The following is a 55,189-nucleotide window of genomic DNA, read 5'->3' as shown; positions in this document are numbered from 1 at the left end:
CGGGGCAGTTGGAGTCCACCGTCAGCGACGAGGCAGTCTTGGCGGCCGCCCGCCGGCTCCGGATTTTGCCCGGAGTGGCCCCGGCCAATCGCCCGGGTGCGTCGACGACCGCCATGACCGACCTGCTGCGAGTGGCGCGGGGCGGCAATGACCAGGCCAGGGGGCTGTTGTCGGAGCGGGCGCGGGTGCTCGGCGGGGCCGTCGCGCTGTTGCGCGACATGCTCAATCCCGACGAGGTGGTCGTCGGCGGGCAGGCGTTCACCGAGTATCCGGAAGGGATGGCCGACGTGGAGGCGGCTTTCGCCGAGCGTTCGGTGCTCGCGCCACGCGACATCCGCGTCACCGCTTTCGGTAATCGCGTGCAGGAGGCCGGAGCGGGAATCGTATCGCTGGACGGCCTTTACGCCGACCCGCTGGGGGCGATGCGGCGATCTGGAGCGCTCAGCGACCGGCTCGTCGACACCGAGCCCGCGGCCATCGCCAAGTAGGGGTCTGACCTGCGTAGCTGTCGATCCCAGCCATGCGCCCGGCCTTACGCTGCGGCGCGTCCTGTAAAGATGACAGTGTGCGTTACGACGACGAACCACGCCGGGTAGCCCTGCTCGCGGTGCACACCTCGCCGCTGGCACAGCCTGGCACCGGGGACGCCGGCGGCATGAATGTCTACGTGCTTCAAAGCGCATTGCACCTGGCCAAGCGGGGTATCGAGGTGGAGATCTTCACCCGGGCCACCGCTTCGGCCGATCCGCCGGTGGTGCGCGCCGCACCCGGTGTGCTGGTCCGTAACGTGGTCGCCGGGCCGTTCGAGGGACTCGACAAGTACGACCTGCCGACTCAGTTGTGCGCCTTCGCCGCCGGTGTGCTGCGCGCCGAAGCCGCGCATGAGCCCGGCTACTACGACATCGTGCACTCCCATTACTGGCTGTCCGGGCAGGTCGGGTGGCTGGCCCGCGACCGTTGGGCGGTGCCGTTGGTGCACACCGCGCACACGCTGGCCGCGGTGAAGAACGCCGCGCTGGCCGCGGGCGATACCGCGGAGCCGCCCTTGCGCACGGTTGGCGAGCAGCAGGTCGTCGACGAGGCCGACCGGCTCATTGTGAACACCGAAGATGAAGCGCGGCAATTGATTTCGCTGCACCACGCCGATCCGGCGCGCATTGATGTGGTGCACCCCGGCGTCGATCTGCAGGTTTTCCGGCCCGGCGACCGGGCGGCGGCCCGGGCCCGGCTGGGGCTGGCACCCGATGAGCCGGTGGTGGCTTTCGTCGGGCGCATCCAACCGCTCAAGGCGCCCGATATCGTGCTGCGTGCGGCGGCGCGCCTGCCGGGTGTGCGCATCGTCGTGGCGGGTGGCCCGTCCGGCAGCGGCCTGGCATCTCCGGACGGCCTGGCCCGGCTTGCCGATGAACTCGGCATCGCCTCGCGGGTGACCTTCCTGCCGCCGCAGTCCCGCGAAGACCTGGCCACCTTGTTCCACGCTGCCGATCTGGTTGCCGTGCCGAGTTATTCGGAGTCTTTCGGTCTGGTCGCGGTAGAAGCACAGGCCTGCGGGACGCCTGTGGTCGCGGCCGCGGTGGGCGGGCTGCCGGTGGCGGTGCGCGACGGCATCACCGGCACGCTGGTGTCCGGACACGAGGTCGGGCAGTGGGCCGACGCCATCGACCACCTGCTGCGGGTCAACGCCGGACCCCAGGGCTGGGCGATGAGCCGGGCAGCGGCCGAGCATGCCGCCACGTTCTCCTGGGAGAACACCACCGACGCGCTGCTGGCCAGCTACCGGCGCGCGATCGCCGACTTCAGCGCCGGACGTCAGCGCCGGGTGCGCGACCTTGTCGCCAAGCGCAAGCCGAGGCGCTGGTCGGCCCGGCGGGGGGTTGGCGCATGAGTGTGGAGCAGGTGATCGAGGATGCGCTGCAGGCCAGCGAGCTGAACTACTCCAAACACGCCGGCGCGCGCGGCGGGCTGGCCGGAATAATCGTGGAGCTCCCCGGTGAGCGGCGGCTCAAGACGAACACGATCCTGAGCATCGGCGAACATTCGGTGCGGGTCGAGGCGTTCGTGTGCCGCAAGCCCGACGAGAACCACGAGGGTGTTTACCGGTTTCTGCTCAAACGCAACCGCCGCCTCTACGGCGTCGCCTACACCCTGGACAAAGTCGGCGACATCTACCTCGTCGGGCGGATGTCGCTGGCCTCGGTTGACGCCGAGGAGATCGACCGCGTGCTGGGTCAGGTGCTCGAGGCGGTGGATTCGGACTTCAACACGTTGCTGGAGTTGGGTTTTCGGTCGTCGATCCAGAAGGAATGGGAGTGGCGGGTATCCCGCGGTGAGTCCCTGAAGAACCTGGAGGCGTTCGCGCACCTGATAGACGAAGACGACGAGACTGCGTGAGAGACTTGCCGCCATGGGAGACACTGCCACGCTGGTACTGCTGCGCCATGGCGAGAGCGAATGGAACGCCCTCAACCTCTTCACCGGCTGGGTCGACGTCGGGCTGACCGAGAAGGGCCGCGCCGAGGCGGTGCGCGGCGGCGAACTGCTGGCCGAGCAGGATCTACTGCCCGACGTGCTCTACACCTCGCTGCTGCGGCGCGCGATCAGCACCGCGCACCTGGCGCTCGATGCCGCGGACCGGTTGTGGATTCCGGTACACCGCAGCTGGCGACTCAACGAGCGCCACTACGGGGCGCTGCAGGGCCTGGACAAGGCCGAGACGAAAGAGCGCTACGGCGAAGAACAATTCATGGCCTGGCGACGCAGCTATGACACACCGCCGCCGGCCATCGAAAAGGGCAGCAAGTTCAGCCAGGACGCGGACCCCCGGTACACCAACATCGACGGCGGTCCGCTCACCGAATGCCTCGCTGATGTGGTGGACCGGTTCCTCCCGTACTACACCGACGTCATCGTTCCGGATCTCCGCACCGGAAAGACGGTGCTGATCGCTGCGCACGGCAACTCGCTGCGTGCGCTGGTGAAGTACCTGGACCAGATGTCCGACGACGACGTCGTCGGGCTGAACATTCCGACCGGCATTCCGCTGCGCTACGACCTGGACGCTGACCTGCGCCCGAAGGTCGCCGGTGGGACTTATCTGGACCCCGAGGCCGCCGCCGCGGGAGCCGCGGCCGTGGCCAGCCAGGGCGCGGCGAAAGGCTGATTGCGGCCCCCACAGGACCGTTTGCTGAACATCGCGTTAACGGCAGCGGAACACCTGTACCGCGGCGTGTGACTTGTCCGATTTTAGCCGTGCTCCGCTAGGGCTGCGTTCACCCGATTTGTAGGATTTTGTATGTGACTGTGTTCTCGGCACTGTTGCTGGCCGGGGTTTTGTCCGGACTGGCACTGGCCGTAGGCATTGTGGTGGGCGCCCGGCTGTCGCGGCAGGCGGGCCAGAACCGCCAACGTGCCGCCACCGACGGGACGGGTATCACCGTCGCGCAGATGCTGCAGCGAATCGTCGCCCTGATGCCCATGGGCGCCGCGGTGGTCGATACCCACCGTGACGTCGTTTACCTCAACGATCGCGCCAGGGAACTCGGCCTGGTGCGTGACCGGCAGCTGGACGACGCCGCGTGGAAGGCCGCGCAGCAGGCGCTGGCCGGCGACGATGTGGAGTTCGACCTGGCACCGTTCAAGCGACCGGGCGGCAGGTCCGGGCTGTCGGTACACGGCCACGCCCGGTTGCTGAGTGAGGAAGACCGCCGATTCGCCGTGGTGTTCGTCCACGACCAGTCCGACTTCGCGCGCATGGAGGCGACCAGGCGCGACTTCGTGGCCAATGTCAGCCACGAGCTCAAGACTCCCGTCGGCGCCATGACACTGCTCGCCGAGGCCCTGCTGGCCTCTGCCGATGACACCGAGACGGTGCGCCGGTTCGCCGAAAAGGTGCTGATCGAAGCCAATCGGCTGGGCGACATGGTCGCCGAGCTGATCGAGCTCTCGCGCCTGCAGGGAGCCGAGCGGTTGTCCAACGTGACCGACGTCGACGTCGACGTGGTGGTGGCTGAAGCGATTTCTCGGCACAAGGTGGCGGCGGAAAACGCCAATATCGAGATCCGTACCGACGCACCCAGCGGTCTGCGGGTGCTGGGCGACCAGACACTGCTGGTGACGGCGCTGGCCAACCTGGTGTCCAATGCGATCGCCTATTCCCCACGCGGGTCGCTGGTGTCGATCAGCCGGCGCCGGCGTGGCGACAATATCGAGATCGCGGTCACCGACCGGGGCATCGGCATCGCCCTGGAAGACCAGGAGCGGGTGTTCGAGCGGTTCTTCCGCGGCGATAAGGCGCGGTCGCGCGCCACCGGGGGCAGCGGGCTGGGGCTGGCAATCGTGAAGCACGTCGCGGCCAATCACGGCGGCAGCATCGGCGTGTGGAGCAAGCCGGGGACCGGGTCGACGTTCACGTTGTCCATCCCGGCGTTCGGTTCGGCAGCGGGGCCGGATGACATCAACCAAGAACCTGAGCAATTGCTGGGCCGCGAAATCAGGCCCAGGCAACAACGAGAGGAAGAACTGAGTCGCTGATGACGAGCGTGCTGATTGTGGAAGACGAGGAATCGCTGGCCGATCCGCTGGCGTTTCTCCTGCGCAAAGAGGGCTTCGAGGCCACGGTGGTGACCGACGGCCCCTCGGCACTGGCCGAGTTCGACCGGTCCGGCGCCGACATCGTCCTGCTGGACCTGATGCTGCCCGGCATGTCGGGAACCGACGTGTGCAAGCAGCTGCGGGCCCGCTCCGGCGTTCCGGTGATCATGGTGACCGCCCGGGACAGCGAGATCGACAAGGTCGTCGGCCTAGAGCTGGGCGCCGACGACTATGTCACCAAGCCGTATTCGGCCCGGGAGCTGATCGCCCGTATCCGGGCAGTGCTGCGCCGCGGCGGCGACGACGACTCCGAGATCAGCGACGGCGTTCTGGAGTCCGGTCCGGTCCGGATGGACGTCGAGCGGCACGTCGTCTCGGTGAATGGCGACGCAATCACGTTGCCGCTCAAGGAGTTCGACCTGCTGGAATACCTGATGCGCAACAGCGGGCGGGTGCTGACCCGGGGACAGCTGATCGATCGGGTGTGGGGCGCGGATTACGTCGGCGACACCAAGACGCTCGACGTCCACGTCAAGCGCCTGCGCTCGAAGATCGAGGCGGACCCGGCCAATCCGGTACACCTGGTGACGGTGCGGGGGCTTGGTTACAAGCTGGAGGGTTAGGCCGCCCCGACCACCTCGTCGGCCACCGCGAGCGCCAGCGCCATGATCGAGACCTGCGGGTTCACCTCAGGGCAGCTGGGCAGGATCGAAGCGTCGGCCACCCAGACGCCGTCGACGCCACGTAGCCGGCCGGTCGAATCGACCGGGCAGACCTGCTCGTCGGAGCCGGCGGCCGCGGTCCCCGTCGGGTGGAAAGCGGCGAGATGCAGGCTTCGCGGGTTGGTGCGAGACAGCACGTCCTGCAGCTCTGCCTCCGACTTGACCGTCGCGCCGCCGGGTAGACCGGTCAGCACCTCAACGGCGCCGGCGGCGAACAACAGCTTGCCGATGGCCATGAGCGCGACCCGCAGCTTGGCGATGTCCGTCGGCGCGATGTCGTAGCGGACCACCGTCTCGCCGCGCACCGAGTGCACCGAACCGACACCCTGGTCGGCCACCATCGCGCCGAACGTCGCCACCTGGGGCGCCCGGTCGAGCCAACTCAGCAACTCCGCGCCGTAGCCGGGGAAAACCATCGACCCCATGCCCGGCGGAGTGGAGGTGGCCTCGATGAGCACGCCGTCGGACTCGTGGAACTCGTGGACGGCTGCGCTCTGCAGCACGCCGCGCCACGCGTACACGTCCTCCTCGAAGCGTCCGGCCAGGACCGACGCCGGATGCAGCGCGAGGTTGCGGCCCAGCCGCGGGTGCTGACCGATACCGCTGCGCCGCAACAGCATTGGCGTCTCGGTCGTGCCCGCTGCGACGATCACCGTGTCGGCGAGGATGTCGATCGCGGTGCCGTCGGGCCGGCGGGCCCGCACACCACGGGCGCGACCGCTCTCCACCAGCACCCGCTGCACGCGCGCTTCGGAGATGATGCGCGCTCCGGCCGCGCAGGCCTGCGGCAGCGCATTGAGGTGCACCCCGAATTTGGCGTTGTGCGGGCAGCCGATCGCACACTGGCAACAGCCTTCGCAGCCGGGTGCGTTGCGCGGGATGGGCGCGGCCTGCCAGCCGAGCGTTCCCGCGGCATCCAGCAGGAGATTTCCGTTGCGGCCCATCACATCCAGTGGCACCGGGGCGACCTGCAGAGTGCGCTCGACGTCGTCGAGGTGGGTTCGCAACCGGTCCGGGTCGGCGAAGCCGAGGCCGAACTCGTCGCGCCAACGGCGCTGCACGGCATCCGGCGGACGGAAACAGGTGCCGGAGTTCACCACTGTGGTGCCGCCGACCGCGCGGCCCATCGGCAGCACCACGGCCGGGCGACCCAGGGCGATGGTCGCGCCGGCCCCGCGGTACAGGCCGGCGTAGCGGTCGATCGGGTGGGTGGTGCGGAACTCCTGCACCGTCCACCGTCGCCCCTCTTCGAGCACGACGGTGTCCAGGCCTGCCCGGGCCAGGGTCCGGGCCGCCATCGCGCCGCCGGCGCCGGACCCGACGATCACCACGTCTGTGGTGACCACCGAGGCGCTGGCGGAGGAGGGGATGACGTCAAGTGCCGCGTCCGGGCGCACCACGGTGTCGTCCTGGGCGCGCGAAAGTAGTTCGGCCGCAAAGGTATCGGCGCCATTGGCCAACAGCCCGATCACCTTCATGCCTTCGACGGCAACGCCGGCATCGGCGTTCAGCGCCGCGATGCGACGCAGTACCTGTTCGCGTTCGGCGGGGCCGAGCCGCGCCAACGACCGGCCCGTGGTGAGGTAGCTCGCCGCCGCCAGGGAGGCCATGCCCGCCCGCACCGCCATCCGCGAGGTGGCCGGCATCCGCTTCAGGTATCGGTCGACACGCTGCGTGAACTCTGTCGCGGTTGGCCCACCGTGCTCCTGCGGCAGCAGTGCGGTGCCGAAGGAGGCTATCGAGGACCGGCCGACGCGGTCGGCCAGCCGGCTCATGACCGTGCCGCCACGCGTCGGCCGAGTGCCCGTCCGAGCTTGAGAAAGAACGGGTAGGTGGCGAAGATGCCGCCGGCCGCGGCGTGTGCCGGCCAGTCCAACTCGGCGGTGTTCAGGTTGAAAGCGCCCGAGTTCCACATGAAGTCGCGGCCGTTGCGGGCGCGGAACGGCCGCCACAGGAAGCCCAGTCCGGGCACATTGTTGTAGAGGCCGAAAGAGCCGGCGAAGAAGACGCCGAGGACCGCGGCTTCGGCGACGTCGCGGCGCTCGGGTGGCAGGCGCCGCTCGATCAGCAGCCCGGAGGCGACAAGCAGCGGGGGATCGAGGGCGAAGCTCATGACAGGGACCTTTCGTTGACGGGAGGTGCCTGCTGTCCACGCACGCCGACTTCGGCGTGGCCGGTGCCTTTCACCGACCACCGGCGGTCGCCGAGCTCGATGTAGATATCGGCCTGTTCGGTGTTGGTGCACACGCATTTGCCGCCGTCGGGGTCGGTGTATTCCAGGCTGACGCACCGTTCGTCCGGCTGGTCGACCCGGATCAACACTTCGCGCCGACCGACGCGGCCTTCGATCTGCCAGTGCTCCAGGCCGAGCGTGGTGCGCATTCGCAGCGACGGCAGAATCGTTGCCGGCCAGTCCTTTCCGTCGATGCGGAAGCGAATGAACGCCAGCGGCGCGAGTCGGTTGAGGCCGGGCTTGTGCGACACCGCGGTGACCGCTTCCAGCACGTCGCCGTCGCCGAGGTCGGCATGGATCCAGCCCCAGCGCCTGGCGTTGCCATGCCCGTAGATGTGAGCGACGTTGCCGCGCCAGCGGTCGACGGGGATGTCGGCACCGTCGATGGTCAGGGTGCCGGTGAAGTCGGCGGTGGGGGCCAGCACCACCTGGGCGCCGGGCAGCACTTCACGTTCCCAGGCCAGGCGGGGGAATGTCCACAGTGGTGCGCCGGTGTCCTTCCAGGACAGGTCCCAGGTCAACGAGCGCGCGCTTCCGGACAGCCGCTCGGGACCCACCAGGGCGCCCGCCGCGTGGAACCACGGGGCCCCGGCGGCGGGCCGGACGGGTTCGGGGCCGAAACGCTCGGTGCGTGGCGATCCCTGCGGCGGAAACCAGGTCACCCAGCCGTGTGCGTACGGTTCGCCGGCCGTGGGCGCCACCGTCTCGCAGTGCACCCAGAGTCCCGCGCGCGTGACCGGGTCGGAGAGGGTTGCGTACCAGACCTCCAGGCGTCCCGGGGCGCCCCGCCATCGCGGGGCGGCGGCCGACCGCATCTCGTCGTCCACTTTGTTACCTCCGATTGGGACTCGCGCACGGGTTGTGCCCGCTCGACAGCCACCATACTATATTGGTTGAGCCAATGAACCAATCGTCTCCGATACCTCCGCCGGATCGTCAACGCGTCGATGAGCAGATCGCCGCGTCGATCGCCGACGCCATCCTCGACGGCGTGTTTCCGCCCGGCTCGACGCTGCCGCCCGAGCGCGAACTTGCTGATCAACTCGGTGTCAACCGCACCTCGCTGCGCCAGGGGCTGGCGCGACTGCAGCAGATGGGTCTCATCGATGTCCGGCAGGGCAGCGGCAGCGTGGTGCGCGATCCGGCGGGCCTCACCCATCCGGCGGTGGTGGAAGCGCTGGTGCGCAAATTAGGGCCGGAGTTTCTGGTCGAGCTGCTCGAGGTGCGCGCCGGCCTTGGGCCGGTGATAGGCCGGCTTGCCGCGCAGCGCGGCGGGCCCGAGGATCACCAAGCCTTGGCCGCCGCTCTGGACGAGGTCCGGAAGGCGGACACGGCCGCCGCCCGGCAAGCGGCCGACCTGTCGTACTTCCACGTTCTTATTCACAGCACCCGCAACCGGGCACTGGGCTTGTTGTACCGGTGGGTGGAAGACGCCTTCGGCGGCCGTGAACACGAACTCACCCGCGCCTACGACGACGCGCAGCCCGTGATCGCAGACCTGCAGAAAATTTACGAGGCGGTGGCAGGCGGTGACGCTGCCGGCGCCGCCGCCGCCGTCGAGGCTTACCTGAATGCCAGTGCGCTGCGCATGGTCATGGCCTATCGGGACTCCTGAGGCGCATGACTACCGCTTAGGGCGTGCCGTTCGTTCCGTACCGGCCGTACAACAGCCCACCGGTACCGCCGGTGCCGCCGGGCGCCAGGCCGAAACCGTTCCCGCCGCTGCCGCCGTCGCCTATCAACCACGCATTGCCGCCGCCACCGCCGACCGCGCCGAAGTTGCCGCCGGTCCCGGCGTTTCCTCCGGCGCCGCCGTTGCCGATGAAGTTCGCGTCGCCGCCCGCACCACCGCTGCCGACGAAGTTGCCGTTGCCGCCGATTCCGCCGCGACCGCCGTTGCCGAAGCCCGCGGCCGACCCGCCGGCTCCGCCGCCGCCACCGGTTCCGTTGGCGGGTGCGTTCCCGCCCAGCCCGCCGGCGCCTCCGGATCCGAACAGGCCGGTGGCGGCGCCGCCCCGGCCGCCGCCGCCTGCGACCCCGCCGACGCCTGAGGCATTGCCGCCGTTTCCGCCGGTACCTCCGTTGCCGTAAAGCAGTCCGCCGTTGCCTCCATTGCCCCCGGCGGCGCCGACGCTACTGTTGGCGCCCCGGCCGCCGACCCCACCGTCGCCGATCAACCCGCCATTGCCGCCGTTGCCGCCGCTAACCCCTCCAGCCAGGGCGTTGGCACCAGCGCCGCCATTGCCGAAGAAGAATCCGGCGCTGGTGCCGGACTGACCCGTGTCGACGCCGCCGTCACCGCCATTGCCGATCAGCACTCCGGCCTTGCCGGCGGCGCCACCGGTGATGCCGAATCCGCCATCGCCGCCGTTGCCGATCAGGAAGCCTGCGGTTCCGCCGTTGCCGCCGGCACCGGGCAAACCGTTGAAACCGATGCCGGCGCCGCCGCCGGCACCGCCGTCGCCGAACAGTAATCCGCCGCCGCCGCCGGCACCCCCGTTGGCGGCGACACCGGCGACGTTGCCGCCGCTACCACCGGTGCCCCCGGCTCCGCCGTTGCCCCACAACCTCCCGCCCAGCCCGCCGGCCCCCCCATTGCCGCCGTCACCCACCGTCAGTCCGTCACCCCCGTTGCCGCCGGCGCCACCGTCGCCGAACAGCAAGCCACCCCGGCCGCCCCCGCCGCCGCTGGCACCGGCCCCACCGGCACTGCCCCCGCCGCCTCCGTTGCCGCCGGTGCCGCCGGTGCCGAAAAGTCCGGCGGCACCGCCCGCCCCGCCGACGCCTCCGATGTCACCGGGGCCACCCCTTCCGCCCGCGCCACCATTACCGCCGCTGCCGAACAGTCCGCCGGCCGCGCCGTTGCCGCCGGCGCCGCCGGGAGCTTGGTTCCCGCTGTTCGCGCCCGCCCCGCCGTTACCGCCTCGGCCCCACAACAGGCCGGCTGCCCCACCGTTGCCGCCGGGGCCGGCGGCACCCTGGCTGAGGGTCCCGGAGCCGCCATTTCCGCCGTTGCCGATCAATATCCCGGCGTCTCCGCCGTTTTGCCCGCTGCCTGCCGGCGCTGCCGCGCCGTTACCGATCAGCGGGCGACCCAGCAGGGTCTGGGTAGGGGCGTTGATGGCGTCCAACAGAAGCTGCAATGGTCCGGCGTTCGCGGTCTCGGCGGCGGCATATGACGCCGCGCTTCTCGTGATGGCCGCGACGAACTGCTCATGGAAAGCGGCAGCTCGCAGGCTCAGCTCCTGATAGCTCTGTGCCTGTTGACCGAATAGCGCCGCCACCGCCGTCGACACCTCGTCGGCAGCCGCCGGCAGCAGCCGCGTTGTCGTTGCCGCCGCGGCGCTGTTGGCCGTCCGGATGCTTGAACCAAGTCGAGCCAGATCGCTCGCTGCCGACGCCACCAAATCGGGGCTGGACACCACAAAAGACACGGTCGACTCCCTGTCCTGTCCAGGCGCAACCCGAATCGGCCCGGAACCAGTCGTGCGATATTAGCGCCGCCAGATCGGCCGGTGATTGGTTTCAGCAAACCTGCTCGCGTTGCAGGCCGCTACTGCGCGGCGCGGGTGGCCGGATGCACCGCGACGAGTCCTAATTGACTGCGGCGCTTGCACATTGCGGCCAGCTCCGCATAGGCCTTCGCGCCGAGCAGTTCGGTGAGTTCGTCGGCGAGGCTCTGCCAGACCTGCTGAGCGCCGACGTGCGCGGCCGGATCGCCGGTGCAGTACCAGTGCAGGTCCGCGCCGCCGGAACCCCAGCCGCGCCGGTCGTACTCGGTGACGGTGGTCTTGAGGATCTCGGTGCCGTCGGGGCGGGTCACCCAGTCCTGACTGCGCCGGATCGGCAACTGCCAGCACACGTCGGGTTTCATCGTCAGCGGCGGCACCCCCAGCTTGAGGGCTTTGCTGTGCAGTGCGCAGCCGACGCCGCCGGGGAAACCCGGGCGGTTCAGGAAGATGCAGGCGTTTTTGTGTTTGCGGGTGCGGTACTGCGGCTCCCCGTCGTTCTCGTCGAGTTCCAGGTACCCCTTCCGGCCCAGGCCTTTGTCGCGAAACTGCCAGTCATCCTTGGTCAGTTTCTGCACCGCGTCGTCCAGCCGGGCGCGGTCGTCGTCGTCGGACAGGAATGCGCCATGGGAGCAGCAGCCGTCGTCCGGGCGGCCCGCCACCGTGCCTTGACACGCCGGGGTGCCGAACACACACGTCCACCGGGACAACAGCCAGGTCATGTCGGCCGCGATGAGGTGTTCGGGATTGTCGGGGTCGCAGAACTCCACCCATTCGCGGGTGAAGTCCAGATCGACCTCTTGTCCGGGCCGCCAGTTCGCCACGGGTGCAACGTTAGTGCACGATTCCTGCGACCACCGGGGACGCCGTCGGTGTCGCCGGCCGGGCCTTGCGCAGCGGGTCGCGATACGGGCACGCCGTCGCCCCGACTAGGTTGAATCCGTGCGATTGGGTGTGTTGGACGTGGGCAGTAACACCGTCCACCTGCTGGTGGTCGATGCGCACCGCGGTGGGCATCCGACGCCGATGAGTTCGACGAAGGCGACCCTGCGCCTGGCCGAGGCCACCGACAGCTCGGGCAAGATCACCAGGCGCGGTGCCGACAAGCTTGTTTCCACCATCGATGAGTTCGCCAAGATCGGCGTCAGCTCCGGTTGTGCCGAGTTGATGGCCTTCGCCACGTCCGCGGTGCGGGATGCCGAGAATTCCGACGACGTGCTGGCCCGGGTCCGCAAGGAGACCGGTGTCGAGCTGCAGGTGCTGCGCGGCGTCGACGAGTCGCGGCTGACCTTTCTGGCGGTGCGCCGCTGGTTCGGGTGGAGCGCCGGACGCATCGTCAACCTCGACATCGGCGGGGGCTCACTCGAGGTGTCCAGCGGGGTGGACGAGGAGCCCGAGGTCGCGATGTCGCTGCCGCTGGGTGCCGGACGGTTGACCCGCGAGTGGCTGCCCGACGATCCACCCGGCCGGCGCCGGGTCGCCATGCTGCGCGACTGGCTGGACGCCGAGCTGTCCGAGGCCGGCGCGACGGTCCTTGACGCGGGTGCCCCGGACCTCGCCGTGGCGACTTCGAAGACGTTCCGGTCCCTGGCGCGCCTCACCGGCGCCGCCCCGTCGGCAGCCGGCCCGCGGGTGAAGCGGACGCTCACAGCAAACGGCCTCAGACAACTCATATCTTTCATCTCTAGGATGACGACCGCTGACCGGGCAGAACTGGAAGGAGTCAGCGCCGAGCGGGCACCGCAGATCGTCGCGGGTGCGCTGGTGGCGGAGGCGAGCATGCGAGCGCTGTCGATCGATCAGGTGGACATCTGCCCGTGGGCGCTACGGGAGGGTCTCATCTTGCGCAAACTTGACTCCGAAGCCGACGGAACGGCACTGGTTGAGACGTCGGTGCGGGATGCTGGACGGCAGTTGGTTGATCGGAACTCGCCTAACCGATCGAGAGGCAAACCATGACCGAACCAGACTCCGAGGACACCAAGCAGATCTCGGTGGCCGAGCTGCTGGCCAGGAATGGAACCATCGGCGCTCCCGCGGTCACGCGCCGCCGCCGACGCCGCCGCGGTGACGACTCGGTTACCGTCGCCGAGCTGACCGGCGAGATCCCCGTGATCCGCGACGACCGGCCCGCGCCGGCTCCGGTGGCGCCGCCGCCGGTCAACCGCGAGGTCCAGGTCGCCGAACCAATCCCGTCGCCCGAACCCGTCGTTGAGCAGGTTCCCGAATCGGTCCCCGACCCGGCCCCCGTTACCGCCGCCGAGCCTGAGTCCAAGACCCCGTACTGGGCCGAGCCCGAGCCGCGCTGGCCCAAGTCCGAACCGATAACGACCCGCAGGACCGGGCCCGAGCGCAGCGAATACCCCCGCCCGGTGCGCCACTTGGACGAGGTCAGCGATTCCGGTGAACCGCAGTCCGGCGCCGACAGCATGAGCCCGGACCCGGTGGGGCACTACACCGACGCCTCGGTCGACGTCTTGGACAGCGAAATCAGCGAGGCGGAAGAGCCGGTCGAGGACTCCGCCTACGTGCGTTCATACCTGCAGGAGTCCGGAAGCGGCACCGAACACACGCTGTTCGGCGGGCAGTCGATCGCCGACGAGGTGGCGCGGCGGCGCAGCGAGCGCCCGTCGCTCGACGAGGATGACCTCGACTCCGATGTGCCAGCGCCGCAACGTCGCTCAGGCAACACCATGGCGACGCTCGGCCGGGCCGTCCTGACCGTGCTGCAGTCCATCCTCGCCGTTGCGTTCGGCGCCGGTCTGTTCATCGCTTTCGATCAGCTCTGGCGTTGGAACTCGATCGTGGCGCTGGTGCTCTCGGTGCTGGTGATCCTGGGTCTGGTGGTCGGTGTCCGGGTGGTCCGCAAGACCGAGGACATCGCCAGTACGCTGATCGCGGTCGCAGTGGGTGCGCTGATCACCCTCGGACCGATGGCCCTGCTGCAAACCGGTTAGGCGCCCCAGACAGCCAGTGCGCCCAGCAATCAAAGTCGGCCTGTCGACGGCCTCGGTATATCCCCTGCGAACCGAGGCCGCGTTCGAGTACGCGGCCAGACTCGGCTACGACGGCGTCGAGTTGATGGTGTGGGGTGAGTCGGTCAGCCAGGACATCGGCGCCATCGGCCGGCTGTCGCGGCGCTACGGCGTGCCGGTGCTGTCCGTGCACGCGCCCTGCCTGCTGATCTCACAGCGGGTGTGGGGCGCGAACCCGATCGTGAAACTGGACCGCAGCGTGCGCGCCGCCGAACAGTTGGGCGCGCAGACCGTCGTGGTGCACCCGCCGTTTCGGTGGCAACGGCGCTATGCGGAGGGATTCGGCGAACAGGTGAAGGCCCTGGAAGAATCCAGCGGCATCATGGTGGCCGTCGAGAACATGTTTCCGTTCCGTGCCGACCGGTTCTTCGGCAGCGACCAGAGCCGCGAGCGGATGCGCCGGCGCGGCGGCGGACCCGGCCCGGCGATCTCAGCCTTCGCGCCGTCCTATGACCCGCTGGACGGCAACCACGCGCATTACACCCTGGATCTCTCGCACACCTCCACCGCCGGCACCGACTCGCTGGAAATGGCGCAACGGATGGGGTCGGGGCTGGTCCATCTGCACCTGTGCGACGGCAGCGGCCTGCCCGCCGACGAGCACCTGGTGCCCGGCCGCGGCACCCAGCCCACCACCGAGGTATGTCAGATGCTGGCCGCCAGCGATTTCACCGGCCACGTGGTACTCGAAGTGTCCACCTCGGGGGCGCGGTCGGCCGCTGAGCGCGAAGCCATGCTCGTGGAGTCGTTGCAGTTCGCCCGCACCAACTTGTTGCGCTGATATGAGTGCACTGTTCACCGCAGCCATGGCGCTGCGCCAAGTCGACTCGGGCCCGGACGGGCCCGTGTTCGACGGCGAGCTCAGTGAGCACTGGACGATAGGCCCCAAAGTGCACGGCGGCGTGATGGTGGCGCTGTGCGCCAAGGCTGCGCAAACAGCGTTCGGCGGGGGCGCCCTGCATCCGGTGGCGGTGTCCGCGAACTTCCTGTCGGCACCCGATCCGGGCCCGATGCGGCTGGTGACCGCCGCACGCAAGCGCGGCCGCCGGATCACCGTGGCTGATGTGGAGCTGGTTCAGGGCGGGCGCACCGCGGTGCACGCCGTGGTGACGCTGGGTGAGCCCGAGCATCACCTGCCGGGCGAGAGTGAGCCGCTGCTGTCGGCGAACCCGGTGCTGGATCTGATGCCTCCCGAACCGCCGGACGATCTGGCGCCGATCGGGCCTGGCCACCGGCTGGCGGGGCTGGTGCATCTGGGCGCGGGTTGCGACATCCGCCCCGTGCTGTCGACGATGGAGCCGACCGGTGACGGGCGGCCGCCGCTGCTGCAGATGTGGGCGCGTCCACGTGATGTCGCCCCGGACGGGCTGTTCGCGCTCATGTGCGGCGACCTGTCCGCGCCGGTGACTTTCGCCGTGGACCGGACCGGCTGGGCTCCCACCGTTCAGCTCACCGCGCTGCTCCGGTCCCTGCCTGCCGACGGCTGGCTGCGCATCGTCGCCACCTGCCTCGAGATCGGGCACGACTGGTTCGACGAGGACCACATCGTCGTCGACCGGCTGGGTCGCCTGGTGGTACAGGCCCGCCAACTTGCGATGGTGCCTGCCCGGTAGCGCGGCCCAAGTGTCTGGAATGCTCTCCGGCATGGCAAGAATCGCGATCATCGGCGGCGGCAGCATCGGGGAGGCACTGTTGTCCGGCCTGTTGCGGGCGGGCCGGCAGGTCAAGGACCTGGTGGTGGCCGAACGGATGCCGGACCGGGCGAAGTACCTGTCGAACACCTATGGCGTGCTGGTGGTGACGTCGGTCAAGGATGCGGCCGAGAACGCGACGTTCGTGGTGGTCGCGGTCAAGCCGGCCGACGTCGAGGCGGTGATCGGCGATCTCGCGGATGCGGCTGCGGCGGCCGAGCACGACAGCGCCGAGCAGGTGTTCGTGACGGTCGCGGCAGGCGTCACCATCACCTATTTCGAGTCCAAGCTGCCGGCCGGGACGCCGGTGATCCGGGCGATGCCCAACGCGGCGGCGCTGGTCGGAGCCGGGGTGACGGCGCTGGCCAAGGGCCGGTTCGTCAGCCCAACGCAGCTGGAAGAGGTGTCCGCGCTGTTCGACGCGGTGGGTGGCGTGCTCACGGTGTCCGAGCAGCACCTCGACGCGGTGACGGCGGTCTCGGGATCGGGTCCGGCGTACTTCTTCCTGCTGGTCGAGGCATTGGTGGACGCCGGTGTCGCGGTGGGCTTGAGCCGTCAGGTGGCTACTGAGCTGGCGGCACAGACCATGGCCGGGTCGGCGGCGATGCTGCTGGAGCGGATGGATGAGGGGCGTGCGCCGGCCGACGGCGAGCCGATCGGACTGCGGGTCGACACCTCGCCGGCGCAGCTGCGAGCGTCGGTCACCTCGCCCGGCGGAACCACCGCGGCCGGGCTACGGGCGCTGGAACGGGGCGGATTCCGGGTCGCCGTAGACGCGGCCGTGCAGGCCGCGAAAAGCCGCTCTGAGCAGCTGAGAATTACATCGGAATAATTAAAGAAATTTGGACTGATTGTCTCTCACCAGTACCAGGAACCCCACTAGTCCCGCTATTCTCCTCTTTGTATGCACGTGTGGGTGCCAGCGGAGGGGAAGCCGCTGGCATTGCGCGGGCCTGACACGATTGGGTTGCGATGACGTCAACGAATGGGCCGTCGGCACGGGATTCTGCAGGTAAGGCGGCCGGATCGGCCGACTCCGCGCAGTCCCGGACACAATTCCTCACCGTCGCCGAGGTGGCGGCTCTGATGCGGGTGTCGAAGATGACGGTGTACCGGTTGGTGCACAACGGCGAGTTGCCGGCGGTTCGGGTCGGCCGGTCCTTCCGGGTTCACGCCAAGGCGGTTCACGACATGCTGGAGACGTCGTACTTCGACGCCGGGTAAGACGCCGGGGTTGGCGCCCGGCGTCCGTGTGAGTAGGTCCCTGCCGTTCCGGGGCCTCGGCGACCTGCCCGGGGCGCGGGCCGCCCAGCCGGTTTGGTGTTGCGGGGCCCGGGTTCGGTAAGGTGGCTGGGTCCTTTTGGGGTCTTAGACGGCCGGTCAGATAGCGGAGTTCATGGGTTCAGTAATCAAGAAGCGGCGCAAGCGTATGTCGAAGAAGAAGCACCGCAAGCTGCTACGTCGCACCCGGGTGCAGCGCAGAAAACTTGGCAAGTAAGTCCTGCCTGCGGGTACCGTCACCCGTCCGTAACGCCTCCGTTTCTCCTCGTCGTTAGGCTGTCAAGGTGGATTCGTCGAACGGCCAGGACGATGGGGGAACCGGCGGCCAGCAGCCGAACGCAGACACGGTGCACTACCCGAAGGTGGTGTTGGTCACCGGCGCGTGCCGGTTCCTGGGCGGTTACCTGACCGCTCGTCTCGTGCAGAACCCGCTGATCAACCGCGTCATAGCGGTGGACGCGATCGCGCCGAGCAAGGACATGCTGCGTCGGATGGGCCGCGCCGAGTTCGTGCGCGCCGACATCCGGAACCCCTTCATCGCCAAGGTCATCCGGAACGGCGACGTCGACACGGTGGTGCATGCGGCGGCCGCGTCGTACGCTCCGCGGTCCGGTGGCACCGCGGCGTTGAAGGAACTCAACGTGATGGGGGCGATGCAGCTGTTCGCCGCCTGCCAGAAGGCGCCGTCGGTGCGCCGCGTCGTGTTGAAGTCGACGTCGGAGGTCTACGGGTCGAGCCCGCATGACCCGGTGATGTTCACCGAGGACAGCAGCAGCCGGCGGCCCTTCCGCGACGGGTTTGCCAAGGACAGCCTCGACATCGAGGGATACGTGCGGGGGCTGGGCCGGCGGCGCCCCGACATCGCGGTGACCATCCTGCGGCTGGCCAACATGATCGGCCCCGCGATGGACACCTCGCTGTCGCGGTACCTGGCGGGGCCGTTGGTGCCGACGATGTTCGGCCGCGATGCCCGACTGCAGCTGCTGCACGAACAGGATGCGCTGGGCGCGCTGGAGCGCGCCGCGATGGCGGGCAGGGCCGGCACCTTCAACATCGGCGCCGACGGAATCATCATGCTGTCACAGGCGATTCGTCTTTCCGGACGAATTCCCTTGCCAGTACCCGGAATCGGGGTGTGGGCCCTGGATTCGCTGCGGCGTGCCAACCGTTATAACGAGATCAGCCGCGATCAGTTCGCGTACCTCAGTTACGGCCGTGTAATGGATACCACCAGAATGCGTTCCGAGCTTGGCTACCAGCCGAAATGGTCGACGGCAGAGGCCTTCGACGACTACGTCCGCGGGCGTAACCTAACTCCCATAATCGACCCTCATCGGGTACGCTCCTGGGAGGGTCGTGCCATAGCGGTGGCGCAGCGCTGGGGTAGCCGAAATCCCATTCCGTGGGCGGGGTCGTAGATAGATTTGGGTAGATAACGTGGCGGGTGAAACCAGAGCGAATGTTATTCCACTGCACAGTAATCGGGGTCGCGTAACGGCGCGCCGCCGTGCCGATCAACGCGCCGACGCCACGCGTCAGCACCCCTCGCTACTTTCCGATCCGAGCGGTCGCGCATCGGCCGAAGAGATCGCTGCGGTCGTCCGTGAGATAGATGAACACCGGCGGGTGGCCGGAGGCTCAGCCACCGGCGAGGCGCCCCTCAACGATCTCGCGCAGCGCGTCGCCGCCGTGGCCGGGTTTTTCCGGCAACGGCTGACCGGTGATTACAGCGTCGATGAATTCGGATTCGACCCGCACTTCAACGACGCGATCGTCCGGCCTTTGCTGAGATTCTTCTTCAACTCCTGGTTCCGGGTCGAAGTCAGCGGCATCGAGAACATCCCCAGCGAGGGCGCCGCGTTGGTGGTCGCCAATCATGCCGGAGTGCTGCCCTTCGACGGCCTGATGCTCTCGGTCGCCGTGCATGACGAGCACCCGGCGGAGCGCGACCTGCGACTGCTGGCCGCCGACATGGTGTTCGACTTGCCGGTGATCTCGTCGACCGCGCGCAAAGCCGGCCACACCATGGCCTGCACCACCGACGCACACCGGTTGCTGGCTTCTGGCGAACTCACAGCGGTGTTCCCGGAGGGCTACAAGGGCCTGGGGAAGCGCTTCGAGGATCGCTACCGGTTACAGCGGTTCGGCCGCGGTGGCTTCGTGTCGGCGGCGCTGCGCACCAAGGCCCCGATCGTGCCCTGCTCGATCATCGGCTCCGAAGAGATCTACCCGATGCTGACCGACGTGAAGTTGCTGGCGCGCCTGTTCGGCCTGCCGTACTTCCCGGTGACCCCGCTGTTCCCGCTGGCCGGGCCCGCGGGCCTGGTACCGCTGCCGTCCAAGTGGCGGATCGCGTTCGGCGAGCCGATTCATACGGCCGACTACGCGCCCAGCGACGCCGAGGACCCGATGGTCACCTTCGAGCTCACCGACCAGGTGCGTGAGACGATCCAGCAGACGCTGTACCGGTTGCTGGCCGGCCGGCGCAACATCTTCTTCGGCTAGGCCCAGCGAAAAGCCCCGATTTCCTTGGGAAATCGGGGCTTTTGCGTTGCTTGCGCAGTGAACAGGGGCTACTTGACCAGGGTGAACTGGCACACGTTGGTGTAGCCGTCGCGGAACAGGTCCGAGCAGCCGCGCAGGTACTTCATGAACGTCTCGTACTCCTGCTCGCCCTTGAGCTCGATCGCCTTCTCTTTGTTCGCTTCCAGGGCGTCGGCCCAGGTGTTCAAGGTGGGGACGTAGTTCTTGCCGATGAAGTGGTGGCGCTCGATCTTGAACCCGGCCTCGGTCGAGTAACGGTCGACCTGCTCGACCTGCGGCAACTTTCCGCCGGGGTAGATCTCCCGCAGGATGAAGCTGATGAAGCGCAGCAGCGTCATCGTCGTCTTGAGCCCCATCGCCCTGCCCTCTTCGGCGGTGGGCACCACGATGGAGTGCAGCAGGAACCGGCCGTCGTCGGGCAGCAAGCTGTAGTACTTCTTGAAGAAGGTGGCGTACCGCTCGTAACCGGCGTCGCCGGCCCCGTCGGCGAAGTGCTCGAACGCGCCCAGCGAGACGATGCGGTCGACGGGCTCGTCGAACAGCTCCCAGCCCTGCAGCCGGACCTCTTTGCGGCGTGGGCTGTCCATCTCGTCGAACTTCTGCTGGCAGTGGGCGAGCTGGTTCTCGCTGAGCGTCAGGCCGATGACGTTGACGTCGTAGTGCTCGACGGCGTGGCGCATGGTCGAACCCCAGCCACTGCCGATGTCGAGCAGCGTCATGCCGGGCTCGAGGTTCAGCTTGTCCAGCGCCAGCTTGCGCTTGGCGAACTGTGCCTCTTCGAGCGTCTTGGTCTGCGGCTCGTCGATGTTCGGGTTCTCATCGAAGTAGGCGCAGCTGTAGGTCATCGACGGGTCGAGCCACAGCTTGAAGAATTCGTTGGAACGGTCGTAGTGCGACTGCACCGCCTCGACCGGCGGCTGCAGCTGGGTGCCTTCTGTCATTAATCCGACGCTACCGGCCGCTATCCGATGGATGCAATTGCAGCCACCGTGGCCTCGGTGTCGGCGTCGTGCTGCGCCGCTTCGCCCAGCATGGTGACAACGCTGGTGATCACGGGCTGTCCTTCGCCGTCAGTCACTTCGCTGCGTATTTCGGCCAGGACGGTGCCGTGCGACTGGATCACCGAGTCCAGATACGTGTCGAAGTGCAACTCGTCACCGACCACGATCGGGCGGTGGAACTTGAATTTCTGGTCGCGGTGCATGACCCGGGCGATGTTGATCGGGATGCTGAACTTCGTGAAGATCTCCAGCTGGACGCGTCGTCCGGCGATGGCCAGGAACGTCAGTGGGGCGGGCAGCGTGTCGTAGCCGGCCTCGGCGGCGACGGCTTCGTCGTGGTGGATCGGGTTTTCGTCTTTGACCGAAAGGGCGAATTCGCGGATCTTTTCGCGTCCGACCACGAAGTGGTCTTCCTGCCGGTAGTGCTTACCGATGATTCCTTCGGCTCCCTGGGGAACTGTCATGACGCTGCTTTCCGATCGAAGAGTTAGCTCAGCGGCGCAGCCTATCAGCGGGATTGGCGCCGGGACGCCAAAGCCGCCAGCGCGCCGCCCGCCGCTCCCAGCGCCAGAGCGGACGGCACGCCGATGCGAGCGGCCTTGCGCGCGGTGCGGAAGTCACGGATCTCCCATCCCCGCTCGCGGGCCAGGCTGCGCAGGCGGGCGTCCGGGTTGATCGCGACCGCGGTGCCCACCAGGGACAGCATGGGCACGTCGTTGAAACTGTCGGAATAGGCGGTGCAGCGCTTGAGGTTGAGCCCCTCCCGGATCGCCAGCGAACGCACGGCGTGGGCCTTGCCGGTGCCGTGCAGGATGTCGCCGACCAGGCGGCCGGTGAAGATGCCGTCGACGGATTCGGCCACCGTGCCCAGCGCGCCGGTCAGGCCCAGCCGCCGGGCGATGGTCGCCGCCAGCTCGTAGGGCGTGGCGGTGATCAACCACACCTGCTGGCCGGCGTCGAGGTGCATCTGAGTGAGTTCGCGGGTGCCGGGCCAGATCTTGTCGGCGATGATCTCGTCGTAGATTTCGTCGCCCAGCCGTACCAGTTCGTCGACGGACCGGCCCTCGATGAAGGCCAGCGCCTTGCGCCGCCCGGCTGCGACGTCGTCGCTGTTCTCCTTGCCGAGAATCTGGAACTTGGCCTGCGCGTAAACGAATCCGAGTACATCCCGGTAGGTGAAGTAGTCCCGGGCGGCCAGCCCCCGGCCGAAGTGCACGGCGGAGGAACCCTGCACCAGCGTGTTGTCTACGTCGAAGAACGCGGCAGCGGTCAGGTCGACGGGCGGCTGCGGGCGCTCGCTTTCGGGGGTCGCGCGCAGATCGTCCAGCGCCCGTTCGGCACTGGCGTCGGCGGCCAGCGCCTCCAGGTCGACGCGACCGCTCACCGGTCCAGAGGAAGCCATGGAAGACATGAGCCGAACCTCCAAGTCGCTGCTAGCTGCCGAGCCGACACCAACCCTATCCGCCCCCATCCGCCCGGACCCGGGCGAATGCCAGACTGGTGGCCATGGTCACGTCCGCCAGCCGACCGCAGGTGCAACTGCTGACGCGCGCCGGTTGCGCGATCTGTGACCGGGTGCACGCGCAGCTGACCGAACTGGCCGTTGAGCTCGACTTCGACTTGGTCAGCACTGATGTCGACACAGCCGCGGCGGGCGGGAATCCGCAGCTGCGGGCCGAATTCGGCGATCGACTGCCGGTGGTGCTGCTCGACGGCCGGGAGCACAGCTACTGGGAGGTCGACGAGCCGCGCTTGCGCGCCGACCTCGCCATCCGGCGGCCGTGAGCGCTGAATATTTGGTAGCCCACCTGACAACCGTCTACCGTAGGTAGTAGTTCACTTTCCGACGCTGCAAGGGAGCGGGCCAGGTGATGCTGCCGTGAGCATCCTGCTCTTCGGGGTTTCGCACCGCAGTGCGCCTGTCTCCGTGCTGGAACAACTCAGTATCGACGAGTCCGATCAGATCAAGATCGTCGACTCCGTGCTCCAGTCGCCGCTGGTCAGCGAAGCCATGGTGCTGTCGACGTGCAACCGTGTCGAGGTCTACGCCGTCGTCGAGGCATTCCACGGCGGCCTGTCGGTGATCGGGCAGGTGCTCGCCGAATATTCGGGTCTGCCGATGGGCGATCTGACCAAGCACGCCTACGTCCGCTACAGCGAGGCCGCCGTCGAGCACCTGTTCGCCGTGGCCAGCGGCCTGGATTCGGCGGTGGTCGGCGAACAGCAGGTGCTCGGGCAGGTCCGCCGCGCCTATGCCTCTGCCGAGGCCAACAGTGCGGTCGGCCGGGTGTTGCACGAGCTCGCGCAGCGCGCGCTCTCGGTGGGCAAGCGGGTGCACTCCGAAACCGCGATCGACGCCGCCGGCGCCTCGGTGGTCTCGGTGGCGCTCGACATCGCCGAGCGCAAGCTGGGCTCGCTGGACGGCAAGACCGCCGTGGTGGTCGGCGCCGGGGCGATGGGCGCCCTTGCGGCCGCCCACCTGACCCGCGCCGGTATCGGCCGTGTGCAGGTGTTGAACCGGTCATTGGCCCGGGCCGCCCGGCTGGCGGACCGGATCGAGGCGTCGGGCATCCCGGCCCAGGCGCTGACGCTGGACCGGCTGGCTGAGGCGCTGGCCGACGCCGACGTGGTGGTCAGCAGCACCGGCGCGGTCAGCCCGGTCGTGTCGCTGGCCGACGTCCATCACGGACTGGTCAGCGCCCCGCGGGACGAGGCCGCGAAACCCCTGATCATCTGCGACCTAGGCATGCCGCGCGACGTCGACCCGGCGGTGGCCGGGCTGCCCGGTGTGCTGGTGGTCGACGTGGACCGGGTGCAGCACGAACCATCGGCGCACGCGGCGGCCGCCGACGTCGATGCGGCCCGTCACATCGTCGCCGCCGAAGTCGCCGCCTACCTGACCGGACAACGGATGGCCGAGGTCACCCCGACCGTCACCGCGCTGCGTCAGCGCGCCGCCGACGTTGTCGAGGCGGAGCTGTTGCGCCTGGACAACCGGCTGCCCGGCCTGGACTCCGCCGAGCGCGAAGAGGTGGCCCGCACGGTGCGACGAGTGGTCGACAAGCTGTTGCACGCCCCCACGGTGCGGATCAAGCAGCTGGCCAGTGCGCCGGGCGGCGACAGCTACGCCGAGGCGCTGCGCGAGCTTTTCGAGCTGGAACAGACCGCGATAAATTCCGTAGCCGCCGTGGCGGCTCCTGGTGAATTACAAGCCCTGGCAACGGAATTCGACAATCCTTCGGCCGAGTGACCGATTGGCACACGTGATCCGGATAGGCACTCGGGGCAGTCTGCTGGCCACCACTCAGGCCGCGACCGTCAGGGACGCTCTGATCGCCAACGGCCATCCCGCCGAGTTGGTGACGATCAGCACAGTGGGCGACCGGTCCTCGGCCCCGATCGAAGAACTCGGGGTGGGCGTCTTCACCACCGCGATCCGGGAGGCGATGGCCCAGGGCCGCGTCGACGCGGCTGTGCACTCGCACAAGGATTTGCCCACCGCGGCCGACCCCCGGTTCACCATTGCGGCCATACCGCGACGCAACGACCCCCGCGACGCGCTGGTCGCCCGCGATGGGTTGGTGCTCGGGGAGTTGCCGGCCGGTTCGCTGGTGGGAACCTCCTCGCCGCGGCGGGCCGCACAGCTTAGAGCATTGGGTCTCGGTTTGGAAATCCGCCCCCTACGAGGCAACCTAGATACCAGGTTGAACAGGGTAAGCAGTGGTGATCTTGACGCCGTGGTGGTGGCCCGGGCCGGGTTGGCCCGACTGGGTCGGCTCGACGACGTCACCGAGACGCTAGAGCCGGTGCAGATGTTGCCAGCACCTGCTCAGGGCGCTCTCGCCGTCGAATGCCGGGCCGACGACAGTCGCCTGGCGGCGGTGTTGGCGGAACTGGACGACGCCGACACACGTGCGGCGGTCACCGCGGAGCGTGCTCTGCTCGCCGAACTGGAGGCCGGTTGCTCGGCACCGGTGGGCGCGATCGCGGAAGTGGTCGAGTCCATCGATGAGGAGGGGCGGGTCTTCGAAGAGCTGTCGTTGCGCGGCTGCGTGGCGGCACTCGACGGATCCGACGTGATCCGCGCGTCCGGGATCGGCACCTCCGATCGGGCACGGGAGTTGGGCCTCTCGGTTGCCGCGGAGTTGTTCGAACTGGGCGCCGCAGAGTTGATATGGGGAGCGCGGGAAGACCCCGTTCGAGGAAGTTGAAAGAGACTTGGGAGCGACAACGATGACGCGAGGGCGTAAGCCGACACCGGGCCGGATCACGTTTGTGGGCTCCGGTCCAGGCGACCCCGGTCTACTGACCACCCGGGCTGCCACGGTGCTGGCGAATGCGGCGTTGGTGTTCACCGACCCCGACGTGCCCGAGGCGGTGCTGGCGCTGATCGGAAAGGATCTGCCGCCGGTCTCCGGTCCGGCGCCCGCTGAGTCCGCGCCGGCCAGCTCCGATACCGCTGCCGGTTCGTCGAGCCCGGAGACCGCTGCCGCGGTGATTTCGGAAGGCCCCGACGTCCGTCCCGCACTCGGCGATCCCGCCGAGGTCGCCAAAACGCTGACGGCAGAGGCCCGCTCGGGCGTCGACGTCGTGCGTCTGGTGGCCGGCGACCCGCTGTCGGTGGACGCGGTGATTACCGAGGTGAACGCCGTCGCCCGCGCGCACCTGCATGTCGAGATCGTGCCCGGCCTGGCCGCCAGCAGCGCGGTCCCGACCTACGCCGGGCTGCCGCTGGGTTCCTCGCACACCGTCGCCGACGTGCGCGGTGACGTCGACTGGGAGGCGCTCGCCGCCGCACCCGGGCCGCTGATCCTGCAGGCCACGGCGTCGCACCTGGCCGACGCCGCACGCACCCTGATCGACCACGAGCTGTCCGACAGCACGCCCTGCGTGGTGACCGCTCAGGGCACCACCTGTCAGCAGCGTTCGGTGGAGACCACGCTGCAGGGCCTGACCGACCCCGCCGTCCTGGGCGGTGGAACCGACCCGGCCGGTCCGTTGACCGGCCCGCTGGTGGTCACCATCGGCAAGACGGTCGCCAGCCGGGCGAAGCTGAACTGGTGGGAGAGCCGGGCGCTGTACGGCTGGACCGTCTTGGTGCCGCGCACCAAAGACCAGGCCGGTGAGATGAGCGAGCGGCTGACGTCCTACGGCGCGCTGCCGATCGAGGTGCCGACCATCGCCGTCGAGCCGCCGCGCAGCCCCGCGCAGATGGAACGCGCGGTCAAGGGTTTGGTGGACGGCCGGTTCCAGTGGGTGGTGTTCACCTCCACGAACGCGGTGCGCGCGGTGTGGGAGAAGTTCGGCGAATTCGGTCTGGACGCCCGTGCGTTCTCCGGGGTGAAGATCGCCTGCGTCGGCGAGGCAACGGCAGACCGCGTCCGGGCCTTCGGGATCAGCCCGGAGCTGGTGCCGTCCGGCGAGCAGTCGTCGATGGGCCTGCTGGACGAATTCCCGCCCTACGACAGCATTTTCGACCCGGTGAACCGGGTGCTGCTGCCGCGCGCGGACATCGCCACCGAGACGCTGGCCGAGGGCCTGCGTGAGCGTGGCTGGGAGATCGAGGACGTCACCGCCTACCGGACCGTGCGGGCCGCCCCGCCGCCGGCGTCCACCCGGGAGATGATCAAGACGGGTGGCTTCGACGCGGTGTGCTTCACCTCCAGCTCCACGGTGCGCAATCTGGTCGGCATCGCCGGCAAGCCGCACGCCCGGACCATCATCGCCTGCATCGGGCCCAAGACCGCGGAGACCGCAGCGGAATTCGGCTTGCGGGTGGATGTCCAGCCGGAGACCGCCGCGGTGGGTCCGCTGGTCGACGCGCTGGCCGAACACGCCGCCCGGTTGCGCGCCGAAGGCGCGTTGCCGCCGCCGCGCAAGAAGAGCCGCCGGCGATGACTCACCGCGCGTTGACTCCGCGTCAGTGGCGCAAACGTGCGAGTAACCTCCGCCCTCGACGCAGAGTCACCGGACAGGAATGAGGCAGCGGCCACGCCGGCTCCGCTCCACCCCGGCCCTGCGCCGACTGGTGGCCCAAACATCCTTGGAACCAAGGCATTTGGTGCTGCCGATGTTCGTTGCTGACGGTATCGACGGACCCAGGGCCATCGGCTCGATGCCGGGCGTCGTGCAACACACCCGCGATTCGCTGCGCAGCGCGGCCGCCGACGCGGTCACCGCCGGCGTCGGTGGACTGATGATCTTCGGTGTACCGCGGGAGCAGGACAAGGATCCGGCCGGCTCGGCCGGCACAGATCCCGACGGCATCCTCAACGTGGCCTTGCGCGATCTCTCAAAGGATCTCGGCGATGCCACTGTCCTGATGGCCGACACCTGCCTGGACGAGTTCACCGACCACGGGCACTGCGGAGTGGTCGACGAGCGGGGCCGGGTCGACAACGACGCCACCCTGGCTCGATACGTGGATCTTGCTGTCGCGCAAGCGGAGTCGGGCGCGCACGTGGTGGGTCCCAGCGGCATGATGGACGGCCAGGTGGGTGCGATCCGCGACGGTCTGGACGCGGCTGGTCATTCCGACGTCGCCATTCTCGCCTATGCCGCCAAGTTCGCTTCGGCGTTCTACGGTCCGTTCCGCGAAGCGGTGGCCTCCAGCCTGTCCGGTGACCGGCGCACCTATCAGCAGGAGCCGGGCAACGCCCGCGAGGCGTTACGCGAGGTTCGGCTGGATCTTGACGAAGGCGCTGACATCGTGATGGTCAAGCCCGCGCTGGGGTATCTGGACATACTGGCGGCCGCGGCCGACATCTCCTCGGTTCCGGTGGCGGCCTATCAAGTTTCGGGCGAGTACGCGATGATTTGTGCGGCGGCGGCCAACAATTGGCTCGACGAACGTGCCGCGGCATTGGAGTCGTTGACCAGTATCCGGCGTGCGGGGGCGGATTTCGTGCTGACTTACTGGGCCGCCGACGCGGCGGGGTGGCTTGCGTGACGGAGGCGCACATGGGATCTGCAGACGAGGACCAGCCGTCGGACAAGCGTCTGTTCTACGAATCCGGCGCCAGTTGGTACTGGGTGTTGGCAGGCCCGTTGTCCGCTGTGTCACTGATCTACATCCAGCACGTCAACCATGTTCCGATTTCGTTCCTGGTGCCCTCGGTATTCCTGGTCCTGGTGTCCGCGTTCGTGGCGTTGCAGGTCAAGGCGGCGCGGATTCACACCTCGGTCGAGCTGACAGAAGACGCGCTGCGCCAGGGCACCGAGACCATCCTGGTGCGCGAGATCGTGAAGGTGTTCCCCGAGGCCGAGAACTCGGTGAAGTCCGACAAGCCGCTCGCCAGGTGGCAGTCGGCGCGCGCGCTCGGGGAACTCATCGGCGTCCCGCGCGGGCGCTACGGGATCGGCCTGAAGCTGACCGGCGGGCGCACCGCGCAGGCCTGGGCGCGCCGTCATCGGCACTTGCGCGACGCCCTGACCCCGTTGGTGGAGCGCCGGATGGGCCCGTATGTCGCCGAGGTCGCCGACGAGATGGACGCGTTCGGCGACGACGACAACGAGTCGATCCTGTGAGCGCCCGCGCCGTCGTGGAGTTGGCGCTGGCCGCCGCCGCATTGGTGGCGACCGGGTTCAGCTGGTTGCAGACTCGCTCGACCATCGCGGTCGCGCCGGTGGTCGACGGACAGCCACCCACCATGTCGGTGGTCTACGACCCGCAGCAGCTAGTGCTGACGCTGTTGTTGGCGACGGCCGCCGGAATCTTCGCCGTGCTCGGCGTGATCAGGCTCAGGCGGGCTAAGCAGACTTCTTGACCAGCGGCAGAACCAACTGGCGGCGCCAGTTGATGTCGTCGGCCAGGTAGCGCAGCGCCTCGTGAACCGAACGTGTCACCGGGAACAGGGCTTCGGCGGGATCACTGCTGTCGCCCAGCAGCGCGTTGACGACCGGGTTGGCGACGATCATCCACTCAACGCCGGCGGCGCGGCATTCCTCGTCGAGCACGCAGAACAGCGCGATTCCGGCAGACGAGAAGTGGTTGACCGCACTCAGGTCGAGCACCACGGGATTGTCGCGCAGGACGAAACGCCGCACGTGCTCGCCAACCTGGTCGACGTTGAAGGCGTCGATCTCGCCACGGATGGTCACCACGGTGGCCAGGTGCCGGCAGTGGGCACGGATCTGGGCGCCGTTACAGTCTGCGGTGCTCGAAACGCTCGTGATCGCGGTAGTCATCAAAGAGCCCCATTTCCCCTGGCGAGCCGACTAGTGGGTCGACCGAACCCTGCACTCTAAAGTGCCCGCTAAACCTAAGGGGACTGGTAGCCGCGACTAACTCTTTGCTAAGAAGCTCCACGTCGACCGTCCCAGCGCCGTCGCTGTTAGGCTGCCGGTTGCTAGTCGGGGGGCAGGTTGACGCGACAAAGAGCAGACAGCAAGAGTCCAGGCGGAAAGAACCTCGTGCGCAGCGTAGAGATGAAGGCCGAGATCCGCGGGGAGATCAAGGCCCTGACCGGGCTGCGCATCATCGCGGCGCTGTGGGTGGTGCTGTTCCACTTCCGGCCGATGCTGACCGATGTGTCGCCGGAATTCCGGGAGAACCTGGCGCCGGTGCTCAATTGCGGCGCCCAGGGAGTCGACCTGTTCTTCATCCTCAGCGGGTTCGTGCTGACCTGGAACTACCTCGACCGCATGGGCGGGGAATGGTCGACGCGCGCCACCGTGCACTTCCTGTGGCTTCGGCTGGCCAGAGTATGGCCGGTGTACCTGCTGACCATGCACCTGGCCGCGTTGATCGTCATCCTCAGCCTGCACGTCGGGCACGTGCCGTTACCTGAGGTCAGGGATCTCACCGCGATCAGCTACGTGCGCCAGGTCCTGCTGGTCCAGTTGTGGTTCGAACCGTTCTTCGACAACACCAGCTGGGACGGGCCGGCCTGGTCGATCAGCGCGGAATGGCTGGCCTATCTGCTGTTCGGCCTCATCGTGCTGGTCATTCTGCGGTTGGAGCGCACCACCCGGGCGCGCAGCCTGATGGTGCTGGCCTTTGCGGCCTGCCTACCGCCGGTGGTGTTGCTGTTGGCCAGCGGCTACTTCTATACGCCGTGGAGCTGGCTGCCGCGCATCGTCACCCAGTTCATCGCCGGCGCGCTGGCTTGCGCCGCGGTGCGCAGGTTGCGGCTGAGCACCCGGGCGCGGCACATCGCCGGATACCTCTCGCTGCTTCTCGTCGTCGCGATGGTCGGCATCCTCTACTGGTTCGACGCGCACCCGATCAGCGGCGTCGTGGACAGCGGCGGAGTGGTGGACGTGCTGTTCGTGCCACTGGTGATCACGCTGGCGATCGGTCTGGGCAGCCTGCCGTGGGTGCTCTCGACGCGGCTGATGGTCTACGGCGGGGAGATCTCGTTCTGCCTGTACATGGTTCATGAGCTGGTGCACACGACCTGGGGATGGGCGGTGCTGCAGTTCGAGCTCACGCCGCAGGACAACCCGTGGAAGTGGAATGTCATCGGGCTCATCCTGATCGCACTGCTGCTCTCGAGCCTCATGTATCACTTCGTCGAAGAGCCGGCCCGCCGGTGGATGCGCAGGATGATCGGCGCCAGAGCCGCGCCGGCGGGCACCCAGCCCGATGACTCACCCATCACCAAACGGCATCCGATCGACGGCGCGCTGTCCGAGGTTTCCTCGCGGGCGGTGTGAGGTGGGCGCCCCGAAACGCCGGGGCCACAAGCGAGTTGACGATGGTTCGGTTGGGTCCCTCGTAGGATTTCAGATAGGTCCGTTCCAGGAGGTTGCAGTGACTCGGCTGGCCACCTTCGCCATCAGCATCGTCGTGCTGGTGGCTGTGGCTTCTTCCGGCCTTGTCGACTCCGCGCAGGCGCGGCCGTACCGGGCCCTAACGCTGGACCTGCGGCTCAAACCCGTCGCCGTGATCGGTGATTCGTACACCACCGGTACCAACGAAGGCGGGCTGGGAGCCAATTCGTGGACCGCCCGGACCTGGCGGTCGCTCACCGTGCCCGGCCTGCGTATCGCCAGTGAGGTGGCCGCCGAGGGGAGAGCCGGATATGGGGCGATCGGCGACCACGGCAGCATCTTCCAGGACCTGACAGCCAAGGTGGTGAAACCCGAAGACGTACTGGTGGTGTTCTTCGGTTCCCGCAACGACCAGGACGTCGACCCGGTACTGCTCGCCCAGCGTGTCCACGCCACGTTCACTCTGGCCCGCCGGCTTGCGCCGTCGGCGCGGTTCCTGGTGGTCGGCCCGCCGTGGCCGACGGCAGATGTGCCGCTGCCGGTGCTGGTGATTCGGGATGTACTGGCCGGAGCCGCATGGGCCGCGCAAGCGGATTTCGTCGACCCGATCGGGGACCGCTGGTTCGTGGACCGACCGGACCTGATCGGATCCGACGGAGTGCACCCGAACGACGCGGGGCACGAGTACATGGCGGAGAAGATGGTGCCGCTGATTCGCTGGCAACTGTCCCGGTAAGTCGAGGTGAGACGAGTGAACCCTCGCTACCGGGACGTATTGAGTTGCGCCGCCGCGGCTTCAGTCTTCTGCGTGCCTCTCGTAATCCCAACGTTCAAGGCGCGCTTGCAATTGCAATAGACCAAGCCCGGCGACCGGCGCGGCTGCTGAGAGCAGGACCACCAGCATCGGACTCATTTCAAAACCTCCAAAACCCTTCTATTGGTATCACGTTCGCGGTCATCGCATGGTTCATTCGCTGATAATCCGCCGTCGTGTCATCCATTTGTTATGGCTTGGTCGGCCAATGCGCCGATGACGGGCGCCAGGAGCTGCGCGTACTCGGTTGTCACGTGGTTGTCGTCGCGGAACACCAGGGTGTTTCCGACGATCAACGGGCAGCGCTGCGGGCTGCAGAACAAGTCGGTCAGGTCGGCATAGGAGCCGCCGGCCGCGGTGGTCACCCGCTGTTCGGCAGCGATGCCGTCGCCGTTGGCCGCCACCGACCGCGCCGGTGCGCAGGCGCCGGCGTCGTCCAGGTGCGCCGACAGGCATGTCGGAGCCGGCGCCTGCGGGTCGGCCACCGGACCGAGCACCAGAACCCGCGAGCCCATGCCGCGCAGCTGCGCCACCACCGTGGCCAGCGCGTCGATCCACGCGGGGTCATACGAGGCGAAGCTGAAGTCGGCGTGATAGCGCCGACTCATGCTCAGCACCACCAGTCGCGGTCGTTCGGCCGCAAGCCGGCTCACGATCTCTGCGCGCCATTGCTCGCATTCGGTGTATTTGCGGCCCAGGTAGGGGCTGACGATCGGGATGTCCAGGAACGGGCAGGTGACCTTGGCCATGGTCTCCAGCCGCCAGTGCCGCTGCTCGGCGATCTGCTGTAGGGCCGGATCCCACATCGCCGCGTGCGAGTCGCCGATCAGCGCGACGGTGGTGGGTGGGTTCGCGTCGCCTTTCACCGAAGCGCATTCGCTCTGACCGACATCGCGCCAGGATCGCATGCAGCCGTTGACGAACACCGCCGCCTTGTCGGCCGGCGCCGCCGCCAGGGACGGATTCAGGTTGGACGGCACGGCCCGCTGTCCGGCCGCCGCTACCAGCATCTCCCGCGCCTGAGTGAACGCCTGCCGGACCGCGGCTTCCTGCGGACTGAGCTGCGGGTCGGGTGCGGGCGGCAGCGCGACGATTCTGGCCTGCGGGGCGGCCGACCCGTGTCCCACCGGGGCAGGCACCGCCGTCAGCAGAACCGCGCACGCGCATGCGGCGACGCCGCTGGCTGCGCCGGCGACCGCCAGACTCGCCTTCGCCGAACGGCGCAGCCCCGCGGCGAAGCGGCCGGGGTTCTCGACGGCGTGCATCGTGATCACGGCCAGGCCGGCGGACACCGTCGTCGCCGCGAGGCGCCCCGGCAACCCACCGGGATCGCCCAGCATTGGTGGCAGGAGCAGCAGGACCGGCCAGTGCCACAGGTACCACGAGTAGGAGACCCGCCCGATCGCCCGCATCGCCGGCGGGCAGAGCACCCGCCCGACGCCCATGCCGCCGGTGACGCAACCCGCGCCGATCACCAGGGCGGTGCCCAGCACCGGGAGCAGCGCCGAGGTGCCGGGGTAGGGGGTGTGGGGGCCCAGCTGGGTGCAGGTCAGCAGGATCAGCGTCAGGCCGCCCCACCCCGCCACTGTCGCGGGAAGCAGGGGCAGTCGCTTCCACTGGTTGATCGTCAGGGCCACCAGACCGCCGGCGGCCAGTTCCCAGGCCCGGGTGGGCAGTGAGAAGAAGGCCCAGGGTGGCGAGGTGTGGGTCCAGACCACCGCCGCCGCCAGTGACGCCGCGCCGACGAGTGTCACGACTACGAGGTGCGGCGCCTTACGCGGTGTGTCGCCGCGGGCGATACGCCGGGCCAGATACGCCGTGCCGATGATCAGGGCCGGCCACACCAGGTAAAACTGCTCCTCCACACCGAGAGACCAGTAGTGCTGAAACGGCGACGGGGGGAGGTCGGAGATCATGTAGTCGGTGTTCTGCACGGCGAACCGGTAGTTCCCGACGTAGAGCATGCTGGCGATGCCGTCCATGAACACCCGCCGCGCCTGCAACGGCGGCAGCACCGCCGCCGCGACAACAGCCGTGACGACCCCGACGGTCGCGGCTGCCGGTAGTAGGCGGCGCGCGCGGGCGGCGTAGAAACGGCCGAGTGCAACGGTTTCGGTGGCTTGCACCTCACGCCACAGCAGCCCGGTGATCAGGAACCCGGAGATGACGAAGAAGACGTCCACACCGATGTAGCCGCCGGCGATGCCGGGAATGCCGGCGTGATACAGAACGACGGCGACGACCGCGACGGCGCGTAGCCCCTCGATGTCCGGACGGAACGGGGCGCGGTCCTGCTGAGTCACGAGTTAGGTCGCCATCCAAGCGAGTTCACCGGGCAACTGTGCACGCCAGTAGTCGACGTCGTGCCCGCCCGGCGAGAACGTGCCGGCCGGCTTCTTCTTCAGTTGGCTGACGAATTGGCTGGATGCGAAGAAGAACCGGTCGCCGATCCCGCAGTCGACCCGGATGGGAATGGAATTCAGCACCGGTAGGCCGAACACGGTGTTGCGGTTCCAGTCGTCGATGCTGTCGAAGGCCCCGGGCGCGCTGCCGATATAGGACATGTACAGGGCCGGACTGATCGCGCAGATGCCCGCGGTGCGGGCCGGTCCCAGCCGGGCGCCCAGCAGCAGCGCGCCGTAGCCGCCCATCGACCAGCCCAGGAATCCCACACGTGAGGTGTCCATGCCCATCGACGCCAGCATCGGCAACAGCTCTTCGAGCACCATGGTGCCGGAGTCCTCGCCGTTGGCCCGCCGGTGCCAGTAGCTGTCCGGACCGCCGTCCACGCCCACCACGGCGAACGGCGGCTTGCCTTCGCTGACCAACTGGGCGAGCGCGTCCTCCACGCCGCAGTCCAGCATCATGTTCGCGTCGCCGTCCTTGCCGTGCAGTGCGATGACCGGTCTCAGCATCTTGGTCTGGCCGGGCGGCATGGCGATGACCCAGTTGGTCTTGATGCCGCCCCGGGCGGCCGAGACGAAAGAGCCGGTGAGTTTGGTGGGCAGCGTCTTGCCCGCGGTCGGCGGGTCGAACGGGGCGGGCGCCGAGGGCGCGGCCAGAGTGGTGAGTGGGTCGAGCAGGGCGCTCAGCGCCCAGACGCCGGCCGCACCGGCACTGGCGCCGGCACCCATGCGCAGCACCGAGCGGCGGGTCAGGTCGGCCACGATCGTCAATAATGCCGCGCTGAAGGCGGTTTGACGCCCCTGCCACGCCGTATCGCAAGGGACTCGTAACGACGGCGTGATACACGCCGAACTGCTAGCGTCCGGTGATGCGGGACGACCGGGATGACCGGGAACACGAAAAAGCCACGCTGAAGCAAGGACTTTCGCAGCGCCAGCTCAGCATGATCGCCATCGGCGGGGTGATCGGCGCCGGACTGTTCGTCGGCTCCGGCGTGGTGATCAGAGAAACCGGTCCCGCCGCATTCCTGACCTACGCGATCTGCGGGCTGCTGATCGTCCTGGTGATGCGGATGCTGGGTGAGATGGCGGCGGCGAATCCGTCGACCGGGTCGTTCGCCGACTATGCCGCAACCGCGCTGGGGGGTTGGGCCGGATTCTCCGTCGGCTGGTTGTACTGGTACTTCTGGGTCATCGTCGTCGGGTTTGAGGCGGTCGCCGGCGGCAAGGTGCTCAACTACTGGTTCCCGGCGCCGTTATGGCTGTCCGCGTTGTGCCTGATGGTGCTGATGACGGCCACCAACCTGTTCTCGGTGTCCTCCTTCGGAGAGTTCGAATTCTGGTTCGCCGGAATCAAAGTCGCGACGATCGTGATCTTCCTGGGGGTGGGTGCGGCATTCGTTTTCGGTCTGCTGCCCGGCCGTCACCTGGATTTCTCCAACCTGACCTCCCATGGCGGCTTCTTTCCCAAGGGAGTGGCGGCGGTCTTCGCCGCCATTGTGGTGGTGATCTTTTCCATGGTAGGGGCCGAAGTCGTCACCATTGCCGCCGCGGAGAGCCGCGATCCCGCACGCGCGATCGCCAAAGCGACCAGGTCGGTGGTCGCCCGCATCGTCATCTTCTTCGTCGGGTCGGTCCTGCTGTTGGTGGTCATCATGCCGTGGAACTCAGTGGAACTCGGTGCCTCCCCGTACGTGGCGGCCCTGCGGCACATGGGTCTGCCCGGCGCAGACCAGATCATGAACGCGGTGGTGCTCACCGCGGTGCTGTCGTGTCTGAACTCGGGTCTTTACACCGCATCTCGGATGCTGTTCGTGCTGGCCGGGCGCCATGAGGCACCTGAGCGACTGGTCAGACTCAGCAGTCGCGGTGTGCCGGCGACCGCGATCGTGTGTTCTTCGCTGGTGGGCTTTCTCTGTGTGCTGATGGCCTGGCTGTCGCCCAATACCGTTTTTCTGTTCCTGCTCAACTCTTCCGGTGCCGTGATCCTGTTCGTCTACCTGCTCATCGCGGTATCGCAGATCATCCTGCGGCGGCGGACATCCGCGGAGCAGCTACGGGTCAAGATGTGGCTGTTCCCAGTGCTTTCGATCCTGACGGCGGCGGGAATCGTTGCGGTTCTTGTGCAGATGGGCTTCGATCGGGCCACCCGAAGCCAGTTGTCGCTGAGTCTGCTGTCCTGGGTCGTGGTGGTCGCGGTCTACTTCCTCACGCTTCACTTTCGTCGTAACGGGCTGCAGCGCAGTCGAATTGGTGGACAGGGCTGAAGTAGACAGTTTGGACCACTGATGCGCGGGTAACCGGCCAGATCGGGCCGAGACACATACGCAACAGCCCTGGGAGAAATATGTTCATTCACAACAAGGATTTACAGTTCGAGGTGCGTGTCAGCCAACCGGACCCCCGGTTCGCCTCGCTGTTGATGGAGCAGTTCGGAGGTGCCAACGGCGAACTGACCGCCGCGCTGCAGTACTTCATTCAAGCCTTCGTGCTGCGGGAGAAGAACCCCAAGATGTACGACCTCTTCATGGATATCGCCACGGAGGAACTGAGTCACCTGGAGATGGTCGGGTCGATGATCACCATGCTGCTGGACGGTTTGAACGACGATCTCAAGCTGGCCAACGACCGCTGCGATTGGATGCCGTTGGTGGCCAGCCGGGATGGCCGTGAGCAGGCCATCCACCAGGTTGCCGTCAATCCGATGTTCCTGGTGCTCAGCGGTGGCGGGCCGGATGCCAAGGATTCCGCGGGCAACAACTGGACCGGGGCGTTCATCGACGCCAACGGCGACCCCACGGTCGACCTCCGGAACAACCTGGCCGCCGAGTCGCGCGCCAAGGTCGTCTACGAGTACCTGAAGCAGTTCACCGACGACCCTGGTGTTCAGGAAACCCTGACATTCCTGATGACTCGGGAGGTCGCGCACTACCAGCAGTTCACCGCCGCCCTCAACGACCTTCCGGTGAACTTTCCGCCCGGCACGCTGGCCGGCGACGAACGGTTCCAGAACGTGGCCTTCAACATGTCCAACGGCAAAGGCTCAGTGCGTGGCCCGTGGAACCAGGGACAGGGTCCGTGGCCGCAGGGCACCGAATGGCAGTACGTGGAAGAGCCGACCACCGAATGGCTGGGCAGCGCCCTTCGGCAGAACACCGGTGCAGCCACCAATCCTGAAGGCTCGCCCGCGGTTCCGAGCGACAAACCCTTCACACACGAACAGCGGACGCCGACCACCTGAGCCAGCCGTGGACGGACGGAAAAGCCTGGCGTCCGCGGGGGCGCCAGGCTTTTCGGTGCTGCGGCTCAGTGCATCTGGGGATCCGGCGGGTTGTCGGCCGCGCGGCCGCTGACCGCGTCACGGACGTGGTCAAGCACGGCCGCGCCCATGCCCATCGTCTTCTGCGTCAACGAATCGGATGGTGTGTTCGGATGCGGACGGGTCGCCGCAACCTTTTTCGCGGTTTCCAGCTTTGAGCCGAGCTGCTCGAGTTCCTGCTGATCGACGGCCGCGGAGAAACGCGGCCACACCACATCCTGCTCGAACATGATGTGCTCGCGGCCGGCCTGGACGAACTCCCTGAGCGCCTCGTGGTAGTCCGGATCGCCCGGCGCGCCGTCTTCCAGGCGTTGCAGGAGCTTTTTACCGGCCTCTTCCTGCGCAATCGCCTGGTCGGCCAGCTCGTCGCCGCCTGGCACGACGCGGCGTACCGCCGGCCAGAAGAACTGCTCCTCGACCGCCTCGTGCTGGGACTCGGAGATGATGAGGTTATTCACCATCGTCTCAAGGCCACTCAGCTGCGCGCCGTCGGATTCGGGTGCCCCGTCCAGCACTTCCAGCATGCCCAGCACGCTCTTGTGGTCTTGGCGGAGAAATGTCAATGCTTCCATATGATCGCCTTTCGTGTAGAGCAATCAGCTGCGGGTACCCGCGTGCGCTCCGGTGAAACGACGCGGCGGTGGAAAGCCAAGCGGTGCAGAGCGATTCGACCGCGGTTGCGGAAAAGTAGAACGCCCCCACCAGCGCAGGGCGCTGCCGGGGGCGGTCAACCACGGCGTTACGCCGGGGGCTGGCGGGTGACGGCCGGCTGGATGGCGGCGTCGGTGTTGTTGCGACGCTTCAGTCCGGCCAGTCCGGCCAGACCCAGGAGGCCGGCGAGACCCCACAGGCCGGTGTTGTCACTCTCGTGCGTGTTGTTGTCGGTGTCGGCCAGCGTGGTGGTCGTCGACGACGGCGCCGGGGCGTGGTCGACGGACGCGTTCGCTACGCCTGCCCCACCGAGGGTGAGTGCGGCGGTTGTGCAGCAGACTGCAACTGTCTTACGCATGGGGTACTCCTTTCGGCCGCTAACGGCCAGAAACGGATTCGAACCAGTTTGATCTAGTTCGTCGGACGACGCCTTGAATGACTCCGGCGTCGCGGTGCACTGGTACCCGGGCATTCGGTGGCAAAACCTCGGCAACGCAAAATCGGCGGACAGCGAAAAATAGTGCCGCGCTGCGAAATAACGTCTCGCTGGCTAACGCGACGATGGCGATCCGCCGACCGTTTCGTTCCAGGGTGTCTGGGTACTTCGTATGCCATGGTGTCACTGTGGTTGGACGACCGGGGCGCAACGCCGTGGTCAGACAGAACATCCGGGACCGCCGGGGGATCTGCCGACGTGGTCGTGGTCGGAGCCGGTATCACCGGCTTGATAACAGCGGTGCTGCTCGCACGCGCGGGTAAGGACGTGCTGGTTCTGGAGGCCCGTACGGTGGGGGCCGGAGCGAGCGGCAACACGACCGCGAAGCTCAGCCTGCTGCAGAGCACCCACCTGAGCAAAATCCTTGCGCGGCATGGCCGAAGCACCGCCCGGGCCTACGTCGAGGGCAACCGGGAGGGGATGGAGTGGGTGTTGCACCATTGCGACACTCACGGAATCGACGTGCAGCGGGAAGCCGCGTACACCTATGCGCAATCGGCGCGGGGAGTGCCCTCGGCGCGCGCGGAGTGGTTGGCGTGCGGTGCCGTCGGGCTTCCGGTTACCTGGGACGACCGTGCCGACGTTCCGTTCTCGTTTCATGGCGGGGTGCGGCTGCCCGATCAGGCGCAGTTCGATCCTGTCCCATTTTTGGACAGCCTGGTCGTCGAGCTGCTGGACCGCGGCGGCAGGCTGGTCGAGGGCGCGCGGGTCCGCAAAGTTGCCGGCAGCGGTGACGGCCTGCGGCTGCACGTCCATACCGGTAGCGGAGAGCAGACCGACGAGGGCACCGAAGCAGACACCGAGGTGTTCGCGCGGCAACTGGTGCTCGCGACGGGCATCCCGATTCTCGATCGCGGTGGGTACTTCGCCAGGCTGAAACCGAGCCGCTCCTACTGCATGGCCTACCGGGTGCCCGGCCCGATCACACGGGCGATGATGATCTCGACCGACTCGCCGACGCGTTCCGTCCGCTACGCCCCGACCGACGACGGCGAACTGCTGATCGTCGGCGGTGCGGGTCATACGGTGGGTCGTAAGAAGAGCCCGTCGATCGCGCTGGCCGAGCTCGACGAGTGGACACGCAAGCACTTTCCCGGCGCCGAGCAGACGCATTACTGGTCGGCGCAGGACTACACCCCCATCGATCAGTTGCCGTATGTGGGACCGATCCTCCCCAACAACGAAAAAATCTTTGTTGCAACGGGTTTCAACAAATGGGGGATGACCAATGGCCCAGCCGCCGCCCTGGCGCTGTCCAGCCGCATCCTGGGTGGCCGGATGGACTGGGCGGGCGCGTTCGCGAGCTGGAGCCCGCACGAATTGTCCGGAGTGACGACGGCACTGAGCGCCAACATGGAGGTCGGGTTCAACCTGGCCCGCGGCTGGGTCACTCCGGCTACCCGAATCGGGCGGCGTGACCCCAAGCCGGACGAGGGCGGTGTGGTCAGCGGGCCACCGTGGGACCTGCAGGCGCGATGCGTCGTCGACGGAGTCGAGCACGTGGTGTCGCCCGTGTGCACCCACCTGGGCGGAATCGTGAACTGGAACGACGCGGACAAGGCGTGGGAGTGCCCGCTGCATGCGTCGCGGTTCGCACCGGACGGGACGCTGCTGGAGGGTCCGGCCACCACCGACCTGACCCGGTCGTCTAAGTGATCTGCGTCCGTACGGGACGCCCACCAGCCTCGCGATAGATGAGTCCCGCGGACTCGAAGGAGGCCAGCCAGCCTTCCATGGGCCACCAACCCCAGCGCCGGTGGAAGACCTCGGCATTACGCACGATGTCCTCGAGATGACCGACCGGGGGGTCGTCCACCGGGTGGTGCTGATGGAACGCGTGCGCTCCGCCGACCCAGAGCATGGAAACGTCCCGCGCCGCCGCGCATTGCGCGAAGTCGGTATCCTCGCCGCCGTAGCCGCGGTATTCCGCGCAGAAGCCGCCGATGCGGCGCCATGTCGCGGCGCGGACGGCAAAAGACAACGACCAGAACAAGGCGTATTCCGTCGTGCGGATGACGGTGCCCGGCTCCGGCGCGGGCCGGGCGGGATGCGGATCGATCGGCAGTTCGGACAGGATGTAGCCGTCCGGACCGGCCGGCGGCAGGTAGGTGACCGGACCGCACAGCAGCGCGTCGCGATGTGCGGCCTGACGGGCCACGGTGTGGTAGCGCTCGATCAGGTCGACACCCGGAATGCAGTCGACGTCCAGAAACACCAACAACTCCACCGACTTTCGCAGCGCGGCGGCCGCCCCCAGGTTCCGCCCGAGGGCTACCGGCAGTGGTCGCGACGCCGGAACGTGCAGCACCGAAGGTTGGTGCCCGGCTACCGCACCGGCCACCGATGGGTCACCGAGTGCAACCACGATATGCAGGTCGGGCAACCGGGTGCCCCGCGCCAGACCATCGAGTTGGCGGACCAGGTGGGTGCGTCGCCCGTGCACGGTGGTGATGACCGCCGTCTTCACGATGCGCCTCCCCAGCACAACCGCGCGGTCGTTTCGATCGCCTCGGCGGCGCGTCGGGCGGCTCCGGCCACAGCCCATCGTCGCCATTGCTGTGGGTCCAACTCGCGGGCATGGGCAAGTAGAGCCGGCCAGGCGCGCCGATCCGGCCAGTCCTGGGCGACGACGGCCAGCTGATGCCGCCGGAGCATCAACGCGGTCGCGGCCTGTTCACCGAACGGGCGCGGCTGCGGGATGACGACCGCGGGACGTTGCGCCGCAGCCACGTCCGCGATGCAGCCTTGTCCGGCGTGCGTGACAACGACATCCGCAGCGCAGATCTGCGCCCACGGATCATCCCGCCACGAACCGGCACCGCCCAGCGTCGTCCACCTCGACCTCGAAGTCGACCCGGAATCAGCTGCGGCACAGCGCGTAACCTCGGCGCCGAAGGCGCCGTCCGAGCCGCTCAGCACGAGTACCTTGTCGCCGTCGCCGGGCTCCCGGTCGGCGCGACTCCTGCCCTCGAATCGGCTGACACCCCCGACGTAGCTGGTTTTGTGGTCGTACTGGCGCAGCCACGTGGGCACACACACTGCCTTCGGCCAGGCCGCCACGATGTGATCGGCGATGCGGTGCACCAGGAGATGCGGCGCGTCGATCCGCTTGCCGGGCAATGCCACCACTATCACCGGTATGCCCAGTAGTCGAACGAACAGCGCGACTTCCACCGACACGTCGACGACGAAAGCTTCCGGTTCGGTATTCCGAACCCAGTCCGCGATCTGGCTCATCCGGGTGCTCAGGCCCGCGTCGTGATGGGGTGCCCAGTGCAGCGCACCGTGCGCGGTGGGTTCGGCGGCGTGTGGCCCCTGATCGTCACGAGGCAGTCTGACCACCCCCGAAAACGGATGGGAGTCAGGGACATCCAGTGAAGTCAACGCTGTCACCGGCCGCCGCATCTGTGCGCAGACGGTGGTGGCGCGCGCCAGGTGTCCGAAGCCGTGGTGGTGAATGTAGTAACCGATCATCTGTCCTGTCCGTCACATCGTCGGCCATCTGCCGGTACAAGCCGGAATAGGCGGTGAGCATCGCCTCGGCCGAGCAGCGGCGTATCGCGTTATCACGCACGAGATTTCGCGGGAGCCGAACGGCGGTGGGGATGGCGGAGGCCATGCCGGCGACGTCGCCGCCGGGCACCAGCCGCCCGGCGGTGCCGTCGACAAGCTCCGGGATGCCGCCGCGGGCGAAGGCGACCACGGGTGTGCCGCACGACATCGCCTCGGCGACAACCAATCCATACGGCTCGTCCCACGTCGGGGTGACAAGCGCTGCGCAGGACGCTCCGACCAGGCGGGCCAGCCGGACCTGATCGAGATGTCCCGCATAGCGGATGTCGTCGCGTAACCGTGGGGATATCTGCTCGGCGAAGTAGCGCTCATCGGAAACCGGCCCGGCAAGGACCAGTGCGCGGCCGGCCTGCAGTGCCGCTGCAATTGCCAAGTGGGGCGCCTTTTCCGGAGTGATGCGGCCGAACCACACCAGGTCGGGTCCACCCGGCCCCAGTGGCCACAGCGCGGTGTCCACACCGTTGCGCACCACTGCGATCGTGCCCGCCACCTGCCGCCAGGCGGCCGCGGTGTGCTCCGAGACGGCGCTGAAGCGGGTGCCTTCGCCGCCCGAGGCATCGACGGCCGACTCCAGCCAGGGCGTCGGCGGCGTGTGCACAGTCGTAAGCATCGGCGTGGACAGCATCGGGGCCATCGCCACCGGAAGGTAATGCAGGCTGTGATTGTGGATGACGTCGAACTGGTCGGCTCCCGGTCCGGCAAGCCAGAGCATCAGCGACAGGTAGGCGTGGTGGTCGGCCATGAAATCCGCTGCGGGCATGGACACGTCGCGCTGCGCCGATTCGGAGAGGCTGAGGTCTCGGACCACCAGCCGCTGACATCGTGGACCGGGTGCCGAGCCCGCGGCGGCGAAGAGCGATACCCGATGTCCCTGGGCTGCCAGCGCGCGGGAGAGGTGCCACACGTGCGCTTCAAGGCCGCCCGCGAAGGGCTCGCGGATGGGATGCCGGTTCGAGGCGATGAGTGCCACCCGCAGGTATCCGGTCATGTCAGGGCCGTGTGATATATCGCCCGGTGCGCCGCGGCGATGGTGCGTTGCTCATCGAGCCGTTGCTCCCATTGCGCGCGGGGGGCGGAATCGCCGGCGGCCCAACGCTCGTACGATCGGTGCAGCGCGGTGGCCAGCGACTCGACATCGAATCGGCCATCCTCGAAGCCGAAGGTCTCGCAGGCACGCTGCTGCCCGTAGTAGCCGCAGCTGGGCGCCACCACCGCGGTTCCTAGGTCGAAGCAGGCTTCCAGCCAGCCGGAGTGGGTGCCGAACCGGTACGGCAGCACCGACACGGTCAGTGCTGCCAGGTAGTCCCAGAGTTCGTCATCGGAGAAGTAGGGGTGTGCGCGGACGTCGACGTGCCGGTACCGCTCGTATTTCAGCAACGCCATCGCGGTCTCAGGCGCAAACCAGTAATTTCCGGGATCGAAGATCTCGTCGTGGAAGTTGACCTGCAGCACCGCCCCGGGCAGCGACGCCGAGATCTCGGCGAGCGCATCGACGACAGGTACCGGATCCATGTTGGCACGCAAGCTCTTTGCGTGGACGCCGATGACGAAGCGATCGTCCCTCCGTGGGCGTTCGATGAGGTCTCTGCTGAGCACGTGGGGATGCGGCAGCACGTGCGCGTGTCGTTGCCAGCGCCGGCAGATCGCTTGCGCGGCGCCCGGGGTCAAGGTGATCAGCTCCACGGCCGCAGCCACCAGGACCTCCTGTTGCCCCGCGTGATCCTCGGGTTCGGGATGGTGTGGGTTGCGCAGATCGTGCACGGTGTAGACGAGCGGCTTGTCGTGCACCTTGAGTTCCCGCACGACCTCGCTCAGCGCGTCGGGGCCGATCGCGTCGAAACCGAAGTGAACATGGAACACGTCGAATCGGTTGTGGTTGGCGCTGACCCAACCGGGTTACAGCATCAGCGGCGGCCACCATCCTCCCGGTACCGTCCGGCCGTCTGCGGGTATCGGATCAGCAAGGCGCACAACGCAATCACCGTCCGGATCGGCCAGATGGCGCACGTAGACGTGGGATGCCGGTACCGAGGCGACACGCAGCAATGACGCTCCTACGATCGGGTGAACTGTTCGCCGGCCCTGGGGCCACGCGTCGAAGGCATGCCGCGTCCCGGCGTTGAATCCGTTCCTGTTGATTGAAGAACGTCCGGCGGGCGGATACCCGCGCTGCAACGGGTCAAACGGGTGGCCGCCATGGGTTTATCGCCGGGGTGAACGGCTATCCAGCAAAGCCGTAAGCGCTCATCGAGGAGAGGAATCGTTCGTGGGATTTGCCGAACAGCAACAACCCATGCCCGGCGTTCAGGCGCAGATGGATCCCGTCCCAGACTGCGGTGAGAACAGCTATGCCGGCTCGGCGAAGTTGACCGGCAAAAGCGCAGTCATCACCGGAGGTGACAGCGGGATCGGTCGTGCCGTGGCGATCGCGTTCGCCCGCGAGGGTGCGGATGTGTTGCTGGCGTATTTGAACGAGGACGAGGACGCGCGGGATACGGCCCGCCATGTCGAGGGCGCGGGCCGCAAGTGTGTGCTGGTGCCCGGAGATCTGTCCGACCCGGCGCATTGCCGCGCCGTCGTGGACCGGGCGGTGTCGGAGTTCGGCCGCATCGACGTGCTGGTCAACAACGCCGCCTTCCAGATGACGCACGAGAGCCTCGAGGAGATCTCCGACGAGGAGTGGGACCACACCTTCCGGCTTAACGTCGGCGCATACTTTTATCTCGCCAAAGCTACGCTGCCGCATATGGGTTCGGGTTCCTCGATCATCGGGAGCTCGTCGGTCAACTCCGACTCGCCGAACCCGACCCTGGCGCCGTATGCGGCGACCAAGGCGGCCATCGCCAACCTTTCCGCCAGCCTCGCTCAGATGCTGGGACCCAAGGGGATCCGGGTCAACAGTGTGGCACCCGGCCCGGTCTGGACGCCGCTGATCCCCGCAACCATGCCGCCCGAAAAGGTCAAGTCGTTCGGGGACGACGTGCCGCTGGGCCGCGCCGGGCAGCCGGCGGAGCTGGCTCCGGTGTACGTGCTACTAGCATCCGACGATGCCAGTTACGTCTCCGGTGCCCGGGTGGCAGTCACCGGCGGCCGGCCGATCCTGTAATCAGGTTGTATCCCAACGTCTTTCGATGGCCTTCACCAATGCGGTCAGGGTGGCGTTGACCGGTGCGTCGACACCCACGCGGGCTCCCTGGCGCGGTACGGCGCCGTTGATGACGTCGATCTCGCTGACTCGGCGCGCTTCGTGATCCAGTAGGGCCGAGGGCTTCGCGTCCGGCATCCCGGCGCCGAAGGCACGCACGTGTTCGACGGGATCGGGGACATCGATGTTGATGTCCGACGCGAAGGCCACCCGCCACGCTTCCCTGGCCGCCGCGCGGCTGACCGGGCCCATCTCCGGGTCGTCCATCACCTCGCCGACCGTCATCCCGGTCAGTGCGCACGGTGCGCTGTAGGCGACGTTGCAGATCAGTTTCTCCCACTGCATGGCGGCGATGTCGGTCACCGCCGCGGCGTCGAAACCGGCATCCGCCCACACCCGGGCGATCGACTCGACCGTCGACTGCGGCAGCGCCGAATAGGCGCCGAAACGCATGGCGCGCATGGCGTTGTGATGGACGTGGCCGGGCGCCACCCGGGCGGCGCCAAACCCGCTGGCGATGCCGACGGCGAGCCGGCCGTCCCCGACGATACCGGCGACGGTCTCCGCGGAGCCGAGGCCGTTCTGAATGCTCAGCACCGGGGTGTTTTCGCCCAGCATCGGAAGTGCCTGCTGCGCAGCGGTTGTCACATCAGCAGCCTTGACGGCCAGCACGATCAGGTCCATGGTCTCGTTCGGTGCGACGGTGCTCGCCCGCAGTTGCGCCGTCTGGTCGTAGCCCGGCCCGGTGACGCGCAGCCCGTGTCGCGCGATCTGGTCGACACCGGCTTGGTGCCGGTCGACGACCAGCACGTCGTTGCCCGCACCGGCCAGCTTCGCGGCGTAGATGGAACCCATTGCGCCGCAACCGATTACCGCAATTTTCATGCTGTGCTCCTAAGCCGTCAACTCGACGATCGCCTCGGCCAGGCCGTTCTTGCGCTCCAGTCCGAAGCCCGGTGCGTCCGTCGGCGCGATCCTGCCGCCGAGCAGTGCGCAGCCGTCGGAGTAGCCCCCGAACGGCTGGAAGACGCCGGGGTAGGACTCGCACCCGCCCAGGCCCAGTCCGGCGGCGATGTGCAGGTTGATCAGATGTCCGCCGTGCGGATAGGCGAATCGGCGGTCGAAACCGTTGGACTCGAGCACATCGAGCATCCTGGCGTATTGACCGAGCCCGTAACTCAGCCCGGCATCCATCTGGAAGATGTCGCGGTCCGCGCGCATGCCGCCGTACCGGACCAGGTTGACGACGTCGGGCACCGAGAACAGGTTCTCCCCGGTGGCGATCGGACCGTCGTAGCGCTGGGCAACAGCGTCGTTCAATGCGAAGTCCAGTGGATCGCCCGGTTCCTCGTACCAGCGCAGCCGATAGGCTGCCAGGGCCTCCGCCCACTGGACGGCCGCGGAACGGTCGAACCTGCCGTTGGCGTCCACCGCGACGCGGGCGCCGTCGCCGACCACGTCGATGACTGCTTCCACCCGGGCCAGGTCCTCCGGCATCGGCGCCCCGCCGATCTTCATCTTCACTGCGGCATAGCCGAGGTCGAGGTAGGACCGCATCTCATCGCGCAGCGTGTCCAGGCCGGCTCCCGGGTAGTAGTACCCGCCGGCGGCGTACACGGGTACCGACGCCAGAGGCTCGCGCCCGAACCGTCGCGCGATGGTCGCGCAGGCGGGCTCGTCGTCGAGTTTGGCGTTCAGATCCCAGCAAGCGAGTTCCAGCGCGGCGGCCGCGGCGGCCCGGTCGCCGTGCCCGCCCGGTTTCTCGTCCCGTAGCGCGCAGGCCAGCACGGCCGCCGGGTCGAGCCGTCCCGAGTCGTCGAGCAGGGTGTCCGGAGCTGCGGCGAGCACCCGCGGAATCATCCGGTCCCGCAGGATCCCGCTCTGGGCGAACCGGCCGATCGAATCGAAGGCGATCCCGGCCACGCGTCTCCCGTCGTGGACGCCGATCAGCGCCACCAGCGACACGGTGTGCCCGGAGAAATTCACCAGCGCGTTCGCCGGACTCCCGCGGAGTGCGACCGGACGCTCCCGGATCTCGGTGAGATGCGTCACTCGCTTCGAGTGAGCAACACGGCTTCTTCAAACGGAAGCCTGGCGAATACCCGCGGGGCGCTGCGCACGTGCGCCGCCGCTTCGGCCTTGCTGACGACCCGCGGGTCGGTGACGCCGACCGTCCTGCCGTGGCGACGCAACCGGCCGCCGCCGGCGGCCTTGATGTTCTTGAGCCAGTCGCGGTTCGGGCCGTAGGTCAACAGGATCGCGTAGCCGGGCCTGCCGTCGATCTCGGCGTCGAACACCGTCAACGGGGTGCGATAGGCGGTGCCGGAGCGGCGGCCGACATGCTCGAGAATGCCGTGCAGGGGGATCCGGCCGGCCCACATCCGCTGGATGGGGTTGGTGACACGCCGGTTGAACCGGGCCAGTCCTTGGGGAAGTTTCATGACGTAACTCTTACACCCTGTAGTTGAACCTGTCGGCGCGGCTGGGACACTGGTCGGCATGGGGATCGACCAGGCAACCGCGCAGGTGCGCGCCTCGGCGCAGCTGTTCTCCGACGCCTGCGCGGTGATACCCGGTGGGGTGAACTCGCCGGTGCGGGCGTTCACCGCGGTGGGCGGAACTCCGCGGTTCATCACCGAGGCCCACGGCTGCCGGCTCACCGATGCCGACGGCAACACCTACGTCGACCTGGTCTGCTCCTGGGGCCCGATGATCCTGGGCCACGCACACCCGGCCGTCGTCGACGCCGTCACCAAGGCCGCTGCCCACGGACTGTCATTCGGGGCCCCGACGCCCGCCGAGACCGAGCTGGCCACCGAGATCATCGGCCGGGTCGCTCCCGTCGAGCGGATCCGGCTGGTGAACTCCGGCACCGAAGCCACCATGAGCGCAATCCGGCTGGCGCGGGGCTTCACCGGACGGCCCAAGATCATCAAGTTCTCCGGGTGCTACCACGGGCACGCGGACGCGCTGCTGGCCGATGCGGGTTCGGGCGTGGCCACCCTGGGGCTGCCGTCCTCGCCGGGAGTCACCGGGGCAGCCGCGGCCGACACGATCGTGTTGCCCTACAACGACATCGATGCCGTGCGGGAGGTCTTCGCCCAAGTCGGTGACCAGATAGCCGCGGTGATAACCGAAGCGAGCCCCGGCAACATGGGCGTCGTCCCGCCGGCACCGGATTACAACGCGGGGCTGCGGGCGGTCACCAGCGAACATGGCGCGCTGCTGATCTCCGACGAAGTCATGACCGGCTTCCGGGTGAGCCGAAGTGGTTGGTACGGAATCGATCCCGTGGCCGCTGACCTCTTCACCTTCGGCAAGGTGATGAGTGGCGGCCTGCCCGCGGCGGCGTTCGGCGGCCGGGTCGAGGTGATGGAGCGGCTGGCCCCGCTCGGGCCGGTGTATCAGGCCGGCACGCTGTCGGGTAACCCGGTGGCGATGGCGGCCGGCCTGGCCACCCTGCGCGCCGCGGACGACTCGGTGTACGCGGCCCTGGACGCCAACGCCGACCGGCTGGCCGCGCTGTTGGCTGACGCCCTGACCAATGCCGCTGTGCCACACGTGATTCAGCGAGCGGGCAATATGCTCAGCGTGTTCTTCACCGACGCGCCGGTGACCGACTTCGCCGCCGCGCGGGCCACCCAGACCTGGCGTTATGCCCCGTTCTTTCATGCCCTGCTCGACGCTGGCGTCTACCCGCCGTGCAGCGCCTTCGAAGCGTGGTTCGTCTCGGCCGCGCTCGACGACAGCGCCTTCGAGCGGATCGCCGACGCGCTACCCGCCGCGGCCGCAGCTGCGGCACAGGAGGAGAAACCCTGATGGCCGAACAGACCCGGGTCCACGTGATACGGCACGGCGAGGTGCACAACCCCAGCGGCATCCTCTACGGCCGGCTGCCCGGTTTCCGCCTGTCGGACAACGGCGCCGCGCAGGCCGCCGCGGTCGCGGACTTTCTGGCAGACCGCGACATCGTGGCTGTGGTCGCCTCGCCGCTGCAGCGGGCGCAGGAGACCGCCGCACCCATCGCCGCCCGGCACAACCTGCCGGTGGACACCGATCCCGACCTGATCGAGTCGGCCAATTTCTTCGAAGGCCGCAAGGTGAGCCCGGGCGACGGCGCCTGGCGCGACCCGCGGGTGTGGTGGCAACTGCGCAATCCCTTCACCCCGTCCTGGGGCGAGCCGTACGCCGAGATCGCCGCCCGGATGGCGGCGGCGGCGGATAAGGCGCGGGCGCGTGCCGCAGGCCACGAGGTGGTCTGCGTCAGTCACCAGCTGCCGGTGTGGACGCTGCGCATGCACGTGACCGGCCGTCGGCTCTGGCACGACCCGCGGCGGCGCGAGTGCGGTCTGGCGTCGGTGACATCGCTGGTCTATGACGGCGACCGGCTGGTCGACGTCGAATACGCGGAACCGGCGGCCGGATGAAGGTAGGGCGCTGGGTCATCGCGGCGGCGGTGGTGGCGGGGCTGCTCACGGGCTGCTCCGGACGCGACGCGGTCGCGCAGGGCGGCACCTTCGAGTTCGTCTCTCCCGGCGGCAAGACCGACATCCTCTACGACCCGCCGCAAAGCCGCGGCCGTCCCGGCCCGCTGTCCGGGCCCAGCCTGACCGACCCCTCGCGGACGCTGTCGCTGAACGACTTCCCGGGCCAGGTCGTCGTCATCAATGTGTGGGGCCAGTGGTGCGGCCCGTGCCGGGCCGAAATCGGGCAGTTGCAGCGGGTGTATGACGCGACCCGCGATTCCGGCGTCTCGTTCCTCGGGATCGACGTCCGGGACAACAGCCGCGAGGCGGCCCAGGATTTCGTCAACGACCGGCACGTCACGTTTCCGTCGATCTACGACCCGCCGATGCGCACCCTGATCGCCTTCGGCGGCAAGTATCCGACCACCGTCATTCCGTCGACGCTGGTGCTGGACCGCCAGCACCGGGTGGCCGCGGTGTTCTTGCGTGAACTGCTCGCCGAGGATCTGCAGCCGGTGGTGCAGCGAATCGCCGCGGAGAGTGCCGGCGGGCCCTCGGCCAGTTCGGGACCGCAGTGACCGGTTTCGCCCACATCGCCTCCGCCGGGCCACTGGTGGTGGCACTCGGTGCCTGCCTGCTGGCCGGCCTGGTGTCGTTCGCGTCGCCGTGCGTGGTGCCGCTGGTGCCGGGTTACCTCTCGTATCTGGCAGCGGTGGTGGGAGTCGACGACGACAGCCCGGGCACCGTCAAGGCACCGCCGGCCGCGCGCTGGCGGGTCGCCGGGTCGGCGGCGCTGTTCGTCGCCGGCTTCACAACGGTGTTCGTGCTGGGCACCGTCGTCGTGCTCGGCATGACGACTGCGTTGATCACCAATCAGATGCTGCTGCAGCGCGTCGGCGGGGTGTTGACCATCGTCATGGGGCTGGTGTTCGTCGGGCTGATCCCGGCGCTGCAGCGCCAGGCCCGGTTCAGCCCACGGCAGCTGACCTCGGTTGCGGGAGCGCCCCTGCTGGGTGCGGTGTTCGCGCTCGGCTGGACGCCGTGCCTGGGGCCGACGCTGACCGGGGTGATCACCGTGGCCTCAGCGACCGACGGCGCGAACGTGGCCCGCGGGATAGCGCTGGTGATCGCGTACTGCCTAGGGCTGGGTATCCCGTTCGTGTTGCTGGCGTTCGGCTCGGCCAGCGCGATGGCCGGACTGGGCTGGCTGCGCAGGCACACCCGGGCGATCCAGGTGTTGGGCGGGGTGCTGTTGATCGCGGTCGGCACCGCGCTGGTCACCGGGGTGTGGAACGACTTCGTGTCGTGGCTGCGCGACGCCTTCGTCTCCGATGTCAGGTTGCCGATCTGATGGCGCGAGCAGACGCAAAAGCACCCCGGAGCGGACGCTCCCAGGGGCTTTTGCGTCTGCTCGCGGGGCGAGCCCGCAACACCTGGCGGTCGTTGACATCCATGGGCACCGCTTTGGTCCTGCTTTTCCTGCTCGCGCTTGGCGCGATTCCCGGAGCGCTGTTGCCGCAGCGCAGTCTCAACGCCGGCAAGGTCGAGGAGTACCTGCATACGCATCCGATGATCGGGCCGTGGCTCAACGAGTTGCAGGCATTCGACGTCTTCTCCAGCTTCTGGTTCACCGCCATCTACGTGCTGCTGTTCGTGTCACTGGTCGGCTGCCTGACCCCGCGGATCTTCGAACACGCGCGCAGCCTGCGGGCCAGCCCGGTGGCCGCGCCGCGCAACCTGTCCAGGCTGCCCAAGCACGCCGAAGCACGAGCGGTCGGCGATCCCGAGACCCTGGCCACCGCCGTCACCGACCGGCTGCGGGGCTGGCGCACCAGCGTCAGGCGCAGCGACGCAACCGTGGAGGTCTCCGCCGAGAAGGGGTACCTGCGCGAGTTCGGCAACCTGGTCTTCCACTTCTCGTTGCTCGGTCTGCTGGTCGCAGTCGCCGCCGGCAAGCTGTTCGGCTACGAGGGCAACGTAATCGTCATCGCCGACGGCGGCCCGGGATTCTGTTCGGCGTCGCCGGCGGCATTCGACTCGTTCCGCGCCGGCAACACCGTTGACGGCACCTCGTTGCACCCGATCTGTTTGCGGGTCAACAACTTCCAGGCCAACTACCTTCCGTCCGGGCAGGCCACCTCGTTCGCCGCCGACATCGCATACCAGGCCGGGGACGATCTGACGTCGAACACCTGGCGGCCCTACCGGCTCGAGGTCAACCACCCGTTGCGCATCGGCGGCGATCGGGTCTACCTGCAGGGGCACGGTTACGCGCCCACCTTCACCGTGACGTTCCCCAACGGCCAAACCCGCACCTCGACGGTGCAGTGGCGACCCGACAACCCCCAAACCCTGCTGTCCTCCGGCGTGGCGCGCATCGATCCGCCGGCCGGTAGCTACCCCACCGCCGAGGAGCGCCGGCAACACGAGATCGCCATCCAGGGACTGCTGGCGCCCACCGAACAGCTCGACGGCACGCTGTTGTCGTCCCGGTTCCCGGCGCTCAACGACCCGGCGGTGGCCATCGACATCTACCGGGGCGACACCGGCCTGGACACCGGACGGCCCCAGTCGCTGTTCAACCTGGACCCTCGCCTGATCGAACAGGGCCGGTTGACCAAGGAGAAACGGGTCAATCTGCGCGTCGGTGACCAGGTGCGGATCGACCAGGGCCCCGCGGCCGGCACGACGGTCCGCTTCGACGGCGCCGTGCCATTCGTCAACCTGCAGGTGTCGCACGACCCCGGACAGATCTGGGTACTGGTGTTCGCCATCTCGATGATGGCCGGGCTGCTGGTGTCGCTGCTGGTGCGCCGCCGCCGGGTGTGGGTTCGCCTGACCCCTGTCGCCGGCACTCCAGATACGGTTGACGTCGAATTGGGCGGTCTGGCGCGCACCGACAACTCCGGATGGGGCGACGAGTTCGAGCGGCTGACCGAGCGGCTGGTGGCCGGGTTCGACGCAGTCCCAGCCGCCGAGCGAGCCGAAACGAAAGTGGACGTCACATGAACACCCAGCACATCAACATCGGCCTGGCCCGGTACTCCGACTGGGCTTTCACCTCGGCCGTCGTGGCGCTGGTGGTGGCCCTGCTGCTGCTGGCCTACGAGCTGGCCTACGTCCGCGCGCGCAGGCTCGAGCCGGTAGCGGTGGCCGCCGGAACGGTGACCACCGACAGCGCCGCGCCCGGGATCGTGGCGGAGACACCGCACCGGCCGCTGGACGAACGTGTCGGCCGGGCCGGCCTGGCGGTGCTCTACCTCGGCATGGGACTGCTGTTCGCCTGCATCGTGCTGCGTGGGCTGGCCACCATGCGGGTGCCCTGGGGCAACATGTACGAGTTCATCAACCTGACCTGCATGTCCGGATTGATCGCCGGCGCGGTCGTGCTGCGTCGCCCGCAGTACCGGCCGCTTTGGGTGTTCCTACTGCTGCCGATCCTGATCCTGCTGACCGTCTCCGGCCGCTGGCTCTATGCCAACGCCGCGCCGGTGATGCCGGCCCTGCAGTCCTACTGGCTGCCCATCCACGTGTCGGTGGTCAGTCTCGGCTCGGGCGTGTTCATGGTCGCCGGGATCGCGAGCATCCTGTTCCTGCTGCGCACGTCGCGGTTGGGCGACCCGGATGCCCAAGGCCGGCTGCCGCGGCTGGTGCAGCGGTTCCCGGACGCCCAGACGCTGGACCGGATCGCCTACCGCACCACCATCTTCGCCTTCCCCGTCTTCGGCTTCGGCGTCATCTTCGGGGCGATCTGGGCGGAGGAAGCGTGGGGCCGCTACTGGGGATGGGACCCCAAGGAAACCGTGTCCTTCATCGCATGGGTGGTGTACGCCGCGTACCTGCATGCCAGGTCAACAGCCGGTTGGCGGGATCGCAAGGCCGCCTGGATCAACGTCGTGGGATTCGTCGCCATGGTCTTCAACTTGTTCTTCGTTAACCTGGTGACGGTCGGCCTGCACTCCTACGCGGGCGTCGGCTGACCCAGGGCCAGAGAGGCGAGAGAGGGGGAGTGGGAGTGTCAGAGCATCCGACGCCGGGCGCGGGGGCGCCGCGGGTTCACCCGGGCAATGGAGAGAGCGCCGGCAGCCCCAACGTCAGTCCGGATCAGCCGACAGCAGAGTTCAAACCGGCCGCCGACCCCGTCGGCGAGGCACCGACCCGGGCGTTCAGTGGGTTCCGCACCGAACGGCGCAGCGCCGCCCCGGAGCCGTACCAGACCGCCGAGCTCGAGCGTCCGCAGTGGGACGCCGGCCCGACGACGGGGCCGGTCACCGGTGTCACGCGGGTGGACCCGACGGCCTACGGCGCCTACTACCCCGGCCCGCCGGAGAACGCCCCGAACGCCGGTACCCAGGAGGAGCGGCCCCAGTTCCGCCCGGAACCGTTACCGCATGCCCCCTACCCCGAACTGTCCACGACTGTCCTGCTGCGGCCGGTCAAGCCGCCGCCATCAGAGGGCTGGCGTCGCGCGCTCTACGTCATGTCGGGCCAGCTGATCAATCTCGGCGAGGGTCCCCGCGCGACCCGGCACAACAACCTGGTCGCCCAGATCAACCGGCCGCTGCGCGGCTGCTACCGCATCGCGGTGCTGTCGTTGAAGGGCGGCGTCGGCAAGACGACCATCACCGCTTCCCTGGGGTCCACCTTCGCGTCCGTGCGCGGCGACCGGGTGGTCGCGGTGGACGCCAACCCGGACCGCGGGACCCTGAGCCAGAAGGTTCCGCTGGAGACCCCGGCGACCGTGCGTCACCTGCTGCGCGACGCCGACAGCATCGACCGGTACAGCGACGTTCGCAGCTACACCTCGCAGAACGCGGACGGCCTGGAGATCCTGGCTTCCGAGAGTGACCCTGCCGTTTCGGAGGCCTTCAACGGCGACGACTACACCAAGGCGATCGACATCCTCGAGCGGTTCTACGGTCTGGTGCTCACCGACTGCGGCACCGGCCTTCTCCATTCGACGATGTCGGCGGTCCTGGGGAAGTCCGATGTGCTGATCGTGGTCGCCTCGGGCTCCATCGACGGCGCCCGCAGTGCCTCGGCGACGCTGGACTGGCTCGAGGCCCACGGCTACGAGGACCTGGTGCGCAACTCCGTCGCGGTGATCAACGCGGTGCGTTCCCGTTCCGGCAAGGTCGACATGGACAAGGTGATCGACCACTTCGCGCGGCGGTGCCGCGCGGTGCGGGTGGTGCCCTTCGACCCCCACCTCGAGGAAGGCGCCGAAATCAGCCTGGACCGGTTGAAGCGGGATACCCGCGAGGCCGTCGCGGAGCTGGCTGCGGTGGTCGCCGACGGGTTCCCCGCCGACCAGCGGCGGTCCAACCCGAACTTCGTCTAGCGCGGCTTGTTATCGCCCAATCGTCGCAAGAACTCCGGATCGTCGTCGGGCCCGATGACGCGGGTCTTCGGTGGGCTGGTCTGCGACCGCGCCGCGCGCCAGCCGAGATAGATCAACGTCCCCAGAACAAGGACGACGAGCAGGTAAAGCACTCGACACCTCCTTTGGGCAAATATACCCGCGCCGTAGGCTCAGGCTGTGCCAGAAGCGCCTAACGACAACACCGGTGACCGTTCCGCCGCCGGCCGCGGCGTCGTCGCAGTCCTGCTGTACGTGGCGGCCCGACTACTGCTGTTCGTGGTTGTCACCGCCGGAATCTACGGGCTCGCGCGCCTGCTCGGCGTGGCCGACTTCCCGCTGTTCGTGGCCGCCCTCGGCGGCCTGATCATCTCCATGCCGCTGGGCATGTGGGTCTTCAGCCCGCTGCGGCGGCATGCGACCGCGACGCTCGCGGCGGCCGGTGAGCGCCGGCGCCGCGAACGGGAGCAGTTGCAGGCCCGGCTGCGCGGCGAGACCGTTGCCCCCGACGGGGACGATTAGCGATCAGTCGCTGTGCAGCGGCAACCGGACGACCTGCGCGGCGTACGTCAGGCCCGCGCCGTAGCCGATCAGCAGGGCCAGGTCGCCCGGTTTGGCCGCCCCGGTGTCCATGAGTTCGG

The 55,189-nt window shown here is 68.1% G+C and carries 58 protein-coding genes and 1 pseudogene (2 of these 59 only partly in view); 37 read left to right on the top strand and 22 right to left on the bottom strand.

The genetic code is table 11. From position 1 onward, the window contains the following. From ACNQS7_RS15785 to regX, 6 genes are all read left to right on the top strand, one after another. On the top strand, positions 1-488 hold the 3' portion of the coding sequence (locus tag ACNQS7_RS15785; RefSeq protein ID WP_418013258.1) for an ROK family protein. The gene continues 829 nt to the left of window position 1, outside the view; only the last 488 of its 1,317 coding nucleotides appear in the window; the start codon falls outside the window, past its left edge; the stop codon is at positions 486-488. A gap of 32 nt (positions 489-520) precedes the next feature. Beyond that, complete coding sequence (gene mshA / locus ACNQS7_RS15780) at positions 521-1,885, top strand: D-inositol-3-phosphate glycosyltransferase (RefSeq protein ID WP_418013257.1); 1,365 nt, start codon at positions 521-523, stop codon at positions 1,883-1,885. Continuing rightward, the gene (locus ACNQS7_RS15775; RefSeq protein WP_055578711.1) at positions 1,882-2,391 is read left to right on the top strand and encodes a YbjN domain-containing protein; all 510 of its coding nucleotides are present in this window, start codon (positions 1,882-1,884) and stop codon (positions 2,389-2,391) included. Before mshA ends, ACNQS7_RS15775 begins: the two co-directional genes overlap by 4 nt. Positions 2,392-2,404: 13 nt before the next feature. Further along, entirely contained in the window at positions 2,405-3,160 is a 756-nt protein-coding gene (locus tag ACNQS7_RS15770) for a phosphoglyceromutase (RefSeq protein WP_418013256.1), read from the top strand. 134 nt (positions 3,161-3,294) lie between these two features. Continuing rightward, a complete protein-coding gene (locus ACNQS7_RS15765) occupies positions 3,295-4,530 on the top strand; it encodes a sensor histidine kinase (RefSeq protein WP_418013255.1) in 1,236 nt (411 codons plus the stop codon). Further along, positions 4,530-5,213, top strand: coding sequence for a two-component sensory transduction protein RegX (gene regX, locus ACNQS7_RS15760; protein WP_055578713.1), 684 nt, complete (start codon positions 4,530-4,532; stop codon positions 5,211-5,213). Before ACNQS7_RS15765 ends, regX begins: the two co-directional genes overlap by 1 nt. Here the strand turns inward: regX and ACNQS7_RS15755 are convergent. From ACNQS7_RS15755 to ACNQS7_RS15745, 3 genes are read right to left on the bottom strand one after another with little or no spacing between them, the layout of a single operon-like run. Further along, positions 5,210-7,087, bottom strand: coding sequence for a GMC family oxidoreductase N-terminal domain-containing protein (locus ACNQS7_RS15755; protein ID WP_418013254.1), 1,878 nt, complete (start codon positions 7,085-7,087; stop codon positions 5,210-5,212). The genes regX and ACNQS7_RS15755 overlap by 4 nt on opposite strands. Beyond that, entirely contained in the window at positions 7,084-7,425 is a 342-nt protein-coding gene (locus tag ACNQS7_RS15750; RefSeq protein ID WP_418013253.1) for a hypothetical protein, read from the bottom strand. Before ACNQS7_RS15750 ends, ACNQS7_RS15755 begins: the two co-directional genes overlap by 4 nt. Continuing rightward, positions 7,422-8,372 carry a hypothetical protein gene (locus ACNQS7_RS15745; protein WP_418013252.1) on the bottom strand — a complete coding sequence of 317 codons (951 nt, stop codon included), beginning with the start codon at positions 8,370-8,372 and terminating at the stop codon, positions 7,422-7,424. The genes ACNQS7_RS15750 and ACNQS7_RS15745 overlap by 4 nt, the downstream gene beginning before the upstream one ends. A 74-nt stretch (positions 8,373-8,446) precedes the next feature. Here ACNQS7_RS15745 and ACNQS7_RS15740 point away from each other — a divergent pair, with 74 nt between their 5' ends. After that, the gene (locus tag ACNQS7_RS15740; RefSeq protein WP_418013251.1) at positions 8,447-9,160 is read left to right on the top strand and encodes a FadR/GntR family transcriptional regulator; all 714 of its coding nucleotides are present in this window, start codon (positions 8,447-8,449) and stop codon (positions 9,158-9,160) included. A gap of 16 nt (positions 9,161-9,176) precedes the next feature. Here ACNQS7_RS15740 and ACNQS7_RS15735 read toward each other — a convergent pair whose 3' ends face one another. Continuing rightward, a complete protein-coding gene (locus ACNQS7_RS15735) occupies positions 9,177-10,979 on the bottom strand; it encodes a PE family protein (RefSeq protein WP_418013250.1) in 1,803 nt (600 codons plus the stop codon). Positions 10,980-11,098: 119 nt separating this feature from the next. After that, the gene (locus tag ACNQS7_RS15730) at positions 11,099-11,878 is read right to left on the bottom strand and encodes a hypothetical protein (protein ID WP_418013249.1); all 780 of its coding nucleotides are present in this window, start codon (positions 11,876-11,878) and stop codon (positions 11,099-11,101) included. Positions 11,879-11,996: 118 nt separating this feature from the next. Between ACNQS7_RS15730 and ACNQS7_RS15725 the strand changes: the two genes are divergently transcribed. The 9 genes from ACNQS7_RS15725 to ACNQS7_RS15685 all read left to right on the top strand — a co-directional run bounded on the left by ACNQS7_RS15725 (position 11,997) and on the right by ACNQS7_RS15685 (position 19,566). After that, positions 11,997-13,013, top strand: a complete 1,017-nt coding sequence (locus ACNQS7_RS15725) for a hypothetical protein (RefSeq protein WP_418013248.1) — start codon at positions 11,997-11,999, stop codon at positions 13,011-13,013. Then, on the top strand, positions 13,010-14,011 hold the full coding sequence (locus ACNQS7_RS15720) for a hypothetical protein (protein WP_418013247.1): 1,002 nt from the start codon (positions 13,010-13,012) through the stop codon (positions 14,009-14,011). Before ACNQS7_RS15725 ends, ACNQS7_RS15720 begins: the two co-directional genes overlap by 4 nt. 16 nt (positions 14,012-14,027) lie before the next feature. Further along, positions 14,028-14,870 carry a sugar phosphate isomerase/epimerase family protein gene (locus tag ACNQS7_RS15715; protein WP_418013246.1) on the top strand — a complete coding sequence of 281 codons (843 nt, stop codon included), beginning with the start codon at positions 14,028-14,030 and terminating at the stop codon, positions 14,868-14,870. Between the two features lies 1 nt (position 14,871). Beyond that, positions 14,872-15,702 (top strand): thioesterase family protein, encoded by an 831-nt coding sequence (locus ACNQS7_RS15710; protein WP_418013245.1) that lies wholly within the window; start codon positions 14,872-14,874, stop codon positions 15,700-15,702. A gap of 31 nt (positions 15,703-15,733) precedes the next feature. Further along, complete coding sequence (gene proC, locus ACNQS7_RS15705) at positions 15,734-16,612, top strand: pyrroline-5-carboxylate reductase (protein ID WP_418013244.1); 879 nt, start codon at positions 15,734-15,736, stop codon at positions 16,610-16,612. A gap of 140 nt (positions 16,613-16,752) precedes the next feature. Then, a complete protein-coding gene (locus tag ACNQS7_RS15700; protein WP_055578724.1) occupies positions 16,753-17,004 on the top strand; it encodes a cell division/environmental response transcriptional regulator in 252 nt (83 codons plus the stop codon). 172 nt (positions 17,005-17,176) lie between these two features. Next, on the top strand, positions 17,177-17,278 hold the full coding sequence (locus tag ACNQS7_RS15695) for a 30S ribosomal protein bS22 (protein WP_003402602.1): 102 nt from the start codon (positions 17,177-17,179) through the stop codon (positions 17,276-17,278). A 67-nt stretch (positions 17,279-17,345) separates the two neighbouring features. Further along, positions 17,346-18,479 carry an SDR family oxidoreductase gene (locus tag ACNQS7_RS15690; RefSeq protein ID WP_055578725.1) on the top strand — a complete coding sequence of 378 codons (1,134 nt, stop codon included), beginning with the start codon at positions 17,346-17,348 and terminating at the stop codon, positions 18,477-18,479. Positions 18,480-18,483: 4 nt separating this feature from the next. Then, complete coding sequence (locus ACNQS7_RS15685; protein WP_418016012.1) at positions 18,484-19,566, top strand: lysophospholipid acyltransferase family protein; 1,083 nt, start codon at positions 18,484-18,486, stop codon at positions 19,564-19,566. Between the two features lie 68 nt (positions 19,567-19,634). Here ACNQS7_RS15685 and ACNQS7_RS15680 read toward each other — a convergent pair whose 3' ends face one another. Genes ACNQS7_RS15680 through ACNQS7_RS15670 form a run of 3 tightly spaced genes read right to left on the bottom strand, consistent with a single transcriptional unit; the run spans position 19,635 to position 22,008 of the window. Continuing rightward, positions 19,635-20,546: a cyclopropane mycolic acid synthase family methyltransferase gene (locus ACNQS7_RS15680; RefSeq protein ID WP_310781537.1), complete on the bottom strand. Its 912-nt coding sequence runs from the start codon at positions 20,544-20,546 to the stop codon at positions 19,635-19,637. 20 nt (positions 20,547-20,566) lie between these two features. Further along, the gene (locus tag ACNQS7_RS15675) at positions 20,567-21,070 is read right to left on the bottom strand and encodes an FAS1-like dehydratase domain-containing protein (protein ID WP_418013243.1); all 504 of its coding nucleotides are present in this window, start codon (positions 21,068-21,070) and stop codon (positions 20,567-20,569) included. A 44-nt stretch (positions 21,071-21,114) separates the two neighbouring features. Then, entirely contained in the window at positions 21,115-22,008 is an 894-nt protein-coding gene (locus ACNQS7_RS15670) for an HAD family hydrolase (protein ID WP_418016011.1), read from the bottom strand. A gap of 104 nt (positions 22,009-22,112) precedes the next feature. Between ACNQS7_RS15670 and ACNQS7_RS15665 the strand changes: the two genes are divergently transcribed. The 7 genes from ACNQS7_RS15665 to ACNQS7_RS15635 all read left to right on the top strand — a co-directional run bounded on the left by ACNQS7_RS15665 (position 22,113) and on the right by ACNQS7_RS15635 (position 28,372). Next, positions 22,113-22,391, top strand: a complete 279-nt coding sequence (locus tag ACNQS7_RS15665; RefSeq protein ID WP_418013242.1) for a glutaredoxin family protein — start codon at positions 22,113-22,115, stop codon at positions 22,389-22,391. Between the two features lie 94 nt (positions 22,392-22,485). Continuing rightward, positions 22,486-23,856: a glutamyl-tRNA reductase gene (locus tag ACNQS7_RS15660; RefSeq protein ID WP_418013241.1), complete on the top strand. Its 1,371-nt coding sequence runs from the start codon at positions 22,486-22,488 to the stop codon at positions 23,854-23,856. A gap of 13 nt (positions 23,857-23,869) precedes the next feature. Beyond that, positions 23,870-24,817, top strand: coding sequence for a hydroxymethylbilane synthase (gene hemC, locus ACNQS7_RS15655; protein ID WP_418016010.1), 948 nt, complete (start codon positions 23,870-23,872; stop codon positions 24,815-24,817). A gap of 22 nt (positions 24,818-24,839) precedes the next feature. After that, the gene (locus ACNQS7_RS15650; protein ID WP_310781543.1) at positions 24,840-26,504 is read left to right on the top strand and encodes a bifunctional uroporphyrinogen-III C-methyltransferase/uroporphyrinogen-III synthase; all 1,665 of its coding nucleotides are present in this window, start codon (positions 24,840-24,842) and stop codon (positions 26,502-26,504) included. Between the two features lie 79 nt (positions 26,505-26,583). Continuing rightward, positions 26,584-27,555 (top strand): porphobilinogen synthase, encoded by a 972-nt coding sequence (gene hemB, locus ACNQS7_RS15645; RefSeq protein ID WP_418013240.1) that lies wholly within the window; start codon positions 26,584-26,586, stop codon positions 27,553-27,555. Between the two features lie 11 nt (positions 27,556-27,566). Next, positions 27,567-28,133, top strand: a complete 567-nt coding sequence (locus tag ACNQS7_RS15640; protein WP_418013239.1) for a DUF3093 domain-containing protein — start codon at positions 27,567-27,569, stop codon at positions 28,131-28,133. Next, positions 28,130-28,372 carry a hypothetical protein gene (locus ACNQS7_RS15635; RefSeq protein ID WP_418013238.1) on the top strand — a complete coding sequence of 81 codons (243 nt, stop codon included), beginning with the start codon at positions 28,130-28,132 and terminating at the stop codon, positions 28,370-28,372. The genes ACNQS7_RS15640 and ACNQS7_RS15635 overlap by 4 nt, the downstream gene beginning before the upstream one ends. Here the strand turns inward: ACNQS7_RS15635 and ACNQS7_RS15630 are convergent. Continuing rightward, positions 28,356-28,793, bottom strand: a complete 438-nt coding sequence (locus ACNQS7_RS15630; protein ID WP_418013237.1) for an STAS domain-containing protein — start codon at positions 28,791-28,793, stop codon at positions 28,356-28,358. The genes ACNQS7_RS15635 and ACNQS7_RS15630 overlap by 17 nt on opposite strands. 240 nt (positions 28,794-29,033) lie before the next feature. Here ACNQS7_RS15630 and ACNQS7_RS15625 point away from each other — a divergent pair, with 240 nt between their 5' ends. Further along, positions 29,034-30,263 (top strand): acyltransferase family protein, encoded by a 1,230-nt coding sequence (locus tag ACNQS7_RS15625; protein ID WP_418016009.1) that lies wholly within the window; start codon positions 29,034-29,036, stop codon positions 30,261-30,263. A 97-nt stretch (positions 30,264-30,360) separates the two neighbouring features. After that, complete coding sequence (locus tag ACNQS7_RS15620) at positions 30,361-31,056, top strand: Rv0518 family GDSL lipase (protein ID WP_418013236.1); 696 nt, start codon at positions 30,361-30,363, stop codon at positions 31,054-31,056. A 257-nt stretch (positions 31,057-31,313) separates the two neighbouring features. Here the strand turns inward: ACNQS7_RS15620 and ACNQS7_RS15615 are convergent, their stop codons facing one another. Together ACNQS7_RS15615 and ACNQS7_RS15610 are read right to left on the bottom strand one after the other, a co-directional pair. Next, a complete protein-coding gene (locus ACNQS7_RS15615) occupies positions 31,314-33,437 on the bottom strand; it encodes an acyltransferase family protein (RefSeq protein WP_418013235.1) in 2,124 nt (707 codons plus the stop codon). A gap of 3 nt (positions 33,438-33,440) precedes the next feature. Further along, positions 33,441-34,268, bottom strand: a complete 828-nt coding sequence (locus tag ACNQS7_RS15610) for an alpha/beta hydrolase (protein ID WP_418016008.1) — start codon at positions 34,266-34,268, stop codon at positions 33,441-33,443. A 140-nt stretch (positions 34,269-34,408) separates the two neighbouring features. On the opposite strand from ACNQS7_RS15610, the gene ACNQS7_RS15605 reads away from it, so the two are divergent. Both ACNQS7_RS15605 and ACNQS7_RS15600 read left to right on the top strand, forming a co-directional pair. After that, on the top strand, positions 34,409-35,806 hold the full coding sequence (locus ACNQS7_RS15605; protein ID WP_418013233.1) for an amino acid permease: 1,398 nt from the start codon (positions 34,409-34,411) through the stop codon (positions 35,804-35,806). 80 nt (positions 35,807-35,886) lie between these two features. Continuing rightward, positions 35,887-36,780: a manganese catalase family protein gene (locus ACNQS7_RS15600; protein WP_418013232.1), complete on the top strand. Its 894-nt coding sequence runs from the start codon at positions 35,887-35,889 to the stop codon at positions 36,778-36,780. Between the two features lie 65 nt (positions 36,781-36,845). Here ACNQS7_RS15600 and ACNQS7_RS15595 read toward each other — a convergent pair whose 3' ends face one another. Beyond that, complete coding sequence (locus tag ACNQS7_RS15595) at positions 36,846-37,430, bottom strand: hemerythrin domain-containing protein (protein ID WP_418013231.1); 585 nt, start codon at positions 37,428-37,430, stop codon at positions 36,846-36,848. A 167-nt stretch (positions 37,431-37,597) separates the two neighbouring features. Then, positions 37,598-37,867, bottom strand: a complete 270-nt coding sequence (locus tag ACNQS7_RS15590; RefSeq protein ID WP_418013230.1) for a WGxxGxxG family protein — start codon at positions 37,865-37,867, stop codon at positions 37,598-37,600. 255 nt (positions 37,868-38,122) lie between these two features. On the opposite strand from ACNQS7_RS15590, the gene ACNQS7_RS15585 reads away from it, so the two are divergent. Further along, complete coding sequence (locus ACNQS7_RS15585) at positions 38,123-39,661, top strand: FAD-dependent oxidoreductase (protein ID WP_418013229.1); 1,539 nt, start codon at positions 38,123-38,125, stop codon at positions 39,659-39,661. Here ACNQS7_RS15585 and ACNQS7_RS15580 read toward each other — a convergent pair. From ACNQS7_RS15580 to ACNQS7_RS15565, 4 genes and pseudogenes are all read right to left on the bottom strand, one after another. Next, a complete protein-coding gene (locus ACNQS7_RS15580; RefSeq protein ID WP_418013228.1) occupies positions 39,654-40,472 on the bottom strand; it encodes a glycosyltransferase family 2 protein in 819 nt (272 codons plus the stop codon). The two genes, ACNQS7_RS15585 and ACNQS7_RS15580, sit on opposite strands and share 8 nt — an antisense overlap. Beyond that, positions 40,469-41,479: a glycosyltransferase gene (locus ACNQS7_RS15575; protein WP_418013226.1), complete on the bottom strand. Its 1,011-nt coding sequence runs from the start codon at positions 41,477-41,479 to the stop codon at positions 40,469-40,471. The genes ACNQS7_RS15580 and ACNQS7_RS15575 overlap by 4 nt, the downstream gene beginning before the upstream one ends. Continuing rightward, on the bottom strand, positions 41,367-42,566 hold the full coding sequence (locus tag ACNQS7_RS15570) for a glycosyltransferase family 4 protein (protein WP_418013225.1): 1,200 nt from the start codon (positions 42,564-42,566) through the stop codon (positions 41,367-41,369). Before ACNQS7_RS15570 ends, ACNQS7_RS15575 begins: the two co-directional genes overlap by 113 nt. Continuing rightward, positions 42,563-43,624, bottom strand: a pseudogene (locus ACNQS7_RS15565) (glycosyltransferase family 1 protein). Before ACNQS7_RS15565 ends, ACNQS7_RS15570 begins: the two are co-directional and overlap by 4 nt. Positions 43,625-43,844: 220 nt before the next feature. Between ACNQS7_RS15565 and ACNQS7_RS15560 the strand changes: the two are divergent. Continuing rightward, entirely contained in the window at positions 43,845-44,684 is an 840-nt protein-coding gene (locus tag ACNQS7_RS15560) for a glucose 1-dehydrogenase (RefSeq protein WP_418013224.1), read from the top strand. On the opposite strand, the gene ACNQS7_RS15555 is transcribed toward ACNQS7_RS15560, so the two are convergent. From ACNQS7_RS15555 to ACNQS7_RS15545, 3 genes are read right to left on the bottom strand one after another with little or no spacing between them, the layout of a single operon-like run. After that, a complete protein-coding gene (locus ACNQS7_RS15555; RefSeq protein ID WP_418013222.1) occupies positions 44,685-45,608 on the bottom strand; it encodes a ketopantoate reductase family protein in 924 nt (307 codons plus the stop codon). It abuts the gene before it with no gap. 9 nt (positions 45,609-45,617) lie between these two features. After that, positions 45,618-46,775 carry an enolase C-terminal domain-like protein gene (locus tag ACNQS7_RS15550; protein WP_418013221.1) on the bottom strand — a complete coding sequence of 386 codons (1,158 nt, stop codon included), beginning with the start codon at positions 46,773-46,775 and terminating at the stop codon, positions 45,618-45,620. Next, complete coding sequence (locus ACNQS7_RS15545) at positions 46,772-47,164, bottom strand: nitroreductase family deazaflavin-dependent oxidoreductase (RefSeq protein ID WP_418013220.1); 393 nt, start codon at positions 47,162-47,164, stop codon at positions 46,772-46,774. The genes ACNQS7_RS15550 and ACNQS7_RS15545 overlap by 4 nt, the downstream gene beginning before the upstream one ends. A gap of 58 nt (positions 47,165-47,222) precedes the next feature. Between ACNQS7_RS15545 and hemL the strand changes: the two genes are divergently transcribed. The 7 genes from hemL (at position 47,223) to ACNQS7_RS15510 (ending at position 54,530) form a co-directional block, all read left to right on the top strand. Continuing rightward, entirely contained in the window at positions 47,223-48,542 is a 1,320-nt protein-coding gene (gene hemL / locus ACNQS7_RS15540; protein ID WP_418013218.1) for a glutamate-1-semialdehyde 2,1-aminomutase, read from the top strand. Next, positions 48,542-49,150: a histidine phosphatase family protein gene (locus tag ACNQS7_RS15535; RefSeq protein ID WP_418013217.1), complete on the top strand. Its 609-nt coding sequence runs from the start codon at positions 48,542-48,544 to the stop codon at positions 49,148-49,150. The genes hemL and ACNQS7_RS15535 overlap by 1 nt, the downstream gene beginning before the upstream one ends. After that, the gene (locus ACNQS7_RS15530) at positions 49,147-49,767 is read left to right on the top strand and encodes a TlpA disulfide reductase family protein (protein ID WP_418013216.1); all 621 of its coding nucleotides are present in this window, start codon (positions 49,147-49,149) and stop codon (positions 49,765-49,767) included. The genes ACNQS7_RS15535 and ACNQS7_RS15530 overlap by 4 nt, the downstream gene beginning before the upstream one ends. After that, positions 49,764-50,540, top strand: a complete 777-nt coding sequence (locus tag ACNQS7_RS15525) for a cytochrome c biogenesis CcdA family protein (RefSeq protein WP_418013215.1) — start codon at positions 49,764-49,766, stop codon at positions 50,538-50,540. Before ACNQS7_RS15530 ends, ACNQS7_RS15525 begins: the two co-directional genes overlap by 4 nt. Positions 50,541-50,641: 101 nt before the next feature. Further along, positions 50,642-52,198: a cytochrome c biogenesis protein ResB gene (locus tag ACNQS7_RS15520; protein WP_418013214.1), complete on the top strand. Its 1,557-nt coding sequence runs from the start codon at positions 50,642-50,644 to the stop codon at positions 52,196-52,198. Beyond that, complete coding sequence (gene ccsB, locus ACNQS7_RS15515) at positions 52,195-53,169, top strand: c-type cytochrome biogenesis protein CcsB (RefSeq protein WP_418013213.1); 975 nt, start codon at positions 52,195-52,197, stop codon at positions 53,167-53,169. Before ACNQS7_RS15520 ends, ccsB begins: the two co-directional genes overlap by 4 nt. Positions 53,170-53,198: 29 nt before the next feature. Further along, entirely contained in the window at positions 53,199-54,530 is a 1,332-nt protein-coding gene (locus tag ACNQS7_RS15510; RefSeq protein WP_418013212.1) for an AAA family ATPase, read from the top strand. Here ACNQS7_RS15510 and ACNQS7_RS15505 read toward each other — a convergent pair. Beyond that, complete coding sequence (locus tag ACNQS7_RS15505; protein ID WP_120791670.1) at positions 54,527-54,682, bottom strand: hypothetical protein; 156 nt, start codon at positions 54,680-54,682, stop codon at positions 54,527-54,529. The two genes, ACNQS7_RS15510 and ACNQS7_RS15505, sit on opposite strands and share 4 nt — an antisense overlap. Positions 54,683-54,728: 46 nt before the next feature. Here ACNQS7_RS15505 and ACNQS7_RS15500 point away from each other — a divergent pair, with 46 nt between their 5' ends. Further along, positions 54,729-55,070 (top strand): DUF4229 domain-containing protein, encoded by a 342-nt coding sequence (locus ACNQS7_RS15500; RefSeq protein ID WP_055578748.1) that lies wholly within the window; start codon positions 54,729-54,731, stop codon positions 55,068-55,070. 3 nt (positions 55,071-55,073) lie between these two features. On the opposite strand, the gene fabH is transcribed toward ACNQS7_RS15500, so the two are convergent. Next, on the bottom strand, positions 55,074-55,189 hold the final stretch of the coding sequence (gene fabH / locus ACNQS7_RS15495) for a beta-ketoacyl-ACP synthase III (RefSeq protein WP_418013210.1). It continues 898 nt past the right edge of the window; 116 of the gene's 1,014 nt are visible here — the last part of the coding sequence; its start codon lies off the right edge, out of view; it ends in the stop codon at positions 55,074-55,076.

Source organism: Mycobacterium sp. 23, from assembly GCF_048287075.1.
GTDB classification, from domain to species: domain Bacteria; phylum Actinomycetota; class Actinomycetes; order Mycobacteriales; family Mycobacteriaceae; genus Mycobacterium; species Mycobacterium gordonae_B.
The sequence above is the reverse complement of the archived record's forward strand: the minus strand, read 5'-3'. Positions and strand labels throughout refer to the sequence as shown.

What these genes read in the sequence shown, in the direction of transcription:
- mshA (WP_418013257.1), top strand. Translation starts at nt 521, where the DNA reads ATGCGCCCGGCCTTACGCTGCGGCGCGTCCTGTAAAGATGACAGTGTG.
- ACNQS7_RS15775 (WP_055578711.1), top strand. Translation starts at nt 1,882, where the DNA reads ATGAGTGTGGAGCAGGTGATCGAGGATGCGCTGCAGGCCAGCGAGCTG.
- ACNQS7_RS15770 (WP_418013256.1), top strand. Translation starts at nt 2,405, where the DNA reads ATGGGAGACACTGCCACGCTGGTACTGCTGCGCCATGGCGAGAGCGAA.
- regX (WP_055578713.1), top strand. Translation starts at nt 4,530, where the DNA reads ATGACGAGCGTGCTGATTGTGGAAGACGAGGAATCGCTGGCCGATCCG.
- ACNQS7_RS15755 (WP_418013254.1), bottom strand. Translation starts at nt 7,087, where the DNA reads ATGAGCCGGCTGGCCGACCGCGTCGGCCGGTCCTCGATAGCCTCCTTC.
- ACNQS7_RS15750 (WP_418013253.1), bottom strand. Translation starts at nt 7,425, where the DNA reads ATGAGCTTCGCCCTCGATCCCCCGCTGCTTGTCGCCTCCGGGCTGCTG.
- ACNQS7_RS15740 (WP_418013251.1), top strand. Translation starts at nt 8,447, where the DNA reads ATGAACCAATCGTCTCCGATACCTCCGCCGGATCGTCAACGCGTCGAT.
- ACNQS7_RS15720 (WP_418013247.1), top strand. Translation starts at nt 13,010, where the DNA reads ATGACCGAACCAGACTCCGAGGACACCAAGCAGATCTCGGTGGCCGAG.
- ACNQS7_RS15710 (WP_418013245.1), top strand. Translation starts at nt 14,872, where the DNA reads ATGAGTGCACTGTTCACCGCAGCCATGGCGCTGCGCCAAGTCGACTCG.
- proC (WP_418013244.1), top strand. Translation starts at nt 15,734, where the DNA reads ATGGCAAGAATCGCGATCATCGGCGGCGGCAGCATCGGGGAGGCACTG.
- ACNQS7_RS15700 (WP_055578724.1), top strand. Translation starts at nt 16,753, where the DNA reads ATGACGTCAACGAATGGGCCGTCGGCACGGGATTCTGCAGGTAAGGCG.
- ACNQS7_RS15695 (WP_003402602.1), top strand. Translation starts at nt 17,177, where the DNA reads ATGGGTTCAGTAATCAAGAAGCGGCGCAAGCGTATGTCGAAGAAGAAG.
- ACNQS7_RS15680 (WP_310781537.1), bottom strand. Translation starts at nt 20,546, where the DNA reads ATGACAGAAGGCACCCAGCTGCAGCCGCCGGTCGAGGCGGTGCAGTCG.
- ACNQS7_RS15675 (WP_418013243.1), bottom strand. Translation starts at nt 21,070, where the DNA reads ATGACAGTTCCCCAGGGAGCCGAAGGAATCATCGGTAAGCACTACCGG.
- ACNQS7_RS15670 (WP_418016011.1), bottom strand. Translation starts at nt 22,008, where the DNA reads ATGGCTTCCTCTGGACCGGTGAGCGGTCGCGTCGACCTGGAGGCGCTG.
- ACNQS7_RS15665 (WP_418013242.1), top strand. Translation starts at nt 22,113, where the DNA reads ATGGTCACGTCCGCCAGCCGACCGCAGGTGCAACTGCTGACGCGCGCC.
- ACNQS7_RS15650 (WP_310781543.1), top strand. Translation starts at nt 24,840, where the DNA reads ATGACGCGAGGGCGTAAGCCGACACCGGGCCGGATCACGTTTGTGGGC.
- hemB (WP_418013240.1), top strand. Translation starts at nt 26,584, where the DNA reads ATGAGGCAGCGGCCACGCCGGCTCCGCTCCACCCCGGCCCTGCGCCGA.
- ACNQS7_RS15640 (WP_418013239.1), top strand. Translation starts at nt 27,567, where the DNA reads ATGGGATCTGCAGACGAGGACCAGCCGTCGGACAAGCGTCTGTTCTAC.
- ACNQS7_RS15630 (WP_418013237.1), bottom strand. Translation starts at nt 28,793, where the DNA reads ATGACTACCGCGATCACGAGCGTTTCGAGCACCGCAGACTGTAACGGC.
- ACNQS7_RS15625 (WP_418016009.1), top strand. Translation starts at nt 29,034, where the DNA reads ATGAAGGCCGAGATCCGCGGGGAGATCAAGGCCCTGACCGGGCTGCGC.
- ACNQS7_RS15610 (WP_418016008.1), bottom strand. Translation starts at nt 34,268, where the DNA reads ATGGGTGCCGGCGCCAGTGCCGGTGCGGCCGGCGTCTGGGCGCTGAGC.
- ACNQS7_RS15605 (WP_418013233.1), top strand. Translation starts at nt 34,409, where the DNA reads ATGCGGGACGACCGGGATGACCGGGAACACGAAAAAGCCACGCTGAAG.
- ACNQS7_RS15600 (WP_418013232.1), top strand. Translation starts at nt 35,887, where the DNA reads ATGTTCATTCACAACAAGGATTTACAGTTCGAGGTGCGTGTCAGCCAA.
- ACNQS7_RS15595 (WP_418013231.1), bottom strand. Translation starts at nt 37,430, where the DNA reads ATGGAAGCATTGACATTTCTCCGCCAAGACCACAAGAGCGTGCTGGGC.
- ACNQS7_RS15590 (WP_418013230.1), bottom strand. Translation starts at nt 37,867, where the DNA reads ATGCGTAAGACAGTTGCAGTCTGCTGCACAACCGCCGCACTCACCCTC.
- ACNQS7_RS15585 (WP_418013229.1), top strand. Translation starts at nt 38,123, where the DNA reads ATGGTGTCACTGTGGTTGGACGACCGGGGCGCAACGCCGTGGTCAGAC.
- ACNQS7_RS15575 (WP_418013226.1), bottom strand. Translation starts at nt 41,479, where the DNA reads ATGATCGGTTACTACATTCACCACCACGGCTTCGGACACCTGGCGCGC.
- ACNQS7_RS15570 (WP_418013225.1), bottom strand. Translation starts at nt 42,566, where the DNA reads ATGACCGGATACCTGCGGGTGGCACTCATCGCCTCGAACCGGCATCCC.
- ACNQS7_RS15555 (WP_418013222.1), bottom strand. Translation starts at nt 45,608, where the DNA reads ATGAAAATTGCGGTAATCGGTTGCGGCGCAATGGGTTCCATCTACGCC.
- ACNQS7_RS15545 (WP_418013220.1), bottom strand. Translation starts at nt 47,164, where the DNA reads ATGAAACTTCCCCAAGGACTGGCCCGGTTCAACCGGCGTGTCACCAAC.
- hemL (WP_418013218.1), top strand. Translation starts at nt 47,223, where the DNA reads ATGGGGATCGACCAGGCAACCGCGCAGGTGCGCGCCTCGGCGCAGCTG.
- ACNQS7_RS15535 (WP_418013217.1), top strand. Translation starts at nt 48,542, where the DNA reads ATGGCCGAACAGACCCGGGTCCACGTGATACGGCACGGCGAGGTGCAC.
- ACNQS7_RS15530 (WP_418013216.1), top strand. Translation starts at nt 49,147, where the DNA reads ATGAAGGTAGGGCGCTGGGTCATCGCGGCGGCGGTGGTGGCGGGGCTG.
- ACNQS7_RS15520 (WP_418013214.1), top strand. Translation starts at nt 50,642, where the DNA reads ATGGGCACCGCTTTGGTCCTGCTTTTCCTGCTCGCGCTTGGCGCGATT.
- ccsB (WP_418013213.1), top strand. Translation starts at nt 52,195, where the DNA reads ATGAACACCCAGCACATCAACATCGGCCTGGCCCGGTACTCCGACTGG.